Annotated in this window: 52 protein-coding genes (1 of these 52 only partly in view); 22 read left to right on the plus strand and 30 right to left on the minus strand. The window is 74.1% G+C overall.

Annotation, left to right across the window (positions count from 1 at the left end):
* The 5 genes from yidC to ASG49_RS14400 all read left to right on the plus strand — a co-directional run.
* Nucleotides 1–194, plus strand: partial view of a membrane protein insertase YidC gene (yidC, locus tag ASG49_RS14380; protein WP_235562097.1) — the end only. Its footprint begins 826 nt before the window's first position; only the last 194 of its 1020 coding nucleotides appear in the window; its start codon lies beyond the left edge, outside the window; its stop codon occupies nt 192–194.
* Nucleotides 195–259: 65 nt separating this feature from the next.
* On the plus strand, nt 260–730 hold the full coding sequence (locus ASG49_RS14385) for a R3H domain-containing nucleic acid-binding protein (RefSeq protein ID WP_056543180.1): 471 nt from the start codon (nt 260–262) through the stop codon (nt 728–730).
* 95 nt (nt 731–825) lie between these two features.
* The gene (gene rsmG, locus ASG49_RS14390; protein WP_056542995.1) at nt 826–1419 is read left to right on the plus strand and encodes a 16S rRNA (guanine(527)-N(7))-methyltransferase RsmG; all 594 of its coding nucleotides are present in this window, start codon (nt 826–828) and stop codon (nt 1417–1419) included.
* Nucleotides 1420–1534: 115 nt separating this feature from the next.
* On the plus strand, nt 1535–2473 hold the full coding sequence (locus ASG49_RS14395) for a ParA family protein (RefSeq protein WP_304437960.1): 939 nt from the start codon (nt 1535–1537) through the stop codon (nt 2471–2473).
* Complete coding sequence (locus ASG49_RS14400; protein WP_056542999.1) at nt 2470–3474, plus strand: ParB/RepB/Spo0J family partition protein; 1005 nt, start codon at nt 2470–2472, stop codon at nt 3472–3474. The genes ASG49_RS14395 and ASG49_RS14400 overlap by 4 nt, the downstream gene beginning before the upstream one ends.
* Before the next feature lie 529 nt (nt 3475–4003).
* Here ASG49_RS14400 and ASG49_RS14405 read toward each other — a convergent pair.
* A complete protein-coding gene (locus tag ASG49_RS14405) occupies nt 4004–4765 on the minus strand; it encodes a 1-acyl-sn-glycerol-3-phosphate acyltransferase (protein ID WP_056543001.1) in 762 nt (253 codons plus the stop codon).
* 54 nt (nt 4766–4819) lie between these two features.
* Here ASG49_RS14405 and ASG49_RS14410 point away from each other — a divergent pair, with 54 nt between their 5' ends.
* The gene (locus ASG49_RS14410) at nt 4820–6037 is read left to right on the plus strand and encodes a pyridoxal phosphate-dependent aminotransferase (RefSeq protein ID WP_056543003.1); all 1218 of its coding nucleotides are present in this window, start codon (nt 4820–4822) and stop codon (nt 6035–6037) included.
* A 20-nt stretch (nt 6038–6057) separates the two neighbouring features.
* Nucleotides 6058–6792 carry a GNAT family N-acetyltransferase gene (locus ASG49_RS14415; RefSeq protein ID WP_056543005.1) on the plus strand — a complete coding sequence of 245 codons (735 nt, stop codon included), beginning with the start codon at nt 6058–6060 and terminating at the stop codon, nt 6790–6792.
* Here ASG49_RS14415 and ASG49_RS14420 read toward each other — a convergent pair.
* From ASG49_RS14420 to ASG49_RS14465, 10 genes are all read right to left on the minus strand, one after another.
* Entirely contained in the window at nt 6705–7178 is a 474-nt protein-coding gene (locus tag ASG49_RS14420) for an SRPBCC family protein (RefSeq protein WP_056543008.1), read from the minus strand. The genes ASG49_RS14415 and ASG49_RS14420 overlap by 88 nt on opposite strands.
* Nucleotides 7178–8302 (minus strand): N-acetylmuramoyl-L-alanine amidase, encoded by a 1125-nt coding sequence (locus ASG49_RS14425; protein ID WP_156384352.1) that lies wholly within the window; start codon nt 8300–8302, stop codon nt 7178–7180. Before ASG49_RS14425 ends, ASG49_RS14420 begins: the two co-directional genes overlap by 1 nt.
* A 54-nt stretch (nt 8303–8356) precedes the next feature.
* Nucleotides 8357–8680 carry a thioredoxin gene (gene trxA, locus ASG49_RS14430; RefSeq protein WP_056543009.1) on the minus strand — a complete coding sequence of 108 codons (324 nt, stop codon included), beginning with the start codon at nt 8678–8680 and terminating at the stop codon, nt 8357–8359.
* A gap of 88 nt (nt 8681–8768) precedes the next feature.
* The gene (gene trxB / locus ASG49_RS14435) at nt 8769–9755 is read right to left on the minus strand and encodes a thioredoxin-disulfide reductase (RefSeq protein ID WP_235562098.1); all 987 of its coding nucleotides are present in this window, start codon (nt 9753–9755) and stop codon (nt 8769–8771) included.
* A gap of 85 nt (nt 9756–9840) precedes the next feature.
* Entirely contained in the window at nt 9841–10656 is an 816-nt protein-coding gene (locus ASG49_RS14440) for a transglutaminase family protein (RefSeq protein WP_056543014.1), read from the minus strand.
* Between the two features lie 16 nt (nt 10657–10672).
* Entirely contained in the window at nt 10673–11365 is a 693-nt protein-coding gene (locus tag ASG49_RS18700; RefSeq protein ID WP_156384353.1) for a hypothetical protein, read from the minus strand.
* On the minus strand, nt 11362–12021 hold the full coding sequence (gene sigM, locus ASG49_RS14450; RefSeq protein WP_156384354.1) for an RNA polymerase sigma factor SigM: 660 nt from the start codon (nt 12019–12021) through the stop codon (nt 11362–11364). The genes ASG49_RS18700 and sigM overlap by 4 nt, the downstream gene beginning before the upstream one ends.
* Nucleotides 12022–12028: 7 nt before the next feature.
* Nucleotides 12029–13963, minus strand: coding sequence for a protein kinase family protein (locus ASG49_RS14455; protein WP_056543018.1), 1935 nt, complete (start codon nt 13961–13963; stop codon nt 12029–12031).
* A 66-nt stretch (nt 13964–14029) separates the two neighbouring features.
* Nucleotides 14030–15742: a murein biosynthesis integral membrane protein MurJ gene (murJ, locus tag ASG49_RS14460; protein WP_235562099.1), complete on the minus strand. Its 1713-nt coding sequence runs from the start codon at nt 15740–15742 to the stop codon at nt 14030–14032.
* The gene (locus ASG49_RS14465) at nt 15739–17862 is read right to left on the minus strand and encodes a DUF6049 family protein (RefSeq protein WP_156384355.1); all 2124 of its coding nucleotides are present in this window, start codon (nt 17860–17862) and stop codon (nt 15739–15741) included. The genes murJ and ASG49_RS14465 overlap by 4 nt, the downstream gene beginning before the upstream one ends.
* Before the next feature lie 51 nt (nt 17863–17913).
* On the opposite strand from ASG49_RS14465, the gene ASG49_RS14470 reads away from it, so the two are divergent.
* Nucleotides 17914–19350 (plus strand): CCA tRNA nucleotidyltransferase, encoded by a 1437-nt coding sequence (locus ASG49_RS14470; RefSeq protein WP_056543022.1) that lies wholly within the window; start codon nt 17914–17916, stop codon nt 19348–19350.
* Nucleotides 19351–19357: 7 nt separating this feature from the next.
* Here the strand turns inward: ASG49_RS14470 and ASG49_RS14475 are convergent, their stop codons facing one another.
* The gene (locus ASG49_RS14475; protein ID WP_056543025.1) at nt 19358–20068 is read right to left on the minus strand and encodes a GAF and ANTAR domain-containing protein; all 711 of its coding nucleotides are present in this window, start codon (nt 20066–20068) and stop codon (nt 19358–19360) included.
* A 170-nt stretch (nt 20069–20238) separates the two neighbouring features.
* Here ASG49_RS14475 and ASG49_RS14480 point away from each other — a divergent pair, with 170 nt between their 5' ends.
* Nucleotides 20239–20706 carry an SRPBCC family protein gene (locus ASG49_RS14480; RefSeq protein ID WP_235562100.1) on the plus strand — a complete coding sequence of 156 codons (468 nt, stop codon included), beginning with the start codon at nt 20239–20241 and terminating at the stop codon, nt 20704–20706.
* Here the strand turns inward: ASG49_RS14480 and ASG49_RS14485 are convergent.
* From ASG49_RS14485 to ASG49_RS14505, 5 genes are all read right to left on the minus strand, one after another.
* Nucleotides 20684–21082 carry a GntR family transcriptional regulator gene (locus tag ASG49_RS14485; protein ID WP_056543027.1) on the minus strand — a complete coding sequence of 133 codons (399 nt, stop codon included), beginning with the start codon at nt 21080–21082 and terminating at the stop codon, nt 20684–20686. The two genes, ASG49_RS14480 and ASG49_RS14485, sit on opposite strands and share 23 nt — an antisense overlap.
* On the minus strand, nt 21079–21915 hold the full coding sequence (locus ASG49_RS14490) for a hypothetical protein (RefSeq protein WP_056543029.1): 837 nt from the start codon (nt 21913–21915) through the stop codon (nt 21079–21081). Before ASG49_RS14490 ends, ASG49_RS14485 begins: the two co-directional genes overlap by 4 nt.
* Nucleotides 21912–22826: a hypothetical protein gene (locus tag ASG49_RS14495; protein WP_056543031.1), complete on the minus strand. Its 915-nt coding sequence runs from the start codon at nt 22824–22826 to the stop codon at nt 21912–21914. The genes ASG49_RS14490 and ASG49_RS14495 overlap by 4 nt, the downstream gene beginning before the upstream one ends.
* A 144-nt stretch (nt 22827–22970) precedes the next feature.
* Nucleotides 22971–24062, minus strand: a complete 1092-nt coding sequence (locus tag ASG49_RS14500; RefSeq protein ID WP_056543032.1) for an inositol-3-phosphate synthase — start codon at nt 24060–24062, stop codon at nt 22971–22973.
* 29 nt (nt 24063–24091) lie between these two features.
* Nucleotides 24092–24676 (minus strand): PadR family transcriptional regulator, encoded by a 585-nt coding sequence (locus ASG49_RS14505; protein ID WP_056543034.1) that lies wholly within the window; start codon nt 24674–24676, stop codon nt 24092–24094.
* Between the two features lie 208 nt (nt 24677–24884).
* Here ASG49_RS14505 and ASG49_RS14510 point away from each other — a divergent pair, with 208 nt between their 5' ends.
* Entirely contained in the window at nt 24885–27113 is a 2229-nt protein-coding gene (locus tag ASG49_RS14510; RefSeq protein ID WP_056543036.1) for a transglycosylase domain-containing protein, read from the plus strand.
* 22 nt (nt 27114–27135) lie between these two features.
* A complete protein-coding gene (locus tag ASG49_RS14515) occupies nt 27136–28560 on the plus strand; it encodes a glycosyltransferase family 87 protein (RefSeq protein WP_235562101.1) in 1425 nt (474 codons plus the stop codon).
* Here the strand turns inward: ASG49_RS14515 and ASG49_RS14520 are convergent.
* Both ASG49_RS14520 and ASG49_RS14525 read right to left on the minus strand, forming a co-directional pair.
* Entirely contained in the window at nt 28521–29642 is a 1122-nt protein-coding gene (locus ASG49_RS14520; protein ID WP_056543038.1) for an alanine racemase, read from the minus strand. The two genes, ASG49_RS14515 and ASG49_RS14520, sit on opposite strands and share 40 nt — an antisense overlap.
* Nucleotides 29642–30835, minus strand: a complete 1194-nt coding sequence (locus ASG49_RS14525; RefSeq protein ID WP_056543040.1) for a peptidoglycan bridge formation glycyltransferase FemA/FemB family protein — start codon at nt 30833–30835, stop codon at nt 29642–29644. Before ASG49_RS14525 ends, ASG49_RS14520 begins: the two co-directional genes overlap by 1 nt.
* 52 nt (nt 30836–30887) lie before the next feature.
* On the opposite strand from ASG49_RS14525, the gene ASG49_RS14530 reads away from it, so the two are divergent.
* On the plus strand, nt 30888–31499 hold the full coding sequence (locus tag ASG49_RS14530) for a flavin reductase family protein (protein WP_082534151.1): 612 nt from the start codon (nt 30888–30890) through the stop codon (nt 31497–31499).
* Here the strand turns inward: ASG49_RS14530 and ASG49_RS14535 are convergent.
* The 8 genes from ASG49_RS14535 to ASG49_RS14570 all read right to left on the minus strand — a co-directional run bounded on the left by ASG49_RS14535 (nt 31481) and on the right by ASG49_RS14570 (nt 40598).
* The gene (locus ASG49_RS14535; RefSeq protein WP_056543042.1) at nt 31481–33214 is read right to left on the minus strand and encodes a serine aminopeptidase domain-containing protein; all 1734 of its coding nucleotides are present in this window, start codon (nt 33212–33214) and stop codon (nt 31481–31483) included. The genes ASG49_RS14530 and ASG49_RS14535 overlap by 19 nt on opposite strands.
* 151 nt (nt 33215–33365) lie before the next feature.
* A complete protein-coding gene (locus tag ASG49_RS14540) occupies nt 33366–35852 on the minus strand; it encodes a hypothetical protein (protein WP_056543043.1) in 2487 nt (828 codons plus the stop codon).
* The gene (locus tag ASG49_RS14545; protein WP_056543047.1) at nt 35849–36835 is read right to left on the minus strand and encodes a DUF1839 family protein; all 987 of its coding nucleotides are present in this window, start codon (nt 36833–36835) and stop codon (nt 35849–35851) included. Before ASG49_RS14545 ends, ASG49_RS14540 begins: the two co-directional genes overlap by 4 nt.
* Entirely contained in the window at nt 36832–37755 is a 924-nt protein-coding gene (locus ASG49_RS14550; RefSeq protein ID WP_056543049.1) for an amino acid--[acyl-carrier-protein] ligase, read from the minus strand. Before ASG49_RS14550 ends, ASG49_RS14545 begins: the two co-directional genes overlap by 4 nt.
* The gene (locus tag ASG49_RS14555) at nt 37752–38933 is read right to left on the minus strand and encodes an acyl-CoA dehydrogenase family protein (RefSeq protein WP_056543051.1); all 1182 of its coding nucleotides are present in this window, start codon (nt 38931–38933) and stop codon (nt 37752–37754) included. The genes ASG49_RS14550 and ASG49_RS14555 overlap by 4 nt, the downstream gene beginning before the upstream one ends.
* Complete coding sequence (locus tag ASG49_RS14560; protein WP_056543053.1) at nt 38930–39190, minus strand: acyl carrier protein; 261 nt, start codon at nt 39188–39190, stop codon at nt 38930–38932. The genes ASG49_RS14555 and ASG49_RS14560 overlap by 4 nt, the downstream gene beginning before the upstream one ends.
* A gap of 35 nt (nt 39191–39225) precedes the next feature.
* On the minus strand, nt 39226–39753 hold the full coding sequence (locus ASG49_RS14565) for a holo-ACP synthase (RefSeq protein WP_056543055.1): 528 nt from the start codon (nt 39751–39753) through the stop codon (nt 39226–39228).
* On the minus strand, nt 39750–40598 hold the full coding sequence (locus ASG49_RS14570) for an alpha/beta hydrolase (protein WP_200936336.1): 849 nt from the start codon (nt 40596–40598) through the stop codon (nt 39750–39752). Before ASG49_RS14570 ends, ASG49_RS14565 begins: the two co-directional genes overlap by 4 nt.
* 142 nt (nt 40599–40740) lie before the next feature.
* On the opposite strand from ASG49_RS14570, the gene wecB reads away from it, so the two are divergent.
* From wecB to ASG49_RS14610, 8 genes are all read left to right on the plus strand, one after another.
* Nucleotides 40741–41865, plus strand: a complete 1125-nt coding sequence (gene wecB / locus ASG49_RS14575; RefSeq protein WP_369814233.1) for a non-hydrolyzing UDP-N-acetylglucosamine 2-epimerase — start codon at nt 40741–40743, stop codon at nt 41863–41865.
* A 213-nt stretch (nt 41866–42078) separates the two neighbouring features.
* Nucleotides 42079–42588 (plus strand): hypothetical protein, encoded by a 510-nt coding sequence (locus tag ASG49_RS14580; RefSeq protein ID WP_156384356.1) that lies wholly within the window; start codon nt 42079–42081, stop codon nt 42586–42588.
* A gap of 3 nt (nt 42589–42591) precedes the next feature.
* Nucleotides 42592–43836, plus strand: a complete 1245-nt coding sequence (locus ASG49_RS14585) for an MFS transporter (protein WP_056543063.1) — start codon at nt 42592–42594, stop codon at nt 43834–43836.
* A complete protein-coding gene (locus tag ASG49_RS14590; protein WP_056543066.1) occupies nt 43833–44888 on the plus strand; it encodes a hypothetical protein in 1056 nt (351 codons plus the stop codon). Before ASG49_RS14585 ends, ASG49_RS14590 begins: the two co-directional genes overlap by 4 nt.
* The gene (locus ASG49_RS14595) at nt 44885–46030 is read left to right on the plus strand and encodes a hypothetical protein (RefSeq protein WP_056543068.1); all 1146 of its coding nucleotides are present in this window, start codon (nt 44885–44887) and stop codon (nt 46028–46030) included. The genes ASG49_RS14590 and ASG49_RS14595 overlap by 4 nt, the downstream gene beginning before the upstream one ends.
* Nucleotides 46031–46200: 170 nt before the next feature.
* Nucleotides 46201–47109 carry a WecB/TagA/CpsF family glycosyltransferase gene (locus ASG49_RS14600; protein ID WP_082534178.1) on the plus strand — a complete coding sequence of 303 codons (909 nt, stop codon included), beginning with the start codon at nt 46201–46203 and terminating at the stop codon, nt 47107–47109.
* Entirely contained in the window at nt 47102–48358 is a 1257-nt protein-coding gene (gene wecC, locus ASG49_RS14605) for a UDP-N-acetyl-D-mannosamine dehydrogenase (protein ID WP_056543071.1), read from the plus strand. The genes ASG49_RS14600 and wecC overlap by 8 nt, the downstream gene beginning before the upstream one ends.
* Before the next feature lie 117 nt (nt 48359–48475).
* Nucleotides 48476–49432 carry a glycosyltransferase gene (locus ASG49_RS14610; RefSeq protein WP_056543073.1) on the plus strand — a complete coding sequence of 319 codons (957 nt, stop codon included), beginning with the start codon at nt 48476–48478 and terminating at the stop codon, nt 49430–49432.
* On the opposite strand, the gene ASG49_RS14615 is transcribed toward ASG49_RS14610, so the two are convergent.
* The 3 genes from ASG49_RS14615 to ASG49_RS14625 all read right to left on the minus strand — a co-directional run bounded on the left by ASG49_RS14615 (nt 49397) and on the right by ASG49_RS14625 (nt 53033).
* The gene (locus ASG49_RS14615) at nt 49397–50605 is read right to left on the minus strand and encodes a glycosyltransferase family 4 protein (protein ID WP_056543075.1); all 1209 of its coding nucleotides are present in this window, start codon (nt 50603–50605) and stop codon (nt 49397–49399) included. The two genes, ASG49_RS14610 and ASG49_RS14615, sit on opposite strands and share 36 nt — an antisense overlap.
* A 257-nt stretch (nt 50606–50862) precedes the next feature.
* Complete coding sequence (locus tag ASG49_RS14620) at nt 50863–52260, minus strand: O-antigen ligase (protein WP_056543076.1); 1398 nt, start codon at nt 52258–52260, stop codon at nt 50863–50865.
* Nucleotides 52260–53033, minus strand: a complete 774-nt coding sequence (locus tag ASG49_RS14625; RefSeq protein WP_156384358.1) for a hypothetical protein — start codon at nt 53031–53033, stop codon at nt 52260–52262. The genes ASG49_RS14620 and ASG49_RS14625 overlap by 1 nt, the downstream gene beginning before the upstream one ends.
* An 88-nt stretch (nt 53034–53121) precedes the next feature.
* On the opposite strand from ASG49_RS14625, the gene ASG49_RS14630 reads away from it, so the two are divergent.
* Together ASG49_RS14630 and ASG49_RS19625 are read left to right on the plus strand one after the other, a co-directional pair.
* Complete coding sequence (locus ASG49_RS14630) at nt 53122–53793, plus strand: hypothetical protein (RefSeq protein WP_156384359.1); 672 nt, start codon at nt 53122–53124, stop codon at nt 53791–53793.
* Between the two features lie 319 nt (nt 53794–54112).
* Nucleotides 54113–54715, plus strand: a 603-nt coding sequence (locus tag ASG49_RS19625; RefSeq protein ID WP_369814234.1) for a DUF4082 domain-containing protein, incomplete at its 3' end; no start/stop codon positions are given.

Consider the following 54715-nt stretch of genomic DNA (forward strand, 5'->3'; position numbering starts at 1 on the left):
GCCGCAAGGGACTCGCCGACCCCGAGGCCCCCGACGCCGCGGCGTCGCCCACCCCCCTCGCCACCGAGCAGACCCGCACCCCGCCGCGGCAGCAGCCCCGCAACCAGACGCGCTCGCAGCGCAAGAAGGGCGGCAGCAAGCCCGGAGCGCCCCGCGTCCACCCGACCACGCCAGACCAGGGAGACAACTCGTGACCGACCAGGCCCAGGAAGAGATCCAGACCCCCGACGCGCAGGCGGCCGAGCCGACCGACGCGCCGGTGCAGGGCAAGCGTGCCCGCCTCGAGCAGGAGGGCGAGATCGCCGCTGACTATCTCGAGGAGCTGCTCGAGATCGCCGACCTCGACGGCGACCTCGACATGGACGTCGAGGGCGACCGCGCCACCGTCTCCATCGTCGGGGCCGAGCTGCCCGAGCTGGTGGGGCGTGACGGCGAGGTGCTCGAGGCGCTGCAGGAGCTGACCCGGCTGGCGGTCTACCGTGAGACCGGCGAGCGCTCCCGGCTGATGCTCGACGTCAGCGGCCACCGGGCCGACCGTCGTGCCGAGCTGGAGAAGCGCGCGGCCGAGCTGGTGGCGCAGGTGCGCGACTCCGGCGAGCGGGCCGAGCTCGAGCCGATGTCGCCGTTCGAGCGCAAGGTCGTGCACGACGTCGTCGCCGACGCCGGGCTGCAGTCGGAGTCCGAGGGTGCCGAGCCGCGCCGCTACGTCGTGGTGCTTCCCCCGGCATGAGCCCCGACCCACGCGACCCCGGTTCACGTGGCCCCGGTTCACGTGGCTCCGTTTCACGTGAAACTGCACCCCCTGCGCCCGAGCTGGCGCGGGGGGTGTTCGGTTCCCGGCTGCCGCTCGCCGAGACGTACGCCGACCTGCTGGCCGGAGAGGCGACCGTGCGCGGCCTGATCGGCCCGCGCGAGGTGCCCCGCCTCTGGGAGCGCCACCTGCTCAACTGTGCGCTGCTCGCCGACCTCGTGCCCCCGGGTGCCCGCGTGGTCGACATCGGGGCGGGCGCCGGGCTGCCCGGTCTCGTGCTCGCGCTGCGTCGACCCGACGTGCACGTCACGTTGTTGGAGCCGCTGCTGCGTCGCACCACGTTTCTCGAGCTCGCGACGTCCACAATGGAGCTCGACAACGTGGCCGTCCACCGAGGACGCGCAGAGGAGGTGCACGGCCAGATGTGGTTCGACGTCGTGACCTCCCGGGCCGTGGCTCCGCTGGACCGGCTGGGCCGGTGGTCACTGCCGTTGGTCGAGCGCGGCGGGGCGATGCTGGCCATGAAGGGCTCGTCGGCGGACGCCGAGCTGGCCGAGGCGGAGAAGGGGCTGCGCAAGCTCGGTGCCCGGCGGTTCCAGGTGCACCGGCTGGGGGCCGACCTGCTCGACCCGCCGGTGACCGTCGTCGAGGCTCGGTTGCCGGCATGACAGGGTTATCCACCGGTCGCGAGGACGCGCTGAGCGTGAGCGTCCACAGGGCCGGCCTACTTATCCACAGGCACAGCCAGTTTCACGTGAAACAGGGAGTGACATGACACCCTCCGTGCGGACAGCCGGGGACCTCGCGGCCGACCGGCCGCGCTTCGACGAGTCCACGCCGATGGCGCGGGCGATCGAGCGCCAGATGCTGGTGCGACAGGGCCGTCGGTACGGCGATCCCATGCCGCGCCCGGGCTCGACGCGGGTGATGGTGGTGGCGAACCAGAAGGGCGGCGTCGGCAAGACCACGACGACGGTGAACCTGGGGGTGGCGCTGGCCCAGCACGGCCTGCGCGTGCTGCTCATCGACCTCGACCCGCAGGGCAACGCGTCGACCGCGATGTCGGTCGAGCACCACCGCGGTGTCGCGTCGTCGTACGACGTGCTGGTGGACGAGGTGCCGCTCGCCGACGTGGTGCAGGCCCACCACGAGATCCCTGGTCTCTACGTCGTCCCGGCGACCATCGACCTCGCGGGTGCCGAGATCGAGCTGGTCAGCCTGCCGGCCCGCGAGCAGCGACTCCGCCAGGCGCTCGCCGCCCACCCGCTCGTCGACGGTGACGGTGAGGACCGCTACGACTACGTGCTGGTCGACTGCCCGCCCTCGCTGGGACTGCTGACCCTGAACGCGCTCGTCGCCGGGGCCGAGATGCTGATCCCGATCCAGGCGGAGTACTACGCCCTCGAGGGCCTCGGCCAGCTGCTCGAGACCGTCGAGATGGTGCGCGCCCACCTCAACGACCGGCTCGTGGTGAGCACCATCCTGCTGACGATGTTCGACGCGCGCACCAACCTGGCCGCCGGCGTCGCCTCGGAGGTGCGCGAGCACTTCGGCGACCAGGTGCTGCGCACGGCGATCCCGCGCTCGGTCCGTGTCTCGGAGGCGCCGAGCTACGGCCAGAGCGTGATGGCCTACGACCCCGGCTCCCCGGGTGCCTTGTCCTACCTCGAGGCCGCGCGCGAGGTCGCGCTGCGCGGCGCACCCACCGGAGGAGCCCGATGAGCGGTCACCAGCCCGTACGCCGCGGACTGGGGCGCGGTCTCGGCTCGCTGATCCCCACGGCACCCCCGGAGGCGGCGCCGGCTCCCCCCGTCGAGGCGACCGAGTCGGTCAGCGACTCCTCGGTCCCCGGTGATCCGATCGTCGAGACCGCAGGTCAGGCGGCTGAGGAGGTCACCACGCCGGCTGGGGCCTACTTCGCCGAGATCGACGTCGACGCGATCGTGCCCAACCCGCGCCAGCCCCGCCAGGTCTTCGAGGAGGAGGCGATGGCCGAGCTGGTGCACTCGGTCAGCGAGGTCGGGCTGCTCCAGCCCGTCGTCGTGCGCCGCACCGGCGACGCGTCGTACGAGCTGATCATGGGGGAGCGCCGCTGGCGTGCCACCCGCGAGGCCGGCCACGCCACCATCCCGGCAATCGTGCGGCAGACCGAGGACGACGACCTGCTGCGCGACGCGCTGCTGGAGAACCTCCACCGCTCGCAGCTCAACCCGCTCGAGGAGGCTGCGGCGTACCGCCAGCTGCTCGACGACTTCGGCTGCACCCATGACGAGCTGGCCACGCGCCTGGGTCGCAGCCGCCCGCAGGTCAGCAACACGCTGCGGCTGCTCAACCTCTCGCCCGCGGTGCAGCGCCGCGTCGGCGCCGGCGTGCTCAGCGCCGGCCACGCCCGCGCCCTGCTCGGCGTCACCGACGCTGGCGTCCAGGACCGGCTCGCCGGCCGGGTCGTCGCCGAGGGCATCTCGGTCCGCGGTCTGGAGGAGATCGTCGCGGTCGGCGACCACGGCTCCGACGACTCCTCACCCACGGTGCGCCCATCGCGTCCGTCGGCCCCCGGTCTCAGCGAGCTCGGCGACCGCCTCGGCGACCGTCTCGAGACCCGCGTCAAGGTGGCGCTGGGTCGCTCCAAGGGTCGGATCACCATCGAGTTCGCCTCCCTGGCCGACCTCGAGCGCATCGTCTCGGTCATCGACCCACGCAACCGGGACGACCGCCCCATCTGAGCCGTCGGCCCCTCCGAGTCGTCGACCGCCCGTGCGTCATACGAGGTGGTCGCTAGGACGACCGGTCCGTATGACGTCCGCGGGTCCGTCATGCCTGGTGGCTGTCTCAGCGACCGCGGCGTATGACGTCCGACCCGCCCGTGAGCGGGACGTCATCGCAAGTGTGGCCTGGAGGCCACGATCGTGATGACGTACGCCTCCCGAGTCGTTGACCGGCCGGTGCGTCATACGAGGTGGTCGCTGGGACGACCGGTCCGTATGACGCCCGGGGGTCCGTCATGCGTGGTGGCGGTCCCGGCGACCGCGGCGTATGACGTCCCACCTCCCCAGGGGCGGGACGTCATGCGAAGTGTGGTCTGGAGGCCACGATCCTGATGACGTACGGCCCCTCGACAGCGGCGGAACCACGAGAGCCGCTCACCCGCAGCCACCCAGCCTCGCTCAGATCGCCGCTCCCAGAACGACATGTCGACAAAGCGACGAGTCGGTCAATCTCTGAAGTGACATGTCGCCGGTTCCCCGTGAAACATCACGCCTCCCGCGCCGCCTTCCGAGCCGCGCGAGCCGCCTTCTCCTCGGCCTCGAGACGCAGCGCCTCCTCCGGCGTGGGGGCGGAGCCGCCGCGCGAGGCGGGGAGCCACCACGAGCCCGGGGGCTGCTCGGCGGCGGGGTAGGCGTCGACGGCCTCGCCGACCAGACGCGAGAGCCGTGCGTGCAGCTCGAGGGTGTCGGCGGCGGGGTCGGTGCCGGTGGGGTGCATCGGCTCGCCCACCCGGATGCCGATGGTCTTGCCGCGGGAGAAGTCGCGCGGGTGGTCCTTGGTCATCAGACGCTGGGTGCCCCACAGCGCCACTGGGACGAGCGGTACGCCGGCCTCGGCCGCGATCCGAGCCGCGCCGGTCTTGAGCTCCTTGACCTCGAAGGAGCGCGAGATGGTCGCCTCCGGGAAGATCCCGACGACCTCGCCCGCCTCGAGGTAGCGCAGCGCCTCCTCCAGCGATCCGGCGCCGTCGCCGCGGTCGACGGGGATGTGGTGCATCGAGCGCATCACCGGGCCGCCGAGGGGGTGGTCGAAGACCTCCTTCTTGGCCATGAACCGCACCAGCCGGCCGGAGTCCTGCGCCGCCAGCCCGCCCAGCACGAAGTCGATGTAGCCGACGTGGTTGAAGGCCAGTAGCGCGCCCCCGGTGCGCGGGACGTGGTGCGTGCCCTCCATCTGGAACGACAGGCCGAGCACCCGGAACAGGGTCTTGGCGGTGAGGACGATGGGCGGGTAGGTGAGGTCGCGCACCGGGGCATCGTGCCACGCGTCGGATCCGGGCGGGCGACCTGCGAGACTCCGGTCATGCGCCCGATCGTCCAGAGCCGAAAGCTGCAGCACGTCCGGTACGACGTACGCGGACCCATCCTGGTGGAGGCCCAGCGCCTCGAGGCCGAGGGTCACAAGATCCTCAAGCTCAACATCGGCAACCCGGCCCCGTTCGGCTTCGAGGCCCCCGAGGCGATCGTGGCCGACATGGTGCACAACCTGCCCGAGGCCCAGGGCTACTCCGACTCGCGCGGCATCTACTCCGCCCGCACGGCCGTCTCGCAGTACTACCAGTCCCGGGGCCTGCGCGAGACCGGCGTCGACGACGTCTTCATCGGCAACGGCGTCTCCGAGCTGATCTCGCTGGTGCTCCAGGCCTTCCTCGACGACGGCAACGAGGTGCTGGTGCCGGCGCCGGACTACCCGCTGTGGACGGGCGCGGTCTCGCTGTGCGGGGGCACGCCGGTCCACTACCGCTGCGACGAGGAGAACGGCTGGGACCCCGACCTGGCCGACATCGAGGCCAAGATCACCGAGAACACGCAGGCGCTGGTGATCATCAACCCCAACAACCCGACGGGGGCGGTCTACAGCGAGGAGACCGTCAAGGGACTCGTCGACATCGCCCGGCGCCACCAGCTCGTCGTCTTCTCCGACGAGATCTACGAGAAGATCCTCTTCGACGACGCGGTCCACCACCACACCGCGGCGTACGCCGGTGACGACGTGCTCTGCCTGACCTTCTCGGGGCTCTCCAAGGCCTACCGGGTCTGCGGCTACCGCGCCGGCTGGGTGATGATCTCGGGCCCCAAGCACGTGGCCGAGAGCTTCCTGGAGGGCCTGACGCTGCTGGCCAACATGCGCATGTGCGCCAACGTGCCGGCACAGCACGCCATCCAGACGGCGCTGGGCGGCTACCAGTCGATCAACGAGTACATCGGCCCCGGCGGCCGCTTCTACGAGCAGTCCAAGACTGCGTCGCGACTGCTCAACGAGATCGAGGGCGTCAGCTGCGTGGAGCCACGGGGGGCGCTGTACTGCTTCCCCCGTCTCGACCCCGAGGTCTACCCGATCGTCGACGACGAGCAGTTCGTGATCGACCTGCTGCGCGCCAAGAAGATCCTGGTCACCCACGGCACCGGCTTCAACTGGTTCGCCCCCGACCACTTCCGGCTGGTGACGCTGCCCGACCTCGACACCCTCACCGAGGCGATCGGCCGGATCTCGGAGTTCCTGGCCACCCAGCGGGCCTGAGCCCGGCCTAGGGTGGCCCCATGGGCCGCAAGACCGAGCGCCTCACCCTCGACCACCTGCCGCTGCTCCCCGGCGGGTCGGGCACCTGCCTGGCGTGGGAGCTCGATCCCGTACGCCGCCGCGCGGCCCGGGGGCACGAGGCCGAGGAGAAGGCGGCCTGGGTGACGACCGTGCTCCGCGAGTGGGGCTCGTGCGGACGGGTGGTGCTGGTCGACGGCGAGGTGGTCGGTCACGTGCTGTGGGCGCCGCCGGCGTACGTCCCGGGCACCGCGGGGTTCGCCACCGCGCCCGTCAGCAGCGACGCGGTGGTGCTGACCGAGCTGCACGTCGACCCCGCCCACCGCGGCGGCGGGCTGGGCCGGATGCTCGTGCAGGGCGTGGCCAAGGACCTGGTGCGCGGGCGGCTGGGCTCGGGCGGGCGCTCGGCGGTGCGCGCGGTGGAGACCTTCGGCGACAGCAGCAGCCACGGCGGCGACCGGGGCGCCGACCGGGGTGACGGGCACGACTGCCTGGTGCCGACGGCGTTCTGGTTGGCCGTGGGGTTCTCCACGCAGCGCGCGCACGCGCTGCACCCGCGGATGCGGATGGACCTGCGCACCACGCTGAGCCTGCGCGAGGAGCTCGAGAAGGGCCTCGAGCGACTGCTCGGGCCCGTCGGCTCGCAGCCTCAGACGGCGTCGAGGACGACCGGGTCCTCGCACGCGCGGGCGAAGGCCGCGATGCGGGCCCGGATCTCGCGGCCCAGGAGCCACTGACCGATCGGCTCGGCGACGGGCCGCAGCACCTCGGGCTGGACGGCGTAGGTGTACTTCCACACCGCCCGGGTGCCGGCCACGCCGTGGCGGGTCTCGGGCACGAACCGCCAACCGCCGCCGAAGGAGGCGAAGAACCACGGGCCGCGCACCATCGTCATGCCGACCGACGTCGGCGGGCGGTAGGACACGTAGCGGCTGACCATCGTCGGCCCCACGCGCGCCTTGGTCACCGTCTCGACGCCCTTGGCCGGGCGGTCGGCGCCGACGAGGTGCTGGTGGCGGATGAAGGGGTCCCAGCGCAGCCGGACCTCACCGGTGGTCTGGCTGACGGCGAAGGCCAGCTCGGGCGGCACCGGCACCCACGCCTCGGCGGTCACCTGGGGCATCAGGCCCGACCCGCGCCCTGCTCGAAGCTGTCGCGCAGCTCGCGCACGTCGAGCACGCCGGTCGCGGCGTCGACGTCGGGGGAGAGGTAGAACCGCTGCACCGCCACCACCACCGCCGCGGCCAGCACGTCGCGGTGGGCGGGGTCCTCCAGCCGGGCCAGGTCGCCGGCGTGGGTGCGGTAGCCCGCGTCGAGGTGCACCGCGGGCATCCGGGTGCGGCGCAGCAGGTCCCAGGTCTTGGGGTGGCAGCGCAGGTCGACGGCGCCGGTGCGGGCGACGACCTCGCGCTGCACCAGGCCGGCCAGGCGCTCCCCGGCCGAGGACCAGGTCTGCGGGTCGGCGTCGCCGAAGAAGTACGCCGCGACGCCGCACGCGTCCGGGTTGTCCGAGGAGTCCAGCGCCAGCGAGACCACCAGGTCGGCACCGGCCCGGTTGGCGAACGCCGCGCGCTCGGCCTCGTCGCGCGGGTGCGCCGCCCAGCGCGGGGTGGTGAGGTAGGCCTGGACGCCGATCGCGACCAGCCGGCCCTCGATGCGGGCGGCGAGGTCGTGCAGGATCGGCTCGCCCGAGGTCACGTCGACCACGACGGTCTTGCCGCCGAGGTGGGGACCGGACTCGCGGATCCACTCCTCGGCGCGCATCGCGTTGGGGGCACCGCCGCTGACCAGCGGCCGCAGCCGGGCCAGGGCCTTGAGGGTGGCCGGGCCGCAGGTGCCGTCGGGCGGGATGCCGAAGTTGCGCTGGAACTCGCGCACGCCGGCCTCGGTCTCGGTGCCGAAGTAGCCGTCGAGCCGGCCCACGGTGAAGCCGAGGTCGAGCAGCCGGCTCTGCAGCGCGTAGACGTCGTCGCCCGCGACCAGGTTGCCGGGCCGGTGGGTCAGGATCCGGTCGCCGAGCCGCCAGCGCGCCTCGTCGAGGCGGCGGAAGGTGGAGGGTCCGACGCGTCCGTCGACGGTCAGGCCGCGCTGCTGCTGGAAGGCGCGGACCGCGAGCTCGACCCGGTCGTCGTACGACGAGGGCCCGGCGACGCCGTCCGGCGCCTCCAGCAGTCCCAGCCCGGTGAGCAGGCTGATGACCTGGGAGACGGCGGGACCGGCGTCACCGGGCCGCAAGGTCGTCTCCACCCGGACGACTGTAGTGGCAGCGTCCGGGGGAGTCGGTGAGGCGGGTGCTGCGGATCAGATGAAGTCCGCGAGCTCCTTGAGCAGCGCCGACTTGGGGCGGGCGCCCACGATCTGCTTCACGACCTCGCCGTTCTTGTAGACGTTGAGGGTCGGGATGCCGGTGACGCGGTAGGTCGAGGGGGTCACGGGGTTCTCGTCGACGTTGAGCTTGACGAAGGTGACCTTCTCGCCGTGCTCGGCGTTGAGCTCGTCGAGGATCGGGCCCACCTGGCGGCACGGACCGCACCACTCCGCCCAGAAGTCGACGAGCACGGGCTTGTCGCTCTTCAGGACCTCGGCCTCGAAGGTGTCGTCGGTGACGGCGTTCAGGTTGGACATGGGTGCTCCATTCATCGAGAAGACTCGTGGTGTGCGGGTGTGGTGTCCCAACCCCGCGGGGGGTGGATTTCTTCCGGGACCGTTCGGGTCAGAGGCCCGCGCCGACGGTGGCGGCGCCGGCCGAGGTGATCTCGGCGAAGTCGAGGTCGGCCAGGAAGCGCTCGGCGTCGAGCGCGGCCGCGCAGCCGGTGCCGGCGGCGGTGATGGCCTGGCGGTAGACGTGGTCGACCAGGTCGCCGCAGGCGAAGACGCCGGAGACGTTGGTCTTGGTGCCGGGGGCGTCGACGAGCACGTAGCCCTCGTCGTCGAGCCGGACCTGGCCGTGCAGCAGCTCCGAGCGGGGGTCGTGGCCGATGGCGACGAACAGCCCGGTGGCGTCGAGGTGGCGCTCCTCGCCGGTCTCGGTGTCGCGCAGCGTCACGCCGGTGACCTTGTCCTCGCCGTGGATGGCGCTGACCTCGGAGTTCCAGGCGAACTCGATCTTGGGGTCGGCGAAGGCCCGCTCCTGCATGATCTTGGACGCGCGCAGCTCGCCGCGACGGTGGATCAGGGTGACCTTGGAGCCGAAGCGCGAGAGGAAGGTCGCCTCCTCGATCGCGGAGTCGCCACCGCCGACCACGGCGATGTGCTGCTCGCGGAAGAAGAAGCCGTCGCAGGTCGCGCACCACGAGACGCCGTGGCCCGAGAGCCGGTCCTCGTCGGGGATGCCGAGCTTGCGGTAGCCCGAGCCGGTGGCCAGGATCACCGCGCGGGCGGTGAAGGTGCCCTCCTCGGTGCGGACGATCTTGGTCTCGCCGGTCAGGTCGAGCTCGATGACGTCGTCGGCGACCAGCTCGGCGCCGAAGCGCTCGGCCTGGGCGCGCATCTCGTCCATCAGCTGCGGGCCCTGGATGCCGTCGCGGAAGCCGGGGAAGTTCTCGACCTCGGTGGTGTTCATCAGCGCCCCGCCGGCGGTGACCGAGCCCTCGAAGACGAGGGGGGCCAGGTTGGCGCGCGCGGCGTACGTCGCGGCGGTGTAACCGGCCGGGCCGGACCCGACGATGATCACGTTGCGGGTCTCGCTGGTCTCGCTCACTGCACTGCTCCAGAGGGGTTCGAGGATGCGTCGGGGATGAGAACGCATCCTAGGCAGGGCTTGTTCCGGAGCGCGGGCGTGCGCGTCAGGTGAGGCTGACGAGGTGCGTGAGGTCGTCGTCGGGCAGCGCCGGCTCGGCCGTGGCCTCGACCTTCATCGAGACCAGGTCGGTGCGCCCGGACTGCGTGGTGAGGAACGCGGTGTCGGAGGCGTCGCGGCCGGTGGCGATGCGGACGAGGGTGGGTCGGGGCGCCAGCGTGGTGGCATCCACGACGCGCCACCGGCCGTCGATCGCGGCCTCGACCACCGCGTGGAAGTCCATGGGCGACAGGCCCGGCGCGTAGACCGAGACCAGGCGGGCAGGCACGTTGCGGGCCCGCAGCATGGCGATGACGAGGTGGGCGAAGTCGCGGCACACGCCCTGGCGGGCCAGCAGCGTCTGGGTGGCGCCGTCGGTGGGTCGGCTGGAGCCGCTGACGTAGTAGAGCTGGGTGCCGACCCAGGAGCTGACGGCGTCGAGCAGGGCCTTGCCGTCCAGCTGCGCGAACTGCGCCCAGGCGGTGGGGCCGAGCTCGTCGGACTCGGCGTAGCGGCTGGGGCGGCGGTAGACGATGTCGTCCACCGGGTCGACGGTCGCGGGCTCGGCGCGGCCGGTGACCAGGGCGTCGTACGACATCACCAGGCGGCCGACGGGCGCGGTGCAGACGTGGAGCCGGCCGCCGTCGGCGACCTCGTGCTCCACGACCTCGACGGGCTGGTCGTCGACGGTGACGGTGAGCGTCTCCTCGGCGAGCTCGGGGCCGGCGGCGACGGCCACCGACCACACCAGCTGGGCCTCCTCGCGCACCTCGAGCTCGACGCGGCTGCGGACGTGGCGACGCGGGGGCGCGGGCTGGCTCATGCCCCCAGTGTTCCGGTCAGGAGGGGGGTGTGGCGACCCGGGTGCGGGCGAGCACCCGCGAGGCGTCGCAGCTCCACGCCTCCACCACCCGCCGGCCGTCGCGGGCGGGGCGCCCGACCAGCACCGCGGGCTCGCCGTCGAGGGTGACCGAGCGCAGCGTGCCGCGACCGGGCGGGGGCGCGCAGCCGGCGCGCAGGGTCGAGCGGGCGGTGCTGTCGTCCTCCTGGGCCGCGACCGGGGCCTGCAGCGCGGCGGCCGCCTGGCCGCTGAAGCCGTCACGGGTCAGCGCGGGCACCGCGGCTGCCGCCTCCTCGCTGGTCCCGCCGGCGTCGGCGCTCGACCCGGCGCTGCTGCTGGTCCCCGCGTCCTGGCCACGGACGAGGGTGGCCGCGGCGACGCCCCCCGCGCCGAGCACGACGACCACGGCCGCGGCGACGAGAAGGTCGCGGCGGCGCCGACGGGTGGCGGCTCGGCTGCTGGTGGGTCGGCTGGTGGGTCGGCTCGTGAGTCGGGCGGGGACCTCGGTGCGCGACGGGGCGCCGAGGGCGGCCAGGGTGGCGTCGAGGCGGGCGGCGACGTCGTCGGGCACGGGGCCCGGCGGGTGGGAGCCGCCGCTGCCGAGGTCGGCGAGCAGGGCCCGGACGCGGTCCTGCTCGGCGGGGTCGTGCTGATCGTCGTGCTCGTCGTCGGGCTTGTCGGGGCCGGTCATCGGGGGTCACCTCCTCGGTGGTGGGACGCGGGCGGGGACGGCGGGGTTCCGGGCGGGCGGTCCTCGCCCAGCAGGGCGGCGAGCCGGGCGCGGCCGCGGGCGCACCGGCTCTTCACGGTGCCGACCGGCACCTCGAGGATCTCGGCCACCTCGGCCAGGGGGCGGCCCTCCATGTCGACCAGCACCAGGCACGCCCGCTGCTCGGGCGGCAGCGTGGCCAGCGCCGCGAGCACCCGGTCGCGGGTCTCGTGGGCCAGCACGACCTCCTCGGGGCCGGGCACCGGGTCGTGGCGGGCGGCTCCCGGCGGCGGCCGCTCGCCCAGGTCGTCGGGCAGCGGGTCGGCGGCCCGGACCCGGGAGCGGCGGATCCGGTCGAGGCAGGCGTTGACGACGATGCGGTGCAGCCAGGTGGTGACGGCCGCCTCGCCCCGGTAGGTCGCCGCCTTGCGGTGGGCGGCCACCAGCGCGTCCTGGAGGGCGTCGGCCGCCTCCTCGCGGTGGCCGGTGGTCCGCAGCGCGACCGCCCACAGCCGGTCGCGGTGGCGTCCGACGAGCTCGGCGAAGGCGGTCGGGTCGCCGTCGACGTGGGCGCGCAGCAGCGCCCGGTCGTCCCTCGCCGCGGGGTCGGGGGCCGGGTCGGCGGCGGGGCCGTTCACCCCCGGCTCACGACCGGACCGCGATCTCGGAGATCGCGCCCTGGTAGCCGCCGTCGGCGGGCGGCAGCTCGGTCAGCCACACCAGCAGGTAGCGGGTGGTGGGCCGGGAGTCGAGCCGCACGGCCGCCCGGGCGGGGGCGGCGTCACGGGTGGCGACCTCCTCCATGTCGGAGACGGCGGTGGGGAACGAGGTGGCGCCGCGGGGTGCGGCGTACACCGAGAAGGAGGTGGGGCTGGTGGCGAACCGGACGACGACCGAGCCGACCTCGCGGTCCTCGCCGAGGTCGAGCATCAGCCCGACGCCGTCCTTGAGGCCGCCGAGGTCGGGGCGGTTGCGGTAGGTCACGGTGGTCCACGCGGTGGCGGGGTCCCCGTCGATCGCGGCGGGGGCCTCCTCGGGATTCTCGTCGGACGGGTCGCCCTCGGGGTCGAAGTCCTCGACCGAGGCCACCTCGAGCCGCTGGCTCGGGGTCTGCGAGGCCTGGGTCGGGTCGTCGTCGCCCCCGGTCAGGCCGCTGAGCACGCTGCCGTCCTGGCGACCCAGGGTGAAGGCGACGGCCATGGCGACCAGGGTCACCAGCACCACGCCGATCACCACGGCGGTGCGCAGCCAGCCGCGACCCTCGTGGCCGTTGCCCTGGGCCGGCGCCGGGTCGGTGTCGGTGAACAGCCAGCTCTCGGGCCCGGCGTCGCCGCCGCCGTGGGTGGCGGTGTGGTGGGAGCCGGTGTGGTGGGATCCCGTCTGGTGCGAGCCCGTCTGGTGCGAGCCCGTGCCGGCGTCCCAGCGCTCGGTGGGCTCGAGCGCGGCCGCGGCGCCCGCCGGGACGCGGCGCTCGGTGGTGGAGAACAGCGGCCGCTCGGGGGAGTCCTCGAAGGGCGGCGGGGGCGGCACCACGTCGGGTGCCTGCATCGGGCGCAGCGAGTCGGGGCTCTCCAGCGGCTCGCGGTGCAGGGCGGTGTGCTCCATCGCGGGGCCGGGGCGGCTGTCGGGCACGGCCGCGGACAGCTGGGTGGCCTCGGGGTCGTCGGGGTCGTTCTCCGGGTGGTCCTCCGGGTCGGGCACCGCCCGGGTCGGCTCGTCGTCGGTCGCGCTCGGGGCCGGGACGGCCACGGTCGGCTCGTCGTGCATCGCGGCCAGGGCCACCGGCTCGACGGCGCCGACGCCGCCGGTGAAGTCGGCCAGCGCGGCGGCGACCTCGTGGGCGGTGGTCAGGTGGACGTGGTGGGAGCCCTCGGGCTGCAGCACCTGGTCGCAGATGGCGTCGAGGACCCGGGGCACGCCGGCCCGCACCTGGCGGGGGCGCAGCGGGCGGTGGGACTCCCGCGGCGCGGCCGGCACCGAGGAGGGGGCGACGCCGGGCCAGCGCCCGGTCAGCGAGGCGAACAGCAGTCCGCCGAGGTTGATGACGTCGGCGCGGCGCTCGTCGAGGGCGCCGTAGACGGGGTCGTCGGTCACGGGCGGATCCAGGCTGGCGTCGACGACGTAGCCGATGAGCTTGACGCTCCCGGCGTGCGTGACGAGCACGGCCTCGGGGTTGAGCCGGCCGTGGGCGACGCCCTGGCGGTGGCCCGCGGCGACGGCCTCGGCGACCTCGCGGGTCAGCCACGCGGCCCGCTCGGGGGCGAGCACGCCGCGCTGCAGCATCAGGTCGAGCGAGAGCCCGGCGCCCCACTCGTTGACCACCCAGGCCAGCTCGCCGTCGTCGTCGGCGTCGAGCACCCGCAGCAGGTGGGAGTCGTTGACGGTGGCCGAGAGCCGGGCGGCCTCCATGAGGGAGCGGGCACGGGGGTCCTCGCTCGGCACCGCGTGGATGGCCACCGACCGGGCCAGGACGGTGTCGGTCGCCCGCCAGAAGTGCGCCCCGGCGTGCTCGGTGAGCAGGTCCTCGAAGCGGTAGCGGCCCGCGAGGAGGGTGCCGGCGCCGTGGCTTCCGGTGGTCACGACACTCCTCTCGCGGCGGACGGGTCTGGGTGCGCCGCTGCCCATCGTAGGACCCGCGGGGTTCCCTCAGGCGCGTCTCCCGGGTCGGAGACGGCGCAGCACGAGCGCCATGACGTCGTTGACCTCCCCGATCCGCAGCAGCCGGGCCAGGGCGAGGTAGCAGGCGAGGTACGCCGTCCCGACGACCGCCAGCGGGAGCAGCGCCAGCAGCGGCCCGCCCCGGGGCAGCAACGCGTCGAGACCCTCCCGGACGCCCAGGGCCAGCAGCCCGGCGAGCCCGACGGCGAGGGCCAGCCGCACCAGGAACCGGAGCACCTGACGACCCGCGAGGTCGCCCACGGTGCGCGCGAGCACGGCGTAGGACACCACGACGCCGGCCGCGTAGGCGCAGGCGTAGGCGACCACCAGCCGGGGTGCGGTCTCGGCCGCGGGCGCGCCGCGCACCAGCAGCAGGGCGGCCACGATGTTGACGCCGGCCACGACGCACTGGATCCAGAACACCCGGCGGGTCTGCTCCAGGGCGTAGAAGCCGCGCAGCGCGAGGTAGTGGGCGGTGAAGAGCACCAGGCCGATGCCGAACAGCGCCAGCGTGGGCGCGAAGCTGGCGTAGTCGCGGCTGGCGGCGCCGTACCCCCAGATCACCTGGGCGAGGTCGAGCGCCATCACGGCGTACAGCACGGCGACCGGGACGACGAGGGCCAGCGCCGAGCGGAGCGTGCGCGAGACCTGGCGGCCGATCGCGGCCACGTCGCCGTCGCTGGCGTGCTGGGAGAGCAGCGGCAGCACCGCGGTGGCCAGGGAGACGGTGATGATCGAGTGGGGGACCATCGTGAGCACGAAGGAGTTGGAGTAGACGGTGTAGCCGGTGCCCCCGCCCGGCGCGCCCGGGCCCGAGGCCACGGTGCCGCTGCTGGCCAGCCGCACCACGACGGTGTAGGCGACCTGGTTGACGATCACGAACAGCACCGTCCACAGGCCCAGCCGCAGGGTGTGACCCAGGCCCGAGCCACGGAAGTCGAACCGCGGCCGGAACCGGAAGCCCGCCGAGCGCAGGTAGGGCACCAGCACCAGCAGCTGGACCACGATGCCCGCGGTGGACCCCACGCCGAGCAGCAGCTCCTGGCCGGGGGTGAAGCCGCCCGCGAGCTCGGGGCCGCGGGCGCCGCCGTGCAGCAGCAGGTAGACGACCAGCACCCCCACCGCGATGACGTTGTTGGCGATCGGGGCCCACATCATCGGGCCGAACCGGCCGCGGGCGTTGAGCACCTGCCCGACCAGCACGAACATGCCGTAGAAGAACACCTGGGGCAGGCAGTAGCGGGCGAAGGCGACCACGGAGTCCAGCTGGGCCTGCCGGTCGGGGTCGTAGAAGCGGTCGTCGAGGAAGAGCCGCATCAGCAGCGGCGCCGCCACCACGAGCAGCACGGTGACCACGCCGAGGAACAGCGCGGCCAGCGTCATGATGCGGTTGGTGTAGGCGTCGCCCCCGTCGGGGTCGTTCTTCATCGCCCGGACCAGCTGCGGCACCAGCACGGCGTTGACCACGCCGCCGGCCAGCAGGATGTAGAGCATGTTGGGCACGGTGTTGGCGATGTTGAACACGTCGGCGTGCAGGCCGACGCCGAGCGCGGCGGCGAGCAGGATGCCCCGCACCAGCCCGCTCAGCCGCGAGACCACCGTGCCGGCGGCCATCACCGCGCTGGAGGAGAGGATCGCGGCCGCGGTGTGGCGCGGCGCGGGCCGTGCCCGGTCGTCGGACTGCTCGGCGGGAGTGCTCACAGCAGGTCCTCCGCGGGGTCGGTCGGTCGCTCGCGCCAGCTGCGGTGGCGCAGCCGGAGCACGACGCGGCGGACGATCATCACGGCGAGCAGCGCGCCGCCGGCGGCGATGACGACCCACACGACGCGGCCCACCTCGCTTGTGCGCAGGCTGAACGTGAACGGCTCGCCGACGGGCGCGCCGTCGCTGGTGACCGGCTGCATCGTCACCTCGTGGACGCCGTCGGAGCTGCGCACCGGCAACCGCGCGGTCGAGCGCTGGCCGGGACCGAGCTGGACGGCCTCGCCGGTGTCGATGGCGACCTCACCGTCGGTCTCCACCCGCAGGCCGACGGTGACCGGCTGGTCGAGGTCGTTGACGACCGTGACGGTGACGTCGCCCGAGCCGCTGGACAGCGAGACCAGCTCGGTGCCGGTCACCCGGACGCGTCCCAGCTCGCCGCGGGCCGCCGCGGCCAGGGCGTCGGCGCGCTCGACGTTGAGGCGCGGCAACCGGCGGGCGCTGTAGGAGACCGCCTGGAGCGAGGCGCCCAGCAGGTCGTCGGCCACGTCGTCCTCGCCGGTCAGCAGGTCGCCGAGGGTGCGGCCGACGCCGGCCAGCTCCACGGCCGAGCGGAGGTTGTCGGTGTCGACCTCCGCGACCTCCTGCGAGCGCGGGTAGGGCAGCTCCCCGTCGTACGCCGGTCCGCCCGACGGCAGCGCGGCGAATCGCACCCAGTCGGTGTCGAGGCCGTCGAAGAAGTCGGCGTCCCGCCAGGCCGCACCGGGGTCCCACCGCGGGGGCAGGGTCACCACCAGCGGCCGCACCTCCTCGCCGGCGACGACCTGCGTGGCCGCCTCGGCCAGGACGCGCTGCCGCAGCGCCAGCGGGTCGCTGCCGGGGACGGGCGCGGGCCCGCCGGAGGAGGTGCGGGCGTCGGACAGCGTCAGCCGGCGGCCGTCGAGCGTCGAGGCGGGCGGCAGCCCCAGCTCGCCCTGGTCGCCGAGCAGCAGGCCCTGGTCGTCGGGCAGCGCGTCGACCAGGTCGGGGTCGAAGAACCCGCTGGGCGGGGCGACCACGGCGCGGCCCGTCAGGTCGCGGGCGGCCGCACGTCGCTCGGCCAGCGCGGCCGCCCGGGCGAGCAGCGGCGGTCGGCGACGGGCCAGGGCGGCGGCGTCCGGGTCGGCGTACGGGAGGGTGAGGAGGTCGCGGGAGTCCAGCTCCTCGCGCAGCCGCTCGACCAGCGTCCGGGCACGCTCGGACGCCGCGGCGTCGGGGACCCCGGCGGCGTCGCTCCCGCCGGAGGGTGCGGCGGACCCGGCGGGGGACGGGTCGGCGCCCGGGTCGGGCCGGGCCTCGAGCGACAGCGGCGGGTTGCCGTCGCCGAGGTCGGAGAGCGCGTCGAGCACCGCCGGGTCGGCCAGCCAGGTGAGGGGCCGGGAGCCGGCGGTCCCGGCGAAGTCGGCGAGCCGGGACAGCCGCCCCTCCTCCGCGCTGAGGTCGACCCACAGCTGCGGGTCGTCGAGGCTGCCGTCGGCCGCGCGCCGGGCGGCCTGCCGCAGCGGGAGCACGAGCGAGACGGGCACCGACGCGGTGCGGGCCTGGGGCGGGGTCAGCAGCGGGACGAAGGTGCGGGCCCGCCCGTCGGCGACGGCGTCGCGACCGGCGACGTCGGTGCCCAGGGCGTGCACGCCGATCCAGTAGGCCCCGGGGTCCCCGGAGATGGGCAGCTCCTCGACCGGCACGGACACCGTGAAGTCGGCCGTCTCCCCGGGCGCGAGCGCGCCGATGGGCTCGAAGACGTCGAGCCGCTCGCCCACGGCGGTCTGCTCGGGGGTCTGGGAGGCCAGCGCGAGGTCCTCGCGGGTCGTGATCGGGGTGGTGGAGGAGAACGGCGTGACGTTGACGTCGTCCCAGTCCTCCTCGGAGTCGTTGGTCACGCTGCCCTGGAGGGTGATGCTGCCGCGCCGCGGCAGCACCGCGGGGGTCATGGAGTCCAGCCGCACCGTGAGCGGGGTCGCCTCGGGCTCCTCGACGGCCGCGGCCGGGTCGGCCGTGCCCGCGAGCGCGACCCCGACCAGCGGGGCCACCAGGAGTGCCACCGCCGCCAGCACGCGGGTCGTCGAGCTGGCGGTTCGCACCCGGGGGATGCTACCGATCGGCCCGGCCCGCGCCCCCTAGACTCGTCCCTCGTGTCCGAGGAGCCCCTGCTGATCAGCGACGTCCAGGCGCGCACGGTGCGCGAGCTGCGGCGACTGGCGCCGGTGACCGACGAGCTCGGCCGCCGCTTCGCCGACGCGGGCCACGAGATCGCCCTGGTCGGTGGGCCGGTGCGCGACGCCATGCTGGGGCGGCTGCAGCAGGACCTCGACTTCACCACCTCGGCCACCCCGGCCCAGACCGAGCGGCTGGTCAAGGGGTGGGCCGACGCCGTCTGGGACATCGGCCGGGCCTTCGGGACGATCGGCTGCCGCAAGGGCGAGTGGCAGGTCGAGATCACGACGTACCGCTCCGAGGCGTACGACGCGCAGAGCCGCAAGCCGGCCGTGCAGTACGGCGACTCGCTGGTCGCCGACCTCGAGCGGCGCGACTTCACCGTCAACGCGATGGCCCTGTCGCTGCCGGGCGAGCAGCTCGAGGACCCCTTCGGCGGGGTGGTCGACCTGGCCGAGAAGCGGCTGCGCACCCCGGGCACGCCCGAGTCGTCGTTCTCCGACGACCCGCTGCGGATGATGCGCGCCGCGCGGTTCTCGGCCCAGCTCGGCTTCTCCGTCGACGCGGCCGTGGTCGCCGCGATGACCGACATGGCCGAGCGGATCACCATCGTCTCGGCCGAGCGGGTCCGCGACGAGCTGGTCAAGCTGCTGCTCTCCCCCGACCCGGTGCGCGGGCTGCGGCTGCTCGTCGAGACGGGGCTGGCCGACCACGTGCTGCCCGAGCTGCCGGCCCTGGCGCTCGAGCGCGACGAGCACCACCGGCACAAGGACGTCTACGAGCACACCCTGACCGTGCTCGAGCAGGCGATCGACCTCGAGGAGCGCCTCGGTGACGGCCCCGACCTGGTCTCGCGGCTCGCCGCGCTGATGCACGACGTCGGCAAGCCACGCACCCGACGCTTCCTCGACGACGGCACGGTCACGTTCCACCACCACGACGTCGTCGGCGCCAAGCTGACCCGCAAGCGGCTGCAGGCGCTGCGCTTCTCCCGTGACCAGGTCGACGCCGTGGCGCAGCTGGTGGAGCAGCACCTCCGCTTCCACGGCTACGGCTCCGGCGAGTGGACCGACTCCGCCGTACGCCGCTACGTCCGCGATGCCGGCGACCAGCTGGAGCGGCTGCACGTGCTGACCCGCGCCGACTGCACCACCCGCAACCGGCGCAAGGCCGAGCGGCTGCGGCGCACCTACGACGACCTGGAGCAGCGGATCGCCCGCCTGGCCGAGGAGGAGGGCAAGGCCGCGGTCCGGCCCGACCTCGACGGCAACCAGATCATGGAGGTGCTGGGCATCGGACCCGGTCGCGAGGTCGGCGAGGCCTACCGCCACCTGCTGGAGCTGCGGCTCGACCACGGCCCGATGACCGAGGCCGAGGCCGTGGCCGCCCTCCGGGCCTGGGCCGCCGCGCGCTAGTCCCCGGCTAGTCCGCGTCCGGGCCGGCGGCCAGGCCGGGCGTGTCGCCGGTGCGCACCAGCTCCTCGCAGATGTCGCGCAGCTTGCGGTTGTGGGTGCTGGAGAGCCGCTGCAGCAGCGCGAAGGAGCTCTCCAGGTCCAGCCCGAACCGCTCGACCAGCATCCCCTGCGCCACCCCGATGACGTGGCGCGAGCCGATCGCGGACTCCAGGCCGGCCCGTCGGTGCGCCGAGTGCAGGGCGTACGACGCGTGCACGGCGTACAACCGTGCCAGCTCGACCACCGACGGGTCGCCGAAGCCCTCCGGCGCTGCGGCGTAGAGGTTGAGCGAGGCGACCCGCTCGCCCCGGGCCTGCAGGCCGATGCTCAGCACCGAGCGGAGCCCGAGGTCGTCGGCGGCCGGCCCCCAGCGGGGCCAGCGCGGGTCGTCGGCGACCCGGTCGCTGTGGCGGTGGTCGGCCGCGTCGTACGCCTCGACACAGGGGCCCTCCTCCAGGGCGTACTGCAGCTCGTCGGCCCGCAGCGCCAGCGGCGAGGTGGCGCCGACGGTGTGCCAGCCGACGTGGCGCCGACGCACGGTGAGGCTGGCGTGGTCGGCGGGCGGCAGCAGCGCGACCGCGCGGTCGAGGACGTCCGCGACGGTGGCGTCCTCGGTGGGGTGCTCCTGCAGCTCGGCGGCGATCGCGGTCAGGAGGGTGGCGTCGCGAGAAGGACCCATGCGAGACCTGTCTAGTCACGAGGGGCGGCGCGGCCGGGGCTGGACCGCGGCAAGGAACCTAGCAAGGCCACCGGTCGTCGTGCACGTGCGCTGCCTCACCATCGGGTAACCCGGAGTGACATCTGCCGTTACAGTCCGAGACCCGCCCAGCCGACCCCAGGAGCCATCCCGTGCCGCTGACCGACGTCGCCCCCCTCGAGGCCTCGACCGAGATCGACGCCCCGCCCGCGCAGGTCTGGGCGCTGGTCTCCGACTTGCGCCACATGCCGCGCTGGAGCCCGCAGTGCGCCAAGACCTTCCTGCGCGGCGGCGAGATGAAGGTGGGCGCCAAGATGATCAACCTCAACCGGCGCGGCCTGCTGGTGTGGCCGACCCAGGGCCAGGTCGTCGACCTCGTCCCGGAGAAGCGGGTGGCGTTCCGGATCAAGGAGAACTGGACCGTCTGGTCCTTCGACCTCGAGCCCACCGCGGCTGGTGGCACCCGCCTGACCCAGCGACGTGAGGCCCCCCAGGGCATCTCCGACCTCTCGGTGAGGCTGACCGACCGGGTGCTCGGCGGCGTCGACGACTTCACCGTCGAGCTGCAGCGCGGGATGGCGCAGACGCTGTCCAGGATCAAGGCCGACGCGGAGCGCTGAGACCCAGCGCCGCTCGGACCGCGTGGAGCACGTCTTCGTCGCCGGCCCCGCCGGCGCGGGCCTGGGCCACGAACCCGGCCGCGAGGCCGTCCAGACGCCGCAGCAGCTCGGTCGCGGGCAGCGGGCGGGCGCCGTCGCTGACGCGCGTCCCCCCGCCGCGCCGCGAGGTCAGCAGCCCCTCGGCCTCCAGCTCGCGGTAGGCCCGCGCCACCGTGCCCACGGCCAGCCCCAGGTCGCCGGCGAGCTGGCGCAGCGGCGGCAACCGGTCGCCGGCGCGCAGCACCCCGCCCCCGATGAGGTCGCGCACCTGCCGGCGCAGCTGCTCGTAGGGCGGTGTCGGGTCGTCGGGGTCCACCTGGAGGCTCGCACCGTTCATCGGCGAGGGGTCCCGGGGCTGAGCACCACGAACCCGCACACGATCACCAGGCCCATGACGACGGGGACACTGAGCCCGAGCACGGCGGCCACCGGGTCCGCCCAGCCCGGTGCGCAGCTGACCTCGAGGCCCTTCCCGAGGGTGCGGAGGGCGACGGCGGTGGGGCTCGCGACCCCGACGTAGGACAGGCCCAGGGTGACACCGGTCGCCGCGACCACGACGCGCAGCGAGCGCCGGCGCAGGGTGTCGTCGCCACCGGCGTCGGCTCGACCGCGCGGTCGCACCACGACCTGGCGTGCCGCCAGGGCGGCGACGGCCAGCACGGCGACCAGCGCGAGGGCCAGCGGCACCGCGTAGTAAGCGCCGGGGTAGGGGCTCACGCTCGAGACGTAGGCACCCTGCTCGCACCGCAGCGACCGGGTGGACCCGTCCGTCGGGTCGGGTCCGGCCGTCACCGTGGTCAGCACCAGCAGTCCCGCGGTCAGCACCGCGACGACGGCGACGGGCAACCAGGTCCGGGGCAGGTGGTCGCGCACCCGCCGCACGGCGAGCGACGCCGAGCGGACCCCCGGCTCCCGTCGGGGACGCACGAGCGTCTCCCCCGCGATGACCGCGAGCAGGACGCAGGTGCCGAGGACGGTGGGAGCCAGCATCGACCCGGCGCCGAGGCTGCCGCCCTGCCCCACCGCTGCCGCCGCGAGCAGGCCGACGGCGACCCCGGCCACCCGGGTCGCCCCGACCAGACGGGCCTCCCGGATCGCGGCCGGTGCGTCGACGACCGGCCGCGGCCGGGCGCTGCTCGCGATCCGGCCGAGGAGGCCGGGGCGGTTCACGGTGCGTCCACCGGGGCCGGGGGGCCGGGCGGGTACGCCGCGACCGGCAGCCGGGCGCGGTCGCCGACGAGCGAGACCACGCACGCCAGGAGCAGCACCAGCGAGGGCAGCACCGACCAGCCGATCACGAGGCCGACCGGCTGCATCCAGGCCGGGGCGCAGCCGGGGGTGGCACCACCCAGCCCGTGCAGCGCGATGCCGGCGCTGAGCGCGATGCCGCCGTACGACGCGGCCACCGCGATGCCCGTGGCGGCCACCACCACGCCCAGCGACCGTCGCCGCAGCGCGTCGTCGTCCTCGGCGGGTCCTCGTCCGCGCGGCCGGTGCACCACCTGGCGTGCGGCGAGCGCGGCCACGGCGAGGACCGCGAGCAGGGCGAGGGCGAGCGGACCGCTGTAGAACGACCCCGGGTAGGGCGTGCGGGAGCTCGAGACGCCGGGTCCGGTGCAGGTCAGCGCCCGCACGGTGTCGGTGTAGGGGTCGGTGCTCGCGGTGAGCGTGGTCAGGGCGAGCAGCGCGACCAGGAGCAGGGTCTGCACCGCCACCGCCGGGCCCAGGTGGCGCGGCGCGTAGTCGCGGACCCGGCGCGGGCGCAGCGAGGCCGCCCGGGGACCGGCCGGGCGACGGGGCCGCACCAGCGTCTCGCCGGCGGCGACGCCCACGAGCAGGCCGAGCCCGGCTGCGGCGGGGGCGAGCATGGCCCCGGAGAAGTAGGCGCCCGACTGCACCACCCGGCTCGCCACCACCAGGCCCGCCAGCAGGCCTCCCCAGCGGGTCAGCGCGACCAGGCGGGACTCGCGGGTGCCCGGCACCCGGCGGCCCCGGGTGACCACGACGACGGCGGCCACGGCGACGACGAGGAGCGTCGGGAGCAGGAGCAGGACCAGCAGCTCGAGGAGTCCGATGCCCACGGTGTACCTCCGACGGGTCTTGTGCCAGGTGTGTGGCACAAGAGTGGGGCTGATGGGGCTTTGTGTCAAGAGGTCAGCACAAACGACGACACCCCCACCCGGCCGGGCCGGTGGGGGTGTCGTGCGGTCGTGCGGTGCGTCGGGCTAGCGCTCGACCTCGCCGGCGATGAACGCCTCGACGGACTTGCGGCCCTCCTCGTCGGGACGCTGCACCGGGGGGCTCTTCATCAGGTAGGACGACGCGGAGAGCAGCGGGCCGCCGATGCCGCGGTCCTTGGCGATCTTGGCGGCGCGGATCGCGTCGATGATGATGCCCGCGGAGTTGGGGGAGTCCCAGACCTCGAGCTTGTACTCCAGGTTGAGCGGCACGTCGCCGAAGGCGCGACCCTCGAGGCGGACGTAGGCCCACTTGCGGTCGTCGAGCCAGGCGACGTAGTCGGACGGGCCGATGTGGACGTTGCGGCTGTCGATCTTGTCGGCCAGCTCGCCGGTCAGGTTGGAGGTCACGGCCTGGGTCTTGGAGACCTTCTTGGACTCCAGGCGCTCGCGCTCGAGCATGTTCTTGAAGTCCATGTTGCCGCCGACGTTGAGCTGGTAGGTGCGGTCCAGCGCCACGCCGCGGTCCTCGAACAGCTTGGCCATCACGCGGTGGGTGATGGTCGCGCCGACCTGGCTCTTGATGTCGTCGCCGATGATCGGGACGCCGGCGTCCTCGAACTTCTTGGCCCACTCGGGGTCGGAGGCGATGAAGACGGGGAGCGCGTTGACGAAGGCCACGCCCGCGTCGATGGCGCACTGGGCGTAGAACTTGTCGGCCTCCTCCGAGCCCACGGGCAGGTAGGAGACGAGCACGTCCGCGCCGGACTCGCGCAGGGCGGCCACGACGTCGACGGCGTCGGCGCCGGACTCCTCGATGGTCTGGCGGTAGTACTTGCCGAGGCCGTCCAGCGTCGGGCCGCGCTGGACCTCGATGCCGAGGGTCGGCACGTCGGCGATCTTGATGGTGTTGTTCTCGGAGGCGTTGATGGCCTCGGAGAGGTCCTTGCCCACCTTCTTGTCGTCGACGTCGAAGGCGGCGACGAACTCGACGTCGGCGACGTGGTACTCGCCGAACGTCACGTGCATCAGGCCGGGGACGACGCCCGACGGGTCGGCGTCCTTGTAGTACTCCACGCCCTGGACGAGGGAGCTGGCGCAGTTGCCGACTCCTGCGATGGCGACACGGACCGATCCCATGGGTTTCTCCTTCTTCTGCGAACGTCGACTCAGGCGTCGAGGTCTGGTGTGCGGTGCTCTGGTTGGGGACTGCGCGGGGACTGCTGCTGGTGCTCGGCGGTGATGAGGTCGGTGAGCCAGCGCAGCTCGCGCTCGACCGACTCGATGGAGTGCCGCTGCAGCTCGCTGACGTAGCGGTCGACCGGGCCGGTGGGCTGACGGTCGGAGCGGACGCGGTCCAGCCGCTCCTGCAACCGGCTGCGGCGACCCTCGAGGACCCGCAGCCGCACCTCGGTGTCGGTGCGGGAGAAGAACGCGAACCGCGTCGCGAAGTCCTCGTCCTCCCAGGCCGACGGGCCGACGTCGGTGATCATCCCGGCGAAGCGCGCCTCGCCGGCGGGGGTGATGCGGTAGACGATCCGCTGCCGGCGGGACACGCCGGCCGGGGTGGTGTCCTCGATCACGAGCCCGGCGCGCAGCATCCGCTTCAGCGCGGGGTACAGGGAGCCGTAGGACAGCACCCGGGTCCAGCCGAAGAGCAGGTTGAGCCGCTTGCGCAGCTCGTAGCCGTGCAGCGGCGACTCGTGCAGCAGCCCGAGGACGGCGAGCTCCAGTGCGGCGGCCTTGCTGCTCATCGTCCACCTCCTCGGGCGTGCGGGCACCGGACGTCCCGGCGTTACATCGCACCAACCTATCGCACCGATATATCCAGTGCGTGACTGCACCGCCGTGTCCCGGCCCGGCGCGTCGGGTTCGGCGGCCACGGCACAGCGCGACCCCGTACTCTTCGTGACCGGAACCGGCCTCCCCCAGGCACGCCCACCCCAGGAGGTAGAGCACGCAGTGAGCCCGCAGCGCACCCCCCGCCCGTCCTCGGGCGGCGCCCGCAACGGCTCCGGCCGGGGTTCTGCCACGGCCGCCCGCCCGGTGCGGCGCCGCCTCCGGGCCGTCGCCAGGTGGACCCTCGTGGTGGGCCTGGTGCTGGCCCTGGTCGGGGGCGGCGTCTTCTACTTCACCTACCGCAACACCGAGATCCCCAGCGCCAACCGCGCCTTCGAGGCCCAGTCGACCTACGTCACCTACAGCGGCGGCAAGCAGCGCATCGGCACCTTCGCGGAGCAGAACCGCGAGTCCGTCCCGCTGGCCGACATCGCGCAGTCGATGCAGGACGCCGTGATCGCCGCCGAGGACCGCACCTTCTACTCCAACAGCGGCATCGACCCCAAGGGCATCCTCCGCGCCGCCTTCTCCAACGCGCGCGGCAACGCCACCCAGGGCGCCTCCACGATCACCCAGCAGTACGTCAAGCTGCTCTACCTCAGCCAGGAGCGCACCCTGGGCCGCAAGGTCAAGGAGGCGTTCCTGTCCCTGAAGGTGCAGCAGGAGCGCTCCAAGGAGGCGATCCTCGAGGGCTACCTCAACACCATCTACTTCGGCCGCGGGGCGTACGGCGTCCAGGCCGCCTCCCGCGCGTTCTTCGGCAAGAACGCGGCCGGGCTGACCCCGCAGGAGTCCGCGACCCTGGCGGCCGTGCTCAACTCGCCCTCGGGGCTCTCGCCCGACGGGGGCGAGGAGACCCGTGCGCGGCTGGTCTCCCGCTACGACTACGTGCTCGACGGCATGGTCGAGGCCGGCGCGCTCGAGGCCTCCGAGGCCGACCGCATCGCCGGCAAGCTCCCGAAGTTCGTCAAGCGGGGCGGCAGCAACCAGTTCGGCGGCCAGCGCGGGTTCATGCTCTCCATGGTCAAGGACGAGCTGCAGCGCATCGGCTTCGACGAGACCGAGATCGACACCGGTGGGCTGCGGGTCGAGACGACCTTCACCCGCGCGGGCATGGCCGCCAACGCCGAGGGCGTGGCCGAGCGCCGCCCCGAGGGCCTCCGGGGCCTCCACGTCGCCAGCGCGTCGGTCGACGTGCAGACCGGCGCCCTGATCGGCTTCTACGCCGGCCAGGACTACCTGCGCAGCCAGCTCGACTGGGCCACCATCGGCTCCTCGCCGGGCTCGTCCTTCAAGCCGTTCGCGCTGGCCGCGGGCCTCGACGCGGGCTACAGCCTGCGCGACACCTTCGACGGCAACTCGCCCTACGAGTTCGAGGACGGCAGCGGCTCGGTGGACAACCAGGGCGAGGGGACCGGCACCAACTTCGGCTCCGCCATCAGCCTGGTCACGGCCACCGAGAACTCCGTCAACACGGCGTACGCCGACCTCACCGACAGCATCCCCGAGGGGCCCCGCAAGATCCGCCAGATGGCCGTGCGTCTCGGCGTGCCCGACGACGCGCCGGGCCTGGAGCCCAACAACGCGATCGCGCTCGGCTCGGCGACCGTCAGCCCGGTGTCGATGGCCAACGCCTACGCGACCATCGCCAACGGCGGCGTGGCCCACGACGTGTTCACCGTCAAGCGCGTCACCCGCGCCGAGGACGGCGAGGTGCTCTACAAGGCCCCGCGCGAGACCAAGCGGGTGCTGTCGGAGGACATCGCCAGCGACGTCAGCTACGCCATGCAGCAGGTGGTGGCCACCGGCAGCGGCACCAACGCCCAGGGCGTGGGCCGCCCGGCCGCGGGCAAGACCGGCACGGCGACCAACGCCGACGGCGACGTGTCGTCCTCGTGGTTCGTGGGCTACACCCCGCAGGTCGCCACCGCGGTGATGTACGCCCGCGGCAAGGGCAACGAGGCCCTCAACGGCTTCCTGCCCACCTTCTACGGCGGGCAGTACCCCACCCTGACCTGGTCCTCGATCATGGGCCGACTGATGGAGGGCGTCGACGTCGAGGACTTCCCCGCGCCGGCGTTCGTCGACGGCGACGCGCCCGAGGACGGCCACGCGCCGTACACCCCGCCGCCGTCGCCCACCTTCACCCCGGACCCGACGCCCAGCGAGTCGCCCAGCGAGTCGCCGAGCGAGTCCCCCTCGCGGACACCGTCGCCCTCGCCGACCCCGACGCCGCCGGCCGAGCCGGCCGACCCCGGTGAGCCGGTCGACCCCGGCCCCGACCTCGGGCAGCCGGGCAACGGCAACGGCCGCGAGCCGGGTGCCGGCGGCGCGAGCCCCGGTGCCGGCTAGCGGCACCGAGCCCCGCCGGGGCGTGGTGGCCCCGACCCGCACCGACCCCGTGGCCCGGGGGCTCAGCGACGTCGTCGGCGGTCCGGTCGGGCGGCACGCGCTGCCGCACCGCTGGTGGACCCCGGTGCGGGTGCTGCTCGCCCTCGCCGCGGTGGTGATGGGCCTGTCGGTCGTCCACCACGTGCCGTGCCTGGAGACCGGCTGGTCCGTGGACCAGGCCCGCTACGGCAAGGGCTGCTACTCCGACGTGCCCTACCTCTATACCGGTCGCGGCCTGGCCGAGGCCTGGTGGCCGTACGCCGACGACGGCGGTCGTCACCAGGCGATGGAGTACCCCGTGGGCATCGCCTACGTGGCGTACGCCGTGGCCCGGGCGACCCAGGTCGTGGCCGGCGACGGGCCCTCGATCGTGGAGCGGCGCTCGGCCTCCCCCGACGGGGTGTGGGGCCTGCCGGGGATGGCGCAGGAGACCAACAGCTACTTCCTGCTGACCGCGCTGCTGCTGGCGGCGTGCGCGCTGGGCGCGACCTGGCTGCTGTCGCGGGCCCACCCCCGGCGGCCCTGGGACGCGCTGCTGTTCGTGCTCTCGCCCAGCCTGCTGCTGACCGGGCTGGTCAACTGGGACCTGCTGGCCGTCGTGCTGGTCGCGGGTGCGCTGTGGGCGTGGTCGCGCGGCGATCCAGTCCTCACCGGCGTCCTGATCGGGCTCGGGACCGCCACCAAGCTCTACCCGCTGTTCCTCCTGGGGCCGGTGCTGGTGATCTGCCTGCGACGGCGCGAGCTGGGGGCGTTCGCCCGGGCCGCGGTGGCGGCAGCGGTCGCGTGGGGCCTGGCCAACGCCCCGGCGTACCTCTCCGACGCGGAGCGGTGGCAGGTGTTCTGGTCCTTCAACGCCGACCGGGGTGCCGACCTCGGCTCGGTGTGGCTGGCGCTCTCGCACGCCGGCCTCAGCGCGTCGGTCGAGCAGGTCAACCTGTGGTCGTGGGTCGTCTTCGGCGCGGTGTGCGTCGGGGTCGCCGTGCTCGGGCTGCGGGCGCCGGAGACCCCGAGGCTGGCGCAGCTCGGGTTCCTCGTCGTCGCGGGCTTCCTCCTGGTCAACAAGGTCTACTCGCCGCAGTACGTGCTGTGGCTGCTGCCGCTGGCCGTGCTCGCGCGGCCGCGCTGGCGCGACCAGCTGGTGTGGCAGGCGGGCGAGGTCCTCTACTTCGTCATGGTGTGGGCCTACCTCGGCGGCTACCTCGAGGACGCCTCCGAGACCGCCTCACCGCTGTACGACGTCGCGATCTGGCTCCGGCTGGCCGCCCAGCTCTACCTCGTCGCCGTCGTGGTGCGCGACGTGCTCCGTCCCGCCCACGACCCGGTGCGCACCGACCCGGTGCACGTGCCCGGCGCACCGGTGGGTGGACGTCAGGAGATCTCGACGGCGTCGAACGACGTCGCGGTGTAGCGGACCCGCACCTCGATCTCCTCGCCCACCGCCGGCACCGGGGCGCCGTGGGGGATGAACAGCATGGAGACCTGCATGTGCGGTGGCTCGGCGAACAGCCGCTGCTTGCCGCCCACGCTGTACGGCGAGCGCACGAAGCCCGCCGCGTCGAGACCGCCCCGCGCCAGCGAGGCGGCGCGCGCCTTCAGCGTGGCCTCGCCGGTGGGGGCCTCCAGGCCGATGCCGTGCGAGGTGCCGCCGGAGACCACGAGCAGCGTGCCGCGTCGCGGCGCCGAACGGCCGCGGTAGCCGTAGGTGTCGCCGCGCTCGACGGGGTGGGCGTCGAGCACCTCCGCGGTGACCTGCAGGGCGCCGCGGTCGCCCAGCCACAGCCCGGTGCCCACCCGCGGGCGCAGCACCAGGTCGGGGAACTTCAGGGCCAGCACCTCGAGCTCGGTCTCGGTCAGGTGGGACACCCAGACCTGGCGCGCCGGGCCGCCGCCGGAGGCGAGGTCGGCCACGGCCGGCTCGGCGAGCAGCCGCTCGACCTCGCCCGCGTGGGTGGACCGGCTCGACCGGGCCGAGATGGTGGCGCGGGCCGAGGGCAGCGGCAGGTGCAGCGCGACGCCCTCCACGCGGACGCCGCCGCGCCGGGCGCGGCGTACGGCCTCCGCGAGGTCGTCGCCCGAGAACCCGTGCCGCAGCATCGAGGTGAGCCGCTCGAGCACGACCCGCACGGGCCGGTCCGCGGCGCGACCCTGGTCGGCGAGCGCGTCGAGGTCCTCGAGCCGACCGACGGTGTGGACCACCCGCGCGGGGTCGACGCCCAGCGCCGCGGGGTCCTGGTGCTCGCCGTGACCGGGTCGCCACGGCTGCAGCACGAGCAGCGAGCCGTCGAAGCGCTGGTGGAGCTCGGCGAGCTCGGGGTAGGTGCCGGCCGCGACCGTGTCGACCCCCAGCCACTGGGCGCGGCGGGCCAGCCGGTGCAGGCCCAGGCCGTAGCCGTTGCCCTTGGTCACCGGCACCAGGCCCGGGTGGCGCGCGAGGGTGTCGCGCAGGTGGGTGCGCCACCGGTCGCCGTCGACGTGCAGGGTGAGCGACATCAGCCCCTCCGGCGCATGTAGAGGTCGAAGGCGGCGTACAGCGGCTTGCTGAGCGGGAGGTCCCACTCGCCGACGTGCTCGACGGCCTCGCCGCCGGTGCCGACCTTGAACTGGATGAGCCCGACGTGGTCGTCGTCGGAGCGGAGCGTGTCGGTGATGCCGCGCAGGTCGTAGACCCGCGCCCCGGCGGCCAGCGCGTCGCGGACCATCTGCCACTGCACGGCGTTGGAGCCGCGGACCTCGCGCTTGTCGGTCGAGGAGGCGCCGTAGGAGTACCAGGCGTGGCTGCCGACCCGGATCCAGATCGTCGCCGCCACGAGGTCGCCCTCGTGGTGGGCGAGGTAGAGCCGGATCCGGTCGGGGTCCTCGGCGCCCAGCGCCGCGACCATGGTGCGGAAGTAGGACAGCGGGCGCGGCGTGAAGTGGTCGCGCTCGGCGGTGTGGAGGTAGAGCGCGTGGAACGCGGCCAGCGCCTCGTCGACCTCGGCGGACGGTGTGGCCGATCCGGCCACCGAGCTGACCTCGACCCCGAGCTTGGCGGCCTTCTTGATGTTGCGGCGCCAGAGCTGGTTCATCCGCCGCAGCACCTCGTCCTCGGGCAGGGCCGCGCCCGCGTCGTCGGCGAGGGGGACCTGGAAGTTGTACTGCGGCTGGCCGGCGGCGAACCCGCCGTCCGCGCCCTGCCGGCGCCAGCCGAGCTGCTCGAGCTGCCGCGCCACCGAGAGCCCCGCGGCGTGCTCGGCGGTGGGGGACAGGTCGGTCAGCGAGGTGACGGCGTCGTCGGCGATGCCCTCCTTGACCGCGGCGGCGCTCCACCGACGGGTCACCACGGGCGGGCCGATCCGGACGCCGAACGCCCCGGCCGCCCGCACGTGCGCGGTCAGCGGGGCCAGCCAGCGCTCCAGCCCGCCCGGCTCCGCGGCCTCGTCCCACGGCAGCACCGGCCCCTCGGGCAGGTAGGCGAGGTAGCGGCGGACCTTGGGCAGCTGGCGGTAGAGCACCAGCGCCACGCCCACCACCCGGCCCTCGGGGTCCTGCCAGGCGATCGACTCGGCCTTCCAGTCGGGCTTGACCCGGGCCCAGGCCGGGGTCTGCAGGAAGCTCGCCGCCCCCCCGTTGCCGGCCAGGTCGGCCACGAAGGCGCGGTGCTCCTCGGCGCCGGTCGTGCGCACGGTGAGCGTTCGATGATCCACCGCGCGAGCCTAGCCGCACCGAGCAGCCGCCCCCGGCAGTAGGCTGCGCGCGATGGACGACACCGACGCGAGCGACGGCGCCGGCTACGTCGACGCCGCGACGATCGCCCTGCGCTTCGCCTCGGTCGAGCTCGGACCGTCCCAGGAGACCGGGGTCGTGACCGTCCCGGGCGAGGACACGGTCACCCCGCGCCAGCTGCGCGACGTGATGGGGTGCCTGGTCACGGGCGTGTGCGTGGTCACCGCCGTGGCCGACGGCGAGGACGTCGCGATGACGGTCAACTCGGTCACCTCGGTCTCGCTGGACCCCCCGCTCGTCCTGGTGTGCGTGGCCAGGACGGCCCGCTTCCACCGGGCCGTCACGGAGTCCACGACGTGGGGGTTGAGCATCCTCGACGGCGACGCGGTCGAGGTCTCGACGCGGTTCTCGCGACCGGGACGACCGCGGGGCGGCGAGTTCGAGGCGCTCGCCCACCACCGCGGTGCCGTCACGGGAGTGGCGCTCGTCGACGGCTCCTGCGCCTACCTGGAGTGCCGGACCGAGGTCGTCCACCCGGGCGGTGACCACTCGATCGTGGTGGGCCGGGTGCTCTCGGCGACCCACAGCGCCGCGTCGGAGCGACCGCTGGTCTACCACCGCGGCGCCTACCGCTGGCTGCGCTGAGCCTCCGCCACGCTGCCGGACGAGCTGCTCCCACGGGGCGGCGGCGGGGCGGTGCGGCGACGGATGAACGCCGTCACCGCCTCGACGACCCGGTCGCGCGCGCCCGGTCGCATCATGGCGTGGTCGAGGTCGTCCATGGGCAGCAGGGTGAGGTCCTGCTTCCGGGCGACCCGAGCCAGCGCCCGCTGGGATCCCAGCGTCGAGAGGCGCCAGTCGGCCTCGCCGCTGACCCACAGCACGGACGTGCCCCCGGCGAGCACCCGCCGCATCAGCTGCTCGGGACGCTGCACGACCAGGATCCGGTTGACGACGGTCCAGAGCCACTCCGGGACCCAGGCGAGCTGGTGGTTGGCCGAGCGCTGCCAGAAGCACGACTCGAGCATCCGCTCCCACACGAACGTGGGGTCCTGGTGGTAGCGCGGGGACAGCTTCCAGGCGATCCGGCCCGCCACCCGGCCCAGCGGCCGGCTGATCCAGGGCCGGGTGCGCTGGATGGCGCGGCGCCGGGGCGAGACCGGGTCCTCGACCGAGGGGAACGCCAGGACAGGATTGATCAGGGCGACCCCGCGCACCGAGAGCTCGAGCCCGCTCTCCAGGGCGTGGTAGGCCCCTGAGCACAGACCCACGAGGAAGGTGTCGGTTGGGTCGTCGGGCCGCACCGAGCGGACCGCGTCGCTGACCTCGTCGAGGTGCTCCAGGATCTTGTAGCGGTGGCCCTCGACACCGGGTCTCGCGTCGCTGTCGCCGCAGCCGCTGAGGTCGAAGCGCAGCGACGGTCTCCCCGACCGGCACCAGTCGCGGGCGGTGTCGGTCCAGATGCGCGACTGCCCGACGTGCGGGGTGAACGCGTCCGGGACGAAGACGGTCGCGGTCGTGGTGGTCGGCACGTCCGGCTCGGTCACGATGCCGAACAGGTCGGCGTCCCCGATGCGCACGACCCGTTCGGAGCCGCCCGGGATCCTCAGGGTGGTGCGGGCCGGTCCGGCGCCGTCGGGGTCCAGGGAGGAGGTCTCGAGGTAGGTGCGGTCGAACCAGTCGACGACCGCGTCCTCGGTCGCCTGGGGCAGGGTCTGGTAGAGCAGGAACTCGTCCTGGTCGTCGGCCGTGATGCGGGCGCACGGCTCCCCGGAGCGGGTGCGCGCCGTGGTGGACAGCGCGCGGGCCTGGGGTCGGTCGGCCGCCAGGACCACCTCGGCGGGCAGGGTGGCCAGGGACCGCTGGTCGAGCCCCGCCAGGTCGGCGCGGGCCTCGGCAGTCAGGCTCAGCCCGACCGCGGTGAAGGTGGACAGCTCGGGGTCGGCGCCGCCGACCGAGGTGTTCTGCCGCACCCGCTGCTCGCGGATGTAGGACGACCCCGACCGGGGGCTGTCCCACAGCACCAGTCCGTGCACGTCGTCGCGCTCGGCCGCCGCGGCCACGGCCAGCAGCGCGCCGAGCCGCATCCCCAGCACCGAGAGCGGGGCGTCGGTGTGGGAGCGGGCCAGCGCCACGGCCTCGTGGACGCTGTCGAGCCAGGCCCGGAGCCGCCCCGGTTCGTCCACGTGGCCCACCGAGTCGCCGAGCCCGTCGTAGTCGAACCGCACCACCACGAAGCCCAGGCCCGCGAGCCGGTGGGCGACGTGCCGCAGGGTGTAGTGGGCGTACGCCGCCTCCTGGCCCATCGACGGGCACAGCACGACCGCGCCGCGGGCGGTCCGGCCCGGGGGCAGGTGCACCCACCCGAACAGCGGTCGGTGATCCGGTCCGAACCACCGTGGCTGCGGCCTCACTGCGCCCCCATCCCCTCCGTCCCGGACGACGGTGCCGTCCGGCCCCGTGCTCGTGGGACCACTGCAGTGTAGGGAGCGACCGGCGACCCCGGCTGGACTATCCGGGGTCACGGTGCAGCACCGGGGACCGGGCGCTGTTCAGCGCCAGCACCCGCCCGTGGGGGGGACGTACGGGCCCCCCGGAGGCCGAGCGCAGGGTGAGCGTGCGACCGGCTCCGGGAAGCAGGTGGAACCAGTCGTCGCTGGGGGTCCAGCCGGGGACGTGGAGGCTGACCCGTTGCGCGAAGCGGTCGGTCCGCACGTGCATCCGCCAGGTCTCGCCGTCCTGCTCGAGGGAGCCCGCGAGCCCGAGGTCGGGCTCGACGGGACGGCGCGGGCCTCCGGGCAGGTGGACCGCCTGCGACATCGGCCGGCCCCGGTGGTCGAGGAGCGTGACCGCGACGACGTCCGCGGCGGGCTCGCCGAAGCGGTGGACCCAGGTGAGGTCCCGGAACGACGCCAACAGGTCCGCGACGGCCAGGCCGAGACCCCCGCGTGCCGGCACCTCGACGTCGCGGCCGGCGGACTCCACCAGCGTCTCCCCGCGGGCGTAGAGCTCCACGCGCACCTCGCCGGAGACGGCACGCGCGGTGTCGTTGACCACGTGGGCGGACAGCCCGCTGAACCCCTCGTCGGTCAGGAGCACGGCGACGGGCGCCATCGTGCGGCGTACGGCGTGCCAGGTGGCCTTGGGCCGGCCCGCCACGTCCAGCAGGCCGGTGCCGGGACCCGGCCGCAGGTCGTGGCCGTAGAAGGTCAGGGCGCCGGCGCAGCCCGAACCGGGGCGCCGCCACTCGCCGAGCGTCGCCTCGAAGAGCTCGACGGCGGTGGCGGCGAACAGCAGCTCGGCGCGCTCGGGCTGCTCCTGGCGCAGCCGGAGCACGTCGACACCGAACAGCTCGGCGGTGTAGTGGTCCCGGGTGTCCTCGACGTCCCACAGGACCTGCGCGCTGTCCCGGTGGACGGCGTGGCGCGGGTCCGGTGCGGGGCCGAGCCCGCGCTGCCACCGGGCCGCCTCGCCGGGACGCAGCGGGGCCGCCGGGACGGCGAAGGGGAGGCACTCGGCGGCGAAGCGCACTCCGGCCCGACGGACGTCGGAGGTGCGGTGCAGGTAGGGGCCCACCCCGAAGTAGTGGCAGACGCCCTGGTCGGCCGCGGTCGGCAACCGGCTGTCACCCGGCGTGGACCGGAGGTAGGGCACGCCCGGCAGCAGCTCCTCCACCAGTCGCGGGAGCGTCACGGTGGAGAACGCGGTGCTGCACTCCTCGAGCGGGAGGCCCTGGTAGGCCCCCTGCTCCTCGGTGTCGGCGCCACCGCACACGACCGCGACGCAGGGTCGGCCCTGCAGCCCGGCGAGCACCTGACCCAGCTCGGTGGTGGCGCTGTCGAGCAGGTCGGGGTCGTCGGGCAGGTCGACGAAGGCGACCATCGCGTCCTGCCACAGCATCAGTCCCAGCTCGTCGAGCAGGTCGAGGAAGGCGGGCGACTCGTAGACGGTGTTGCCCGGGACGCGGACGAGGTTGTGGTTGCCGTCCCGGAGCAGCTCGAGGGTGCGGCGCAGTCGGGCGGGGTCCAGGACGAGCCGGTCGGGGTCGGGCGGCATCCAGCTGGTGCCCCGGGCGAAGACCGGCACCCCGTTGACCCGCAGGGCGAACGCCCCGTCGGTGCGGTCCACCTCCACCCGGCGGAAGCCCACCCGGGCCACGCGGTGGCGCGTGCCGCCCAGGACGACGTGCACGTCGTGGAGGGGCTGGTCGCCGTGGGTGTGGGGCCACCAGGGCTCGACGTCGGGGACGGTGACCTCCGCCTGCAGGCGGGAGGCCCCGTCGTGCTGCCGGACGGTGACGGTGCGGCTGATCGCGCCGACCGAGACCTCGACCTGCGTGCCCGGTGCGACCCCCTCGAGCACGAGGTCGAGGTCGAGGACACCCCGGCCGTCCTCCGTCAGGTCTGCCCGGAGGTGGCGGCGCCGCCAGCCCATGCGGGTCCGGGGGAGGAGCGAGACGGGCCGCCAGGGCCCGACCGGCGCGGTGGTCGCGGGCCGTCCGGTGGTCCGGCCGAGCAGGGTGGTGCGCACCCAGCGGAGGTCCTGCTCGGCCACGCGCACCGTGCGCCAGCGCGGTCGCGGCCGGCGCGCGGCCAGGGCGTCGCCCAGGGGCGAGAAGCGCAGCAGCAGCTCGTTGTCGGCCTCGAGGTCCGGCACGACGACGTCGTGGGCCACGAACATGTTCTCGCTGCGCAACAGGTGCTGGCCGTTGAGCCACACGTCGGCCAGCGTGGCGAGGCCGCCGAGGTGCAGGACGTGCTCCCCCGCGTCGGCCGGTGCCGCGAAGCGGCACCGGAACCACCACTCGTCCCGGTCGTAGTCCCGCAGCAGGGCGACGTCGTCGCCGTGGTCCGTCAGGGCCCCGGCCGCGGTGCCGGGCACGGTGGCGGGCACCCAGGCCCGGTCGGGCCGCAGGTCGGCCACGTCGCCGCGCCGGTCGGCGCGGCACGGGGCGCACGTCCAGGCGGCGTCGCGGAGCAGGTCGCGGGCCCCGCTCACGACGACGACAGCGCGTCGAGCGCCTTCTGGGCCGCCGCCCAGTGGCCGGCCATGCCGGCCCAGGTGTCCTCGAGCGACGCGCCCCGCCCCCGCGCCAGCCGCGCGAGCCGGAGCTGTGCGGCGCGGGCCGCCTCCGCCAGGAGGGTCCAGTGCCGGGCCGACTCCCGCAGCGGGCCGGCGCGCCGCGGGTCACGCTCGGCCAGCCAGGCGCAGAAGGCGGCGGCGGTCTCGGCGGCCGCTCCGCACTGCCGGACGGTGACGAAGGCGTAGTCGTGGAAGCGCTGCGGGTCCTCCCCCTGGAGCCAGGAGAGGTCCTCGGTCACGCGCGCGGCGAGCCGCTCGACCGGGTTGTCCTGCGGGCGCAGCGCGAGGTGCTTGTCCAGGAGCGCCGCGGCGTGCACGGCCAGGGCGGGCGCGGGGTCGCGGCGCAGGTGCTCGAGACGGACCAGCTCGGTGTAGGGCACGAGCGCCGCGGGGTCGGCGTGCTGACCGAGCCGGAACACGCCGTCGAAGTCGTCACCCTCGAGCTCGTGGTAGCCGGAGTTGTGGAAGTAGCCCAGCCGGCGGGAGCCGGTGTCCACGGAGTTGACGACGATCGTCGACTTCACGTGGGTGAGGCGGTAGGAGACCCCCTGGGTGTCGGGGAGGTGGAAGGAGTCGACCTCGACCGTCATCAGCCGGCCGCGACGCAGCTGCTCGACGACGTGGTCGAGCGGGTTGCGCCAGGGGGCCATCTCGTGGACGTCGATGCCGTAGGTGGTCCAGAGGTCCTCGGGGGGGAACTTGTAGAAGGTCCACTGGTCGCCCTCGAAGTCGGTCGACACCGCGAACGCGGCCGCGGCGGTGGGCTCCAGGCCCAGCGAGTGCAGCACCTCGATCCAGGCGTCCATCGAGCAGTTGGTCTGCTCCCAGACACGGTCGGGGCGGTGCAGCGGGTGCGGGTCGTACGTCGCAGCGCTCAGCGGCAGCAGCTCCAGCTTCATGGGCGGAGCCGATCGCGCACCTCGGCCGGCCAGCCACCGGGGTGGAGACCGTGCACGGCGAAGAGCGCGAGCGCGACCCGCTCGAGCCCGAACCCGAAGCAGGCGGAGTGGGCGGGCGAGCCGTCCTCGGCCAGGATCCCGAACGGGGAGCCGAAGTGGTCCTCGTGGTAGTTCGCGGACGCGATCGCGGTCGGCTTCTCGGTCGAGGTGACGGCGCAGACGATCTCGTACTTCAGCTCCGTCGCGCGCTGGTTGGCCGCGAGCATCCGACCGGCCCGTCCGAAGAACGGGTCGTTGGCGACGACCGGCTCCACCGGCAGACCGAGGTCGCGGAGCGTCCGCAGCCCGCGCTCGAGCCAGGCGTCGCGGTGGGCGACGGCGCTGGACGGCGTACCGACGTGGACGAGCTCGTGCATCCGGAAGCTCTGCATCCGCACGGGGTCGGGGCTCGGCTCGTGACGGAAGCAGAAGCCCTGGAGCTCGAGGTAGCGGCCGCCCGCGCCCAGCGTGCCGGCGAGGTGGGGGTAGAGGGAGTGGCAGGCGGCCGAGCACAGCGTGACCTCGGACGGCGACAGGGCCTGGGTCCAGTCACCCCCGGCGTCGGCCGTGCGCAGCAGCGCGGCGTGCTCGGCGTCGCCCCCCTCGAAGGTCTCCACCGAGCCGATGAGGTCCGGGAACGAGCGGAGGTAGCCGGTCTTGACGAACGTCTCGCGCGGCATGATCGGGGGGAGGAAGCGCAGCGGCTCGAAGCCGCCGACGTAGCGGGCGGCGGACCGGGCGGCGGACTCGACGCCGCGGACGACCGACTCGAAGACCTCGGAGCGCTGGTAGAGGCCCGGGACGCCGGACTCGACGAGGATCCCGTCGGCCAGCAGTGCGCCCTTGAGGGCGGCACCGACCAGGCTGCCGCCGGCGCTCACGTCCCCTCGCTGCGGTGCATCAGCAGCAGCTGGGAGTTGTTGGCGTGGATGCGGTCGTTGTTGACCATGAGCTGGGCGCCGTAGGAGTCGCGCAGCAGCCGACCGAGGCTGAACGGGCTCTTGGTGGCGTAGCCCGCCATGCCGCAGATCAGCAGGCTGCGCTGGACCACGTCGACCACCAGGGTGGACGCCGAGACCTTGAGGGTGTTCATGGCGATGGCGTACCCCACCGACGTCGCGCTGCCCGGGTCCTGGCGCGCGGCGGCGTAGCGACGCCGGCCGCCCTCGACGAGGTCGCGGAACTGCTGGTGCACGGCCGCCAGCTCGGCCAGGCGCGCCGCGCTGGGGGGCAGGGTGCCGGGCGTGCGACGTGCGGCGCCCTGGACGAACTTGCGCGCGCGCTGCTCCGCCGCCGAGGCCATGCCGAACCACAGCGAGGACCACAGCACGTGAGAGACCGGGAGCATCGTCTGGCTGGAGATGTCGCCGTAGGGGACGGGGAGGATCTCCTCGACGCTGCCGGTGGAGGTGAGCACGAAGCCGAGGCTGCAGGTGCCGCGGAAGCCCAGGACGTCCCACTCCGAGGTGGGCTCCAGCGTGGTCTGCTCCGTGCGGCACACCACGAGCACCTGGTCGCTCGGGGGGCTGTCGGGGGTGCGTCGCGAGGTGGCCAGGACGCCGTCGGCGTGCTCGCCGTAGGAGATCACCGGCGCCTGCTTGCGCAGCCGGTAGGAGTCGCCGGTCACCTCGACCGCGCAGCTGCTCGAGCGCACGTCCCCGCCGGTGCCGACCTCGGTGGTCGCCGAGGCGAGCAGCAGCCCTTCGCGGGCCACCCGCTCGGTGTAGGCCCGCAGGACCGGTGTGTGACCGTGGTCGACCAGGCAGGCGACCTGGATCTGGTGCATGGCGAAGACCATCGCCGCCGACGAGCAGTGCTTGCCCAGCTCGGTCACCGCGCGGGCCACCGTCTCCAGCGACTGGCCCAGGCCCCCGAGCTCGACGGGGACCAGGGCACCGAGGAGCCCCACCTCGCGCAGGGCCGCGACGGCCTCGGCGGGGAAGCGGGAGCCGGCGTCGACCGCGTCGGCGTGCACGGCCAGCACCTCGCGGCCGATGCGCGCGGCCGTGGCGACGACCTCGTCCGCGGTCAGGACGAGGGTGTCCGCCACGTCGGTCATCGACCGGCCAGGTTGGGGTCGTCGACGTCCAACGACTCCAGCGCGGATCGGATGGCGGCGATGGACTCGAAGGTCGACTTCTTCAGCAGGGCGTCGGGGAACTCGAAGTCGAAGGCGTCCTCGAGGGCGAGCATCACGTTGACGCTCGCGTGGCTGGTCAGGCCGGCGCGGTAGAGGTCGTCGTCGGGACGCAACGCGTCGACGTCGCCCGGCAGCCGGGCGTTGTCCCGCAGGACCGCGCGGATCGTCTCGTCCATGTCTGTACCCCCAAGTTCACGCCCGAGCAGCGCCGTCACCGACACACGTGGTGCACGACGACCGTCGCGACCGCCGTGTCGGCCTCGTGGGCGAACGAGATCGACCATGCGTCGAGCCCGGCCCGGCCGGCACGACGCGCAGCGTCGCCGTGCAGCCTCAGTGTGCACCAGCCGCCGGGCTGCCGCACGACTTCCACCATCGGCCACGGGACACCGGTATGGACCGGGCGGAGCGCCTTGACCACGGCCTCCTTCACGGCGTACCGGCCGGCCAGGCTGGCGGCGGAGACCGCGGACCAGCCGTCGTCGGTGCCGAGGCTGTCCGCGACCTCGTCCGGGGTGAAGACCCGCTCGAGGTAGCGCGTCCCGTGGCGGCGCACGGCCTCGAGGACCGGCGCCACCGCCTGGACGTCGGTGCCGACCCGCAGGGTCGGCTCCCCGCAGGTCGGGCACCGGCCGGACCCGGCCCGGGTGCCGGCGGCGGCCGCGGCGCCCACCTCGGCGTAGTCGCGGGCCAGTGCCTCGGGGTCGGCGGGCCCGGACCCGCCCGACGGCGGGGTCATCGTGCGGCCCGCCGCAGCAGCCGCTCGACCGCCGCCGTCGACGGGGCCTCGGGGTCGATGACCGAGAAGTGGTCGCCCGGCACGAGCACGACCTCGGCGGTGCCGCCGGCCTCGCGCGCCGCCGCGACGTACGACGTGGCCTGCTCGCGGGGGACCACCTGATCGTCCTCGGCCTGCACCGCCCACACCGGGCAGGAGGCCGGCACCAGGGCAGCCGGGTCCGCAGCGGCGTACGCCCCGGACGCGGAGCGGGGCGTGCCGCCGGTGAAGGCGCGCACGGGACCCGAGGAGCCCGAGCGGCCCGAGGCCAGGTCGAGGTCGAGCACGCCCGAGAGCGACACCGCCCCGGCCAGCTCGCCGCGCGGGGAGCCGCCCGGGGTGAGAGCGGTGCGGGAGGCGGCCCACACGGCCAGGTGGCCGCCGGCGGAGTGGCCGAGGGTGACCACCGGGCCGGGCAGCCGCTCGGTGGTGACGAGGTCGAGGGCGGCTGCGACGTCCTCGAGGGTGGCGGGGACGCCGCCGCCGGCGCCGGTGCGGCGGTACTCCACGTTGGCGGTCACCCACCCCAGCGAGGTCAGCCGCTCGGCGAGCGGGTCGAGCTGGTCCAGGCCGTACTGCGGGAGCCAGTAGCCGCCGTGCAGCAGCACCACGGTCCCCAGGACCTGCCGCCCCTCGGGCCGGCGCACGTCCACGACCTGCGACGCGTCGGCGCCGTAGTCCAGCCGGTCGACGTCGCCGGGAGCGGCTGCGGGCCCGGCCGTGCGCGCGGTGCCGCCGCAGCCGGCGAGCAGCCCGCCCACCGCCATGCCCAGGACGGCACGTCGAGAGGGATGCTGCTGGGGCACGACGGTCTCCGAGCGATGTGGGATCCGGGACTTCCGGCAGCACCAGCCACCGCGTGGGCACGATACCTTCGGCGCACGCCGACATCCGGGCAGCGGCCACGCCCCCCGGACCACCGAGCAGGAGGACGCGATGCCTCGCATCATGGCGGTCTACGGCACACGTCCCGAGGCCATCAAGATGGCGCCGGTGGTGGTGAGCCTGGACCGGTCCGAGCACCTCGAGCCGGTCGTGGCGGTCACCGGCCAGCACCGGGAGATGCTCGACCAGGTCAACGGACTGTTCGAGATCGTCCCGGCCCACGACCTCGACGTGATCCGGCCTCGGCAGGAGCTGCACCAGGTCACCCAGAGGGTCCTGGACGGGATGACCCGTGTGCTGCGTGAGGACCGGCCGGACGCGGTCGTGGTGCAGGGCGACACGACGACGACGATGGTGGCGGCGCTGGCGGCGTTCTACGAGCAGGTCCCGGTGGTCCACCTCGAGGCGGGCCTGCGCACCGACGACCGGTACAACCCCTTTCCCGAGGAGGTCAACCGGCGACTGACCTCGCAGCTGGCGTCGCTGCACCTCGCGCCGACCCCGGTCTCCCGGGACAACCTGCTGCGCGACGGCGTGCCGGAGCAGGACGTGGTCGTCACCGGCAACACCGTCATCGACGCCCTGCTCGACGTGGTCGCCCGCCGGCTCCCGCTCGAGAACCCCGCGCTGCAGGTGCTCGACGGTGGTCCGGCCGTCCTGGTGACCAGCCACCGGCGCGAGTCGTGGGGCGAGCCGATGGCCCGCACCGCCCGGGCCATCGCGCGACTGGCACACGACTTCCCCGGCGTCCGGTTCGTGCTGCCCGCGCACCTCAACCCGCGGGTGCGCGAGGTGCTGCTGCCGCCGCTGCGCGGCCTGGCCAACGTCACCGTGACCGAGCCGCTGTCCTACAGCGACTTCGCCCGGGCGATGGACGCCAGCTCGCTCATGCTCACCGACAGCGGTGGGGTGCAGGAGGAGGCGCCGTCGCTCGGCAAGCCGGTGCTGGTGCTCCGCGACACGACCGAACGTCCCGAGGCGGTCACCGCGGGCACCGTCAAGCTGGTCGGGACCGACGAGGACCTGATCGTCGAGGAGACCTCGCGGTTGCTGACCGACGCCTCGGCGTACGACGAGATGAGCCGGGTCGTCAACCCGTACGGCGACGGCCGGGCCGCCGAGCGGACCAGGGCCGCGATCGAGGCGTTCTTCGACCTCGGCGAGCGCCTGGACGATTTCACGCCGTGAGACACATGACCAAGTCAGACAGTCGGGACTTCTCCGCCGTCTCTCGGGCGTATCCGCCCAGGTCAGCGTCCTAATTGTCGGTTCCCGGCGCCAGGTCCGCGCTGCGGCATAGACCGGCTCAGTTCGACGCGAGCGCCCTTCGCCAACTCTACCTACAGTGACGCACGCTCACCGGTCGGTGAGCCGCTCGTGTCGTCCGTGGGGGGTGTCGTCGTGGCGCTGCAACCCGTGCGTCCAGGTGTCGTGGCGGTCGCTCAGGTGGTCGCCCTCGGCGGGAGCGCGGCTCGTGCCCTCTCGGCGGTCGAGGACCGGGGCGAGGGCGCGCCCGTCACCGAGGTGGCCGAGGCGGCCGGGAGCCGGCGAGGCGACCGGCTCCCCGGGCTGGCGCGCACGAGCTCGCCCGAGGCCCTGGACCGGCTCCCGGCCCTCCCCCCGGGGGCCCGGGTGCTGTCGCGCAGCCGCACCGGGGCGGGCCGCACCACCCAGCTGACGCTCGTGGCGATCACGCCCGACCCCGGCCCGGCCGTGCTGGCGCACTACCGGCGCGCCCTGGGTCGCCACGGCCTGGCCGGGTCGCCCGCGGACGCGGTGCCCGGCGCGACGGCCGAGCGCTTCGCCCGCGGCCGTGACGTCGTCGTCGTCACCACCGCCCGCCGCGGCAGCGCGACGGAGCTCACCGTCTTCGCCGCGCTGCGGACCGGCAGCACGTCCGGACGGGGCTGACGGGTGTACCTCTCGCTCCAGGACCGCCCCGCGGCCGAGCGGGCCGGGTCCCGCCCCGGCCGCCCGCGGGTCGCCCGCGTGGTGGTGCTGCTCGGCCTGGTCAGCCTGCTCACCGATGTCTCGTCGGAGTCGGTGTCGGCCATCCTGCCGCTCTACCTGACCGGGGCGCTGGGCCTGTCGATGGTGGCCTACGGCTTCGTGGAGGGCCTCTACCAGGGCGTGAGCGCCGTGGTGCGGATCGGTTCCGGGCTGGCCGCCGACCGGAGCGAGCACCCCAAGTGGGTGGCGTTCGCCGGGTACGGCCTGTCCTGTGCGGCGCGCGTGCTCATGATCGGGGCAGCCGGCTTGGCCTCGATGACGGCGGTCGTCACGGCCGACCGCGTCGGCAAGGGCATCCGCACCGCCCCGCGCGACGCCATGATCGCGGCCGCGACCCCGACCGAGGACCTCGGCCGGGCCTTCGGGGTGCACCGCACCCTCGACACCGTCGGCGCCGTCATCGGGCCGCTGCTCGCGTTCGCGGTGCTGTGGGCCATCCCCGACGGCTACCGCACCGTCATGGTCGTCTCCCTCGCGTTCGCGCTCGTGGGCCTGGCGCTGCTGGCGCTGCTGGTCCCCGGTCGCCCGAGCCGCCCCGCAGGTGAGCAGGTGCGGCCCCGGGTGCGCTGGCGCGACGTCGCCGACCCGCGGCTGCGGCGCATGCTCCTCCTGGTCGGGGTCCTCGCACTGCTCACGGTGGGCGACGGCTTCGTCTACCTCGCGCTCCTCGAGCGCAGCGACTTCGCGGCGTACTGGTTCCCGCTGCTCTACGTCGGCACCAACGCCGCCTACCTGGTGCTCGCGCTGCCGCTCGGACGTGTCGCCGACCGCATCGGCCGGGCCCGGATGCTCGTGCTGGGCCACCTCGCCCTGCTGGCGGTCTACGTCGTGGCCGCGCTGCCGGTCGGCGGGGCGGCGGTCACCGTGGCGTGCCTCGTGGCGCTCGGCGCCTTCTACGCGGCCACCGACGGGGTGACGGCCGCGGTCGCCGGGCGGCTGGTGCCCCCCGGCGTGCGCACCTCCGGGATCGCCGCCGCGCAGACCGTGGTGGCGGTGGGCCGCCTGGCGGCCGCGACCGGGTTCGGGGCGCTGTGGTTCGCCGTGGGTCCGCAGGCAGCCCTGGTCGTGGTGGCGGTCGCCCTGGCCGTCGTGCTGGCCGTCGTCGTGCCGCGTGCGGGCCGGCTCGACCGGGTCGCGGAGCCGGCGTGAGCCGCGCCGGGCTGCGCAGCCGCGTCGTCGCCTTCGTCGCGGTGTCGCTGGTGTGCGTCGCCGGTGCAGGGGCCTACGCCGCGCAGGCGCTGGCCGAGCGTCGCGACGAGCTCGCAGCGCCGCCCCGCTCGCCGCAGGTGGCCGCCGACCGCTACGCCGGCGAGCCGCGTCTGGTGTTCCGCAACACCGAGATCGGGGCGTCGTTCGGACTCGTGGCCTCGGTGCCGCTGGAGGACCCCCGTGCGCCGCGCGCCGTCAGCGACGTGGCCTGCGACCGGGTGGACGCGACCGCGAGAGTCGTGAGCTGCCTGCGCACCGAGCGGGGCGTGGTGACGAAGTACGCCTGGCTCGAGCTCGCGGCCGACCTCGCCCAGCGCCGACGGGCGCCCCTGACCGGGACCCCGAGCCGCACCCGGCTCTCGCCCGACGGACGGCTGGCGTCGAGCACGGTCTTCGTGGCCGGTCACGCCTACATGCAGGTCGGCTTCTCCACGGCCACCGTGGTGCGCCGCGTCGGCGGGGGGAGCCTCGGCAACCTCGAGGACTTCGGGCTCGTGGTCGACGGCCGTCGCGTGGCGCCGCGCGACCGCAACGTCTGGGGCGTCACCTTCGCCGACGACGACCGCACGTTCTACGCCACGGTGGCGACGGGAGGCGTCCCCTACCTCGTCCGGGGCGACCTGGAGGAGCGGACCCTCACCTCCGTCCAGCCGGGCGCCGAGTGTCCGTCGCTGTCGCCGGACGGCAGCCGCGTGGCCTACAAGATCGACCGTGACCCCGGGGCCGGGACCGACTGGACCCTCGGGGTGCTCGACCTCGACTCGGGCCGCACGACCCGTCTGGACGTCGGTCCCTCCAGCGTCGACGACCAGGCCGAGTGGCTCGACGACGAGACCCTGCTCTACGGGTTGGCCCGGACCGGAGCTCCCGGGGAGACCGACGTGTGGTCGCTGGGGACGCGGCCGGGGTCCGAGCCGCGCCTCTACCTGCGCGACGCCTGGTCACCCAGCGTCGTCACCGGGACCACCGGGACCACCGGGAGGTCCTCGTGACGGGGGCTGCGCGTCTCGACCTCGCCGGGCCGGAGCGCGACCTCGTCGAGCAGCTGCTCGAGCTGGCGCCGCGCGGCCTGGCCCGCGCCGTGCCGGACGACACCCTGGACGTCGCGCAGACGGTGCGCGTCACCACGGGGGCCGCGGGCGTGGTCGCCAGGCCGGAGGGCCGCAACCTGCGGTACGCCGCAATGGCCGCCCTCGGGCTGGCCCGTCTGGCCGAGGAGGACCAGCGACGGGTGCTCCGTGGTCGGACGGCGGCGGACCTCGTGCGCCGGGCCGTGGAACGCGCCGGGCAGGACCCCGACCCGGGCGCAGTGGCGCTGACCGTGTGGGCTGCTGCCGAGGTCCTGGGCGAGGAGGCAGCCGTGCTCGTCGCCCGGCTGCGCGGCTGGGCACGCGAGGACCGGCCCCTCCCCGCGGTCGACGTCGCCTGGATGCTGACGGCAGCCACGGCACTGCACACCCGCGGGCTCGGCGACCACGTGTCCGAGGAGGTCGCGGAGCGCGGCAGCCGCGTCCTCCTCGCCGAGCGGGGGGCGGAGGGCCTCTATCCCCACGTGCTCCCGGCCTCCGGGCAGTCGCGGTGGCGGTCCCACGTGGGGTCGTTCGCCGACCAGGTTTACCCGCTGCAGGCACTGGCGCGCGGCTCGGCGGCGTACGGCCACGGCGACTGGTTGCGCGCCGCCGAGACCACCGCCGCCCGGCTCTGCCACCTCCAGGGGCCCGCGGGCCAGTGGTGGTGGCACTACGACTCGCGCGACGGCGGGGTCGTCGAGCGCTTCCCCGTCTACAGCGTCCACCAGCACGCGATGGCGCCGATGGTGCTCCACGACCTCCGCGAGGCCGGTGGCACCGACCACACCGACTCCGTGGTGTCAGGCCTGTCCTGGCTGCACACCCATCCCGAGGTCCTCGACGAGCTGGTCTCGCCGCGCTGGGGCCTCGTCTGGCGCAAGGTCGGGCGGCGCGAGCCGCCCAAGGCCGCTCGGGCTCTCGGGGCCCTCACGACCGCCGTCCGACCCGGGCTTCGGGTGCCCGGACTGGACGCGGCCCTCCCCCCTGTCCGCATCGACCACGAATGCCGTCCCTACGAGCTGGGCTGGCTGCTCTACGCCTGGCTTCCCGAGGAGATCCGATGAACCCGCTCGACACCCGGCCCCGACCCTCCGTCGCCCCCGCTCCGCACGTCCCACGCCAGGGTCGTGCCGGCACCGCCGTTCCGCACGAGCCGACGTCACGACCACCCCGGGTCGACCAGCCTGCCCGACCGGCCTCGCGCCTGTTCGGTCTCGAGGTCGCACCGTTCACGATGGCCGAGGTGCTCGAGCGCGCCGCCCGCAGCGTCGAGACGCGCGAGCGCCTGATGCTGGGTGTCCTCAACGCCGCCAAGGTCGTCAACCTCCACCGCGACGAGGTGCTGCGGACCTCGCTCCTGGAGTGCGACCTGCTCCTGGCCGACGGCCAGTCGGTCGTGTGGGCCAGCCGCCTGGTCGGGCACCCGCTGCCCGAGCGCGTGGCCGGCATCGACATCTTCGAGTCCCTGCTCGCGGAGGCCGACCGTCGCGGCCACCGGGTCTACCTTCTGGGGGCGACCCAGGAGGTGCTCGACGCGGTGCTCCGGGTGGTCGCGCAGCGGTGGCCGGGCCTGGTGGTGGCGGGCAGCCGCAACGGCTACTTCGACGAGGAGCAGTCGGGCGAGGTGGCCGAGCAGATCCGAGCCAGTCGGGCCGACCTGCTGTTCCTGGCCATGTCCTCGCCGAAGAAGGAGAACTTCCTCGGCCGGTACGGCGACCAGCTCGGCGTGCCCGTGATGCACGGCGTGGGAGGCTCCTTCGACGTCATGGCCGGGGTGGTGCGTCGGGCGCCCGAGGCGTGGCAGCGAGCAGGCATGGAATGGGCCTACCGGTTGGTCCAGGAGCCTGGGCGGCTGTGGCGGCGCTACCTGGTCACCAACACCACGTTCGTGTGGATGACGCTGCGGGAGCGCTACCGACCACTGCCGCTGTTCGTGCTCCCGGCCTCGCCGTCCCGCCACGAGGTGGGCTCCCAGGCAGCGGTCTCCCACCCGGTCGCGCCCCAGCTGCCGGTGCGTCCGCTGGCGCCCCCCGTCACCGTGGTCACGGCCGCCCCGACGGTGCGTCTGCCCAGCCAGCGCCGCCCGAGCGACCTTCCCGTGGGAGCAGTCACCGGTCACGCGAGGTCGACCGGGCATGGATGAGGTCTTCGACGGCACGGTCGCGATCCTGGGCCTGGGCTACATCGGTCTGCCGACCGCGGTCGTGCTGGCCACCCGCGGGGTGCAGGTCGTCGGGGTCGACGTCAACGAGGCCACCGTCGCCGCCGTCGCCCGGGGCGAGGTCCCCTTCGTCGAGCCGGACCTCGCGGTCGCCGTCAGCGGCGCCGTCAGCATGGGCAGGCTGTCCGCCACGACCGAGGTGCCGGAGGCCGAGGCCTACGTGATCGCGGTGCCGACGCCCTTCACCGAGGGTCACGAGGCGGACCTCTCCTTCGTCCGGTCCGCAGCCGAGCGGATCGCCCCCCGGTTGCGGGGCGGCGAGGTCGTGATCCTGGAGTCGACCTCGCCGCCCGGCGCGTCGGAGCAGGTCAGCCGGTGGCTGGGCGAGCTGCGGCCCGACCTCGTGGCCCCCCACATGTCCGAGGGGGTGCCGGACTTCCACGTGGCCCACTGCCCCGAGCGGGTGCTGCCCGGCCGGATCATGATCGAGATGGTCACCAACGACCGCGTGGTCGGGGGCATCACACGGCGATGTGCGGAGAAGGCGGCCGCGCTCTACCGGGTGTTCTGCCAGGGCAAGATCCTGCTGACGGACGCCGCGAGCGCCGAGATGGCCAAGCTGGTGGAGAACGCCTACCGCGACGTCAACATCGCCCTGGCCAACGAGCTGTCCCTGATCAGCGAGGAGCTGAACCTCGACGTGTGGGAGGTCATCCGACTCGCCAACCACCACCCCCGGGTCAACGTCCTGACCCCGGGCCCGGGCGTCGGCGGCCACTGCATCGCCGTCGACCCCTGGTTCATCGTCGGTGCGGCGCCGGAGCTGTCGCGCCTGATCCGCACCGCCCGCGAGATCAACGACCACAAGCCGCACCACGTGGCGGAGCAGGTCATCGCGAAGACCGCACGCTTCCGCGACCCGTCGGTGGCCTGCCTGGGGCTGAGCTACAAGGCCAACATCGACGACCTGCGCGAGAGCCCGGCCGTCGACATCGTGAGCGACATCGCGCGCGCTCTGCCGGGGTTGGAGATCCGCGTCGCCGAGCCGTTCGTCGACCGGCTGCCCGACGAGCTCGGCTCGCTGCCCAACGTCTCGCTCCACCCGGTCGCCGATGCGGTCGAGAAGGCCGACATCGTGGTGCTCCTGGTCGACCACGACCTGTTCCGGGGTCTCTCCCGGTCCCGACTGGCGGGCAAGGTGGTCTACGACACCCGCGGCATCTGGCGCTGAGCGGTGCTGAGCAGCGCCAGGAGGACCGCACGCGAGGCCGTGCACCGGGCGCGGTCCAGACGGCTCCTCGCCGCCAAGACCCCGCCCGCTCTGGGCCGAGGGTCCGGGGGCGGACGGATGCTCTACCTCGCGCCGGACAACCCCCGCCCGAGCGGGGGCGTGCGGAGCATCTACCGCCAGGTGGACGTGCTGCGGCAGCTGGGAGCCGACGCACGGGTCGTGCACGAGCGTCCGGGGTTCCGGGCTGCGTGGTTCGAGAACCACACCCCCGTGCTCGCGGCTCGGGACGCCGCGGTCGGGCCCACCGACGTCCTGGTCGTCCCGGAGATCTACGGCCCCGGCCTCGGCACGCTCCCACGTGATCCGCGCAAGCTCGTCCTGAACCAGGGCGCCTATCTCACCTTCGACGCGCTGCCGTGGCCCGGTGCAGGCGCAGGGGAGCCCTACCGTGGCCTCGCCGGGCTGGAGGGTCTGCTGACCGTCTCCGAGGACAGCGAGCGCCTGCTGGGCTTCGCGTTCCCCGAGCTGCCGCGCCTGAGGGTGCGCAACGTGGTCGACCCGTTGGTCTTCCGCCCGGCAACGGGGCCTCGACGGCCCGGGCCGGTACGCCTCGCGTGCACCAGTGGACGGCGGCCCGAGGACCGCGTGCGCTTGCAGCACCTGCTGCGCGCGCACGGCACGGCGGACGCGTTCGACCTGCGAGTCCTCGAGGGCCTGTCCGAGGAGGCGATGGCCGAGGCGTTGAGGGACAGCGACGTCTTCGTCTCGCTCGGCGACCGGGAAGGGTTCGGGATGCCTCCGGCCGAGGCGATGGCGTGCGGGTGCTACGTGATCGGTTTCGACGGTCGGGGAGGACGCGAGTTCTTCGACCCGACGTACTGCCGCCCAGTGTCCGACGGCGACCTGCTCGGTCTCGCCGAGGCGGTGGACGACGTGGTGGGGTCGTGGTCCGAGTGCGGCGAGGACCTGCGCGAGGCAGGCCGGCGCGCCTCCCGGGCAGTGCTGACTCGCTACAGCTCGGACGGGCTGCGGACGGACCTAGCCGCCGTGCTCGACTTCCTCGGGTCGTCCTAGCGCCCAGCGCTGGAGCAGCTGGAGATGGGCCAGGAGGCAGTCGTCGATCCGGAAGCGGTCCTGCTGCTCGAGCGCCCGCTGGGCGCGCTCCGCACCGAGGTCGCCGCCTCGCTGCCAGATGGTGCGCCACGCCTGCACCAGGTCCTGGTGCGACTCCTGACGGCGGTACTGCGCCTGCGCCATGGCTGGCCAGCTCAGCCGGGTGGCATCCCCCAGCGGGTGCGGCACGAGCACGCCGTCGTCGTACGCTCCCGGCGGGTCGCCCGGACCGAGCCCGAGGATCGCGCGCGAGCTGGCCACCTCCGAGAGCACCAGGGGCATGCCGTGGACGGCTGCCTCCGTCGCCGCCAGGGACCAGCCCTCGAAGAAGCTGTTCAAGGCGAAGGCGTCGCCGGCCTGCAGCAGGAGGCCCGGGGTCGCGATGTTGCCCCGCAGGTGCACGCGGTCGGCGCCGGCAGCACCCTCGGTGAGTCCGAGGACGTGGGAGGCGTAGCCGAGGTCGTCGGCGCGTCCGGCGACGACCAGGTGCATCCCGGGGCAGTCCGGAGCAGCCTCGAGGAACGTGGACACCAACGCGAACGTGTTCTTCTGCAGGCAGTAGCGCGCCGTAGAGACCACGAGCAGCTGGTCCTCGAGCCCCAGGGCGGACCTCGCCGCGTCGCGCGGTGGTGACCGCTGCGGCAGGCGCGGGTCGACCCCGTTGGTGATCGTGACCGCGCGCGCGGGTGGCAGCGTGGGCACGACCTCGAGCAGGCGTCGCCGCGTCTCCTCGCTGACGCACGCGAAGGCCGTCACGAGCGCGGCTCGGCTGCGGGCCTCCTCCTCCTCACCCTCGAACAGACCGAAGGGCCCGTGGAGGGTCTCGACGAGCGGGACCTCGAGCTGGTGGGCGAGGTCGAGGAACCACCGCGGCACGCCGTGGGCGGCCACGACGTCCGGACGGAACCGACGTACGGCCTCCCGACCGTCGTGGTCGGTCCGGAGCTCCACGACCTCCACGCCGGCACACCGCAGCTCGTCCGCGATCCGCCGGCCGTGCATCGCCGTCTCGGGCGCCAGCGTGTGCGCCACCAGCAGGTCGACTCCCCAGTCGCGGAACGCGAGGACCTCGTCCCGCACGAAGACGTCGAGGCCGCCGGCGTCCAGCGAGGAGGTCGCGACGAGGACGCGCACACCGACGCCGAGCGGTCGTCCGCCCGTGGGGGTCGACGGAGAGGGGTCCGCAGCAGAGGGTGGTGGAAGCCGGAGCGGGCCCTGGCCCACGAGCGGGGTCTCCCAGCCAGCCACCGCGGGCCCACCGGCGAGGACCCGCCGGCTTAGGCGACCCAGGCCTCGACGTGCCCACGCCGGCGGTGCCCAACCTCGTCCACGGACCCAGGCCTCCGCGCGGCGGACGAGGCGGGCGGACCCGCTGCCTCGACGGCGGCCGGTCACCGGGTGGACTCCTCGGTCGGCGGCCGGCCGCCGACCGGGCTGGTCGCGAGCGCCCGTGCGAAGCGCCATTCGCACTCGGCGAGCCCCAGGCACAGCGCGGTGAAGCCCGCGATGACCGGGAAGGACAGGGCGTCGAAGAAGGCGAAGCTCACGGTGCAGGCAGACAGGGCCGCCAGCAGGGCGGCACTGCGGCCGACGGTGGCGCCGTCCGTCGAGAGTCGGTAGGAGCGCCAGCACACGACGACGGCCGTCGTCATGGTCAGCAGGAAGGCCGCGGTGCCGGCGACGCCCACGTCGATCAGCAGGCCCAGGTACTGGTTGTCCAGGATGCGGTACTCCGGCAGGAAGGTCAGGAACCCGCGCCCCCACACCGGTGAGCGCGAGATGAACGCCCCCGCGAGGGCGTAGCTGCCGGTACGGGAGCCGGCGCTGGGGTCGTCGTCGATGCCGATGAACAGCCCCAGGAGGGTGCCGAGCAGCCCAGGCACGAGCACGAAGACGGCCATCGCGCCGGTCAGGCCGTAGCCGAGCACGCGCAGGCGCATCGCGGGGGAGTACGTCGGGATCACGACGAGCATCGCGACGCCCAGCGCGACCAGTCCCGATCGGGAGTTCGACAGCGGGATCGACGAGGCGATCAGGACGGTCGGTGCCCAGGCTCGCCAGCGGGTGGTGGAGGCGTGGACACCGTGGTTGATCGCCAGGGGGAGCATCGCCGCCATCAGCACACCGAACTCGATGGGGTTCAGGGTCGTCCCGATGACCCGGCTGAACCCGTCGCGGGCGTAGACCAAGGCGGTGGTGTTGGCCGACAGCCCTGGGATGCGGATCATGTCGGTGAGCGTCCGCCCGGTGACGAACTGGAGGATGCCCACCAGGCCCACGAAGGCGGAGGCCAGCACCAGGCGACGGTGCACCCGGGCCAGGCGGTTGCGGGACGTGATCCCGTCGCTGGTCACCAGGGCGACACCCGCCCACGCCACCACGAAGAGCAGTCCGGTGTTCATGCTCTTCAGCTCTTCGGTGCGCAGCGGTCGGGCCAGCGCGACCACCGTGCTGGCCACCACGCAGAGGGCGAACAGGCCACCGGCAGCCGTGACGGGCACCACGGACAGCGACGGTCGTCGTGCCCGCGGGTCCATGATGCGGTTCAGGACCCAGCAGAGCGCCCCGAAGATCGCCAGCATCGTGGCCGGGGTGCCGGCCGAGCTCAGCGGCCTGAAGACGAGGCTGGCCGGCAGGTAGAGGAGCAGACAGAGGTAGAGGAGCACGAAGCTCGCCCCGTCGATGTCGTGGACACGGGCCCAGCCGGCGCCGGCGGCGCGGGCGTGTCGCAGCCAGGTGAGGCCGAGGCCACGGGCGAGCGCGGAACGCCAGGCGGCGCCGCCGACCATCAGCGCGCCTCGGCGGACCCGCCGGGAGGCGGTGCCGGCGGGGGACGCGGCAGTCGGGAGGGCGGACGCACCACGGCCCCGGGCCGAGCGGTGCTCTGTCCGCGGCCGGCGCTGCGCACGCGCACCCGCGCATCGGCCACGGAGGTGGTCGGAGCCGGCGATGCCGCTTCGGAGATGGCCTCGCCCCGGCGCCGGAGGCGGCGGTCGACGAGGGCGACGAGGCCCATGGAGAACGCGAGGGACGCAGCCAGGACGACGATGACGGCGCGGAGCTGGGGGCTGCGCGACACCTCGGGCGACCTCGTCGTGGCGATGACACGCGAGGTCAGCTGCGCACGGTCGACCACGCCGATCGTCGCCTGCTCCCTGGTCAGGACTCGCGGCACGTTGTCCACCAGCAGCTCGAGCCCCTGCTGGGCGGCTTCCGCCGACCCTGCGACGACCGTGACGACGATGATGGGGGCCGAGCTGTTGGCGTCGCGCACCACGGTGCTGCTCGCCCCCAGGGCGGCGACCTCCTCCTGGACCTCGGACCCGGCGAGGCTGGTGGCCGTGACGTCGGCGGCCGCCTCCAGGCCGCCCATGGTCAGGTAGGGGTTGCGGGCGTCACCCACGATCGTGGGCGGCGGGATCAGCACCACGTTGGCGACCGTCGTGTACTGGGGCGAGACCTGCAGCGAGGCCAGGAACGCGAGACCGAACGAGACCAGCACCCCCGTCACGACGAGGTACCAGCGGCGCGTCGCGAGGAGCACCAGGGCGCTGAAGCTCACGGCGTCCTCCATGACCGGGTGGCTCGGGGACCAGTGTGTGAGCACGGCCGGGTCCCGCAGGAGGCACAATGTACCGTCGGCCAGCAGTGTGTCGCACATCAAATGTCGGGAGGCGGACGGCGTGCTCAGGCATCGCGGCGGTCGCGTTCGCCGGGCGGTGGTCCTCACCGTCGCGATCGGCTTGCTCCTGACATCGGGAGCGGCGCTCGCCCTGCGGGCTGACCGGGGGGTGTACGACGGTCAGCTGCAGCTCGCGATGTTCCTCCCGCCGCGCTCGGCGGGCTCGAACCCCCTCGCCGTCAACAGCTCGCAGGCGGTCCTCTTCGCCTCCGTGGTCGAGCGGCGGATCTCTGGCGTACGCCCGCCGCCGCGGTTGACCAGCCAGAGCATCTCGCTGGCCGAGCAGGGGATCCGTACTGGTAGCCAGCTGCGCATGTACAACGGCGGCGGGCAGTGGGCCAACGACTTCAGCAGGCCCTACCTGCGCATCGATGCCGTGGGGGAGAACGAGCGCGAGGTGAGGGCCCAGCTCGACCTGATGGCCGACCGCGTACGGCGCACGGCCGACCAGCTGCAGCGACAGCAAGGCGTGCGCGCACGCGACCGCGTCATCATCGCCAGCCTGCCGAACCGCCCACAGGTGGGCTACGAGGGGACCCGGTCCGGCAGCGCGGCGGCTGTCGCAGCGCTGCTGGGTACGGCGCTGACCTGGGCAGCGGCCGCAGCCGTCGCCCGCCGAGGCCGTCGCACTTCGTCCTGAGGGCGCGCGTACGGGGCCCCGCTTCGCGTCCCGATACGAGAACCGCATGCGTTGCCCGTTACCGAAATTATCGGGGTGCCGCACCGTATGTCCGTTTCGGGTGTTAAGTTCTGTGCGTCGTTTCGAAGCGGTTTTGACCCCTTGGTGACCCTCGACAGGGCGGTCGTCGCAGGGTGACACCGAGGTGGACACCTCGGGACTCGTCGGGCGACGCCCCCGAACCCCCGGACGAGAGAACACGACCATGCGCGTCAGCCCGATCCGCCGCATCCAGGTGGCAGCGTCCTTGCTGGGGGTCGTGGCTGCAGCCGCGCTCCCGATGGTGGCAACCCCGAGCGCGCAGGCGAGCACCAGCTCCACGGTCCTCACTCGCTCGGCGACCATCTCCGTCCCGCCGAAGGCGGCAGTCGCGGTGACGCCGGTCGTCCCCGTGCGGGACGGTCGGGTCACCCGCCTCGAGGTGCACAAGAAGCGGACGAGCGCGCGCGCCGTCGTCGTCACGGTCCGTGACTCCAGAGGGCGTGCGGTGACCTCGGAGCGGACCACGCTCCGTCGCGGCACCGGGTGGCGCAGCGTGTCGTTGCGGCCTGCGCCGAGCGTCACCCGGGGTGCGACGTACGCGGTCGACATCCGAGCAGTGGCACGCCGTGGTCTGCCTCCCGTCGGCGACTACCTGAGCAGGACGCGCGCGGTCCTCGTGTCGCCCGTCACCTCGCCGGTGACTACCCCGGCTCCGACTCCGACCCCGACTCCGACCCCGACTCCGACCCCGACTCCGACCCCGACTCCGACCCCGACGCCTGCCCCGACGCCTACGCCGACGCCGGCCCCGACGCCGACGCCGGCCCCGGCTCCGGCGCCGGCTCCGGCTCCGGTGTCGGCCTTCCCTGGCGCGGCGACGACGGGTGTGCCGGCGGGGACG

Origin of the sequence: Marmoricola sp. Leaf446, from assembly GCF_001424755.1 — a bacterium.
GTDB lineage: Bacteria > Actinomycetota > Actinomycetes > Propionibacteriales > Nocardioidaceae > Marmoricola.

What these genes read in the sequence shown, in the direction of transcription:
- ASG49_RS14400 (WP_056542999.1), top strand. Translation starts at nt 2,470, where the DNA reads ATGAGCGGTCACCAGCCCGTACGCCGCGGACTGGGGCGCGGTCTCGGC.
- ASG49_RS14410 (WP_056543003.1), top strand. Translation starts at nt 4,820, where the DNA reads ATGCGCCCGATCGTCCAGAGCCGAAAGCTGCAGCACGTCCGGTACGAC.
- ASG49_RS14415 (WP_056543005.1), top strand. Translation starts at nt 6,058, where the DNA reads ATGGGCCGCAAGACCGAGCGCCTCACCCTCGACCACCTGCCGCTGCTC.
- ASG49_RS14420 (WP_056543008.1), bottom strand. Translation starts at nt 7,178, where the DNA reads ATGCCCCAGGTGACCGCCGAGGCGTGGGTGCCGGTGCCGCCCGAGCTG.
- trxA (WP_056543009.1), bottom strand. Translation starts at nt 8,680, where the DNA reads ATGTCCAACCTGAACGCCGTCACCGACGACACCTTCGAGGCCGAGGTC.
- ASG49_RS14440 (WP_056543014.1), bottom strand. Translation starts at nt 10,656, where the DNA reads ATGAGCCAGCCCGCGCCCCCGCGTCGCCACGTCCGCAGCCGCGTCGAG.
- ASG49_RS18700 (WP_156384353.1), bottom strand. Translation starts at nt 11,365, where the DNA reads ATGACCGGCCCCGACAAGCCCGACGACGAGCACGACGATCAGCACGAC.
- ASG49_RS14475 (WP_056543025.1), bottom strand. Translation starts at nt 20,068, where the DNA reads ATGGGTCCTTCTCGCGACGCCACCCTCCTGACCGCGATCGCCGCCGAG.
- ASG49_RS14485 (WP_056543027.1), bottom strand. Translation starts at nt 21,082, where the DNA reads ATGAACGGTGCGAGCCTCCAGGTGGACCCCGACGACCCGACACCGCCC.
- ASG49_RS14500 (WP_056543032.1), bottom strand. Translation starts at nt 24,062, where the DNA reads ATGGGATCGGTCCGTGTCGCCATCGCAGGAGTCGGCAACTGCGCCAGC.
- ASG49_RS14505 (WP_056543034.1), bottom strand. Translation starts at nt 24,676, where the DNA reads ATGAGCAGCAAGGCCGCCGCACTGGAGCTCGCCGTCCTCGGGCTGCTG.
- ASG49_RS14520 (WP_056543038.1), bottom strand. Translation starts at nt 29,642, where the DNA reads ATGTCGCTCACCCTGCACGTCGACGGCGACCGGTGGCGCACCCACCTG.
- ASG49_RS14530 (WP_082534151.1), top strand. Translation starts at nt 30,888, where the DNA reads ATGGACGACACCGACGCGAGCGACGGCGCCGGCTACGTCGACGCCGCG.
- ASG49_RS14545 (WP_056543047.1), bottom strand. Translation starts at nt 36,835, where the DNA reads ATGAAGCTGGAGCTGCTGCCGCTGAGCGCTGCGACGTACGACCCGCAC.
- ASG49_RS14555 (WP_056543051.1), bottom strand. Translation starts at nt 38,933, where the DNA reads ATGACCGACGTGGCGGACACCCTCGTCCTGACCGCGGACGAGGTCGTC.
- ASG49_RS14560 (WP_056543053.1), bottom strand. Translation starts at nt 39,190, where the DNA reads ATGGACGAGACGATCCGCGCGGTCCTGCGGGACAACGCCCGGCTGCCG.
- ASG49_RS14565 (WP_056543055.1), bottom strand. Translation starts at nt 39,753, where the DNA reads ATGACCCCGCCGTCGGGCGGGTCCGGGCCCGCCGACCCCGAGGCACTG.
- wecB (WP_369814233.1), top strand. Translation starts at nt 40,741, where the DNA reads ATGGCGGTCTACGGCACACGTCCCGAGGCCATCAAGATGGCGCCGGTG.
- ASG49_RS14600 (WP_082534178.1), top strand. Translation starts at nt 46,201, where the DNA reads ATGGCCGAGGTGCTCGAGCGCGCCGCCCGCAGCGTCGAGACGCGCGAG.
- wecC (WP_056543071.1), top strand. Translation starts at nt 47,102, where the DNA reads ATGGATGAGGTCTTCGACGGCACGGTCGCGATCCTGGGCCTGGGCTAC.
- ASG49_RS14610 (WP_056543073.1), top strand. Translation starts at nt 48,476, where the DNA reads ATGCTCTACCTCGCGCCGGACAACCCCCGCCCGAGCGGGGGCGTGCGG.
- ASG49_RS14620 (WP_056543076.1), bottom strand. Translation starts at nt 52,260, where the DNA reads ATGGTCGGCGGCGCCGCCTGGCGTTCCGCGCTCGCCCGTGGCCTCGGC.